Origin of the sequence: Pedobacter vanadiisoli (assembly GCF_042684385.1) — a bacterium.
GTDB classification, from domain to species: Bacteria; Bacteroidota; Bacteroidia; order Sphingobacteriales; family Sphingobacteriaceae; genus Pedobacter; species Pedobacter vanadiisoli.
The window spans coordinates 115,343-173,013 of sequence record NZ_JBHULL010000013.1 but is presented as its reverse complement, the minus strand read 5'-3'; the positions used below and the strand labels follow the sequence as shown (position 1 = coordinate 173,013).

Sequence of the window (57,671 nt, the reverse complement as noted above, 5' to 3'; positions counted from 1 at the left end):
ATGTTGTGCCAACCAAAATAGCCCAACACTTTAACCTGCCTTTGTTTGTACCTGACATTGTAATGGAGGGTGGTTCGGTAGAGTTTAATGGTGCAGGAACAGTTTTAACTACTACTGCCTGTCTGTTGAATGAAAACCGCAATCCACATTTAACAAAGGAGCAGATAGAACAGTATTTGCTTGAATATTATGGGCAGGAGCAGGTGTTGTGGTTAGGAGATGGCATTGTTGGCGATGATACTGATGGTCACATCGACGACATTACCCGTTTTGTAAACGAGGATACCGTTTTAACCGTAGTAGAAAGTAATCCATTGGATGAAAACTATGTATTGTTACAAGAGAACCTGGAGGCCTTAAAAGCAATGAAACTAAAAGATGGCCGTTCGTTAAATATTGTGGAGTTGCCTATGCCTTCGCCGGTAATTTATGATGACACGCGTTTGCCGGCTTCTTACGCTAATTTTTATATCGCCAATTCGGCGGTAATTGTTCCGGTTTTTGATGATGTGAATGACCAGAAAGCTTTGGATATTATTCAGGGCTGTTTCCCCGACCGTAGGGTTGTAGGTATTAATTCTGTTAATATTATCTGGGGATTGGGTAGTTTCCATTGCCTGAGCCAGCAGGAACCGGCGCTATAAGTTTGCCCACTTTAGATTGTCATCCTGAGCCTGTCGAAGGATTTCAAGCCAGCTAAACCTCACAATTTGGCAAAGAATATTTTTAGTAACTTTATGTTTCTAAAGATTATTTATGCCAAGGATATATAATTATTTTGTCTACATTTTGGAGTGTGCAGATAAAAGTTACTATGTTGGCGTAACAAATGATCTGGAAATTAGACTTGCCCAGCATAACAATGGAGAAAATGTGCTTGCTTATACTTTTACGAGGAGACCGGTAATCTTAAAGTATTACCTGAGATTTGATCAGATTGAAGATGCTATAGATTTTGAAAAGCAGGTGAAGGATGGAATAGAAAGAAAAAAGAAGCATTATTTAAAGAAGATTGGGATGAAATTGTGAAGTTATCAAATTACAAAAATAAATAACAGATTGAGTCTTCGACAGGCTCAGACTGACAAACTATAATAATAAATGAAATTACTAGAAGGAAAAACAGCATTAATTACCGGCGCATCAAAAGGAATTGGCCGTAAAATAGCGGAAAAATTTGTAGAGCAAGGTGCTAATGTAGCATTCACCTATTTATCATCAGTAGAAAAAGGCCAGGCTTTAGAGCAGGAATTGCAAAGCTTTGGCACTAAAGTTAAAGGTTACCGCTCTGATGCATCCAAATTTGATGAGGCCGAGCAGTTGATCAATGATATCGTAGCCGAATTTGGAACCATTGATATCGTAGTAAACAATGCTGGCATTACCAAAGATGGCTTGTTAATGCGCATGAGCGAAGAAAACTGGGATGATGTAATCAACATCAACTTAAAATCAATCTTTAATGTAACCAAAGCAGCTTCTAAAGTAATGATGAAAGCCCGTAAAGGTGTATTTATCAATATGAGTTCGGTTGTGGGCATTACCGGTAATGCTGGTCAGGCTAATTATGCAGCTTCAAAAGCAGGTATTATCGGTTTTACCAAATCGGTTGCAAAAGAACTCGGATCAAGAAATATCCGTGCCAACGTAGTTGCACCAGGTTTTATCCGTACCGAAATGACCGATGTTTTGGATCCTAAAGTCGTTGAAGGCTGGGAAAAAGACATTCCGTTAAAACGTGCCGGTGAAACCGAAGATATTGCTAATGTTTGCGTGTTCCTGGCTTCTGATATGAGCGCCTATGTAACCGGACAAACGTTATCGGTTTGTGGCGGGATGCTGTAGGGAGGTAGAAGGCATAAGGTTTAAGGCGGAAGTTTTCTTTCCAAAGCGATAAAATAGTAAAGGCGTAAGGCGGGTAATTACCCTAAACCTTACGCCTTTTAGCTTTTACCTTGTTTAAAAGCAGAACTTTGCAACATTCCAACCTTTAGAACATTTCAACCTTAGCGCTACTTTACAACATATATCCCTTTAACCTCACTCACCTCTGGTTGGATTTTATGCTGCTCAAAAGCTAAATATCCGGCCTGTAACGATTTCCAGAAGTTTGCCTGCGCAGGGAATTGAGTAATATATTTTTTCATGTTTATATTGGTCATTTTGAAAGGATAAATGTTAACCGGAATTTTTTCCTGACCTGTGTTTCTGGCCTCAACGGCTAAAACATAAATCTCCTTAATTTTTTCGTCTGTTAAAGGAATACAGCCAACTGTTACACAATTGCCATGGATGTAAATATCTCCTCCTGGCTTTCGATCTTTACCCGTTCTGGCATTATCAACAGTATTGGGATAATTTATTCCTAACGAAAGATGGAAATTGCTCATTGGGTTAAAAACGTTAATGTAGTAAAAACCTTCTGGTGTTTGTCCATCGCCTTCAATTACTTTAGGCCCCAGCGTACCCGAATGTGCGCAGAAATCGTAAGTACGGAATAGTTTATAATCTTTGTCGGCATCAGCCTTTAGCCAAACTTCCAATTTACCTTCACTTTTGTAGGCATTGATCAACATCGAGAACCGATCGCCAAAGCCATCAGCCTGAACAAATTTCCTTAATGTTTCCCACTTCTCATTGTATGCTTTTTCTACTCTTTCAAATTTGATTTGTGTAGCTTTAAAATTGTTTTGGGCATTCACCATAAGGTTTAGAGATAACAGAAACGTTAAACAGATTAATTTCATATAAATTGATTTGGATAAAAATAGGTAATTAACCACAGAGCGCATAGCGTTCTCTTTTTTTACCACGCAAGAAGTATAAGGAGATGGTGCTTAAAAAGGTTTAGCCACGCTGTTATCTTCTGTATAAAAATCAGCGCAATCAGTGGTTAAACAAATGTATATTTTTACCTTTTGCATAAATTCTTTACGGTTAATAACCTTGGAAATTTCCCTAAAATTACCATCTTTATGAATTATGACTGGTTTTTTTTCAGGTGCTTCTGTTTTGTCTTTTCTGGGATGTTTGGCTTTAGGCGTGCTGTATGCCTGGTTGCTTTATCGTGGTAACCAAAACCTGGATAAAAAACTTCAGTATGGTTTAACAGCAATACGTATTATAGTAGTGGCAACCATTGCATGGTTAATATTTGCCCCGCTTATTAAAACCTTAAATTATACCTTAGATAAACCCGTAATTATTATCGGACAAGATAATTCCCTGTCTGTTGGCCAGATTAAAGCAGCAGGTTTCGACCAAAATCAATACGAACAGGACCTTAAAAAGTTACGGGATGAACTGTCGGGCAAATACGAGGTAAAAACCCTTCATTTTGGAGATCAGGTTGCTGATGGTTTCGATTTTAAAAATCAGGGTAAATTAACTGATGCAGCGGCATTTTTCCGTAAAGTGCAGGATGAATATACCAACCGTAATATTGGAGCGGTTATTTTGGCTACAGATGGTATTTTTAACCATGGCGGCAATCCGCTTTACAGCATCAACCAGATCAATGCACCGGTTTATACCATCGCATTGGGCGATAGTATTCCGAAGCGCGATGTGCTGATTTCGAATGTAAATTACAATAATATTGTATACCTGGATGATGATTTCACTGTCGAAGTCCAGGTTCAGGCCTTCCAAAGCGACGGCGAGCATACCACTTTAACCGTTAGTCAGAATGGGGCAAAGATTGAACAGCAAAACCTATCGATCAGTGGCAATGCTTTCGTTAAAACGATCCCTGTTAAGATCCATGCAGGTAAAACTGGGGTACAGAAGTATACTGTTCAATTGGGCACATTAAAAAATGAAATCACCACGCGAAATAATGTTCAGACTTTTTACATAGAGGTGATTGATGGCAGACAAAAGGTATTACTGGCTGCAGTTGCACCACATCCCGATCTGGGCGTTTTAAAGGAGGCCATTTCGCTTAACAAACATTACGAAGCTAAACTTGCCATTGCCGACGATTTAAATGCAACAGATCCATCTAAATTTGATTTAATCGTGTTATATCAACTGCCCGATGCACTAAACCTATCAGCTGCTTTTCTCAAGAAATTAACAGGCTTAAAAAAGCCAATCTGGTATATCTTAGGAGCACAGAGCAATGTAAATGCTTTTAACCAAATTCAAAATCAGGTCAACTTGGGCTCAGCCAATGGCTCTATCCAGGAGGTATATGCCGATTTTGCCAGTGGGTTTACCAGTTTCAATATTACAGATGAAGATAAAAAGCAATTTTCGTCCTTCGATCCTTTGCTTAGTCCGTTTGGCAGGTTAACGGTCAATGCAGGCGCAACCCCGGTGTTTAACCAACGTATAGGTAAAGTAAGCACTCAGCAACCTTTGTTGTTTTTTGCAACGGAAAACGGCTTAAAAACAGGTTATCTGATGGGAGAGGGCTTATGGCGATGGAAACTTTCTGAAGCTGAAAGTGAAGCCCCGCAATCTGTTTTGAGCGATTTGATTTCAAAAACTATCCAATACCTATCGGTTAAAGACGATAAGCGAAAGTTTAAAGTGTTTACATCTAAAGCAGCTTACGATGAAAATGAATCGATCCAGTTCAATGCTACGCTTTATAATGATAGTTACCAGGCGATAAATGAGCCTGAAGTGAATCTTCAGGTTAAAAATGAAGCCGGTAAGGTTTTCAACTATACTTTCTCCAAAACTGAAACAGGTTATCAATTAGATGCAGGTACAATGGCGGCAGGTAATTATTCCTACGTAGCCAATACGGTTTTGGCAGGCAGGAAACTCACAGCTACTGGCAGCTTTTATGTAAATGCTTTAATTGCCGAATACCAGCAAACAACGGCCAACCACCAGTTGCTGAATACCATCGCCAAACAAAGTAACGGTAAGCTCTTTATGCCTGCCAACCTGCGCAAAATTGCCGATGAGATCCTGAAAAATGAAAACATCAAAACCATCAGCTATGAAGACCGCAAGTACGATGAGTTGATTAATATGAAGTGGCTGTTCGGATTGGTGCTGATCTTACTGGGCACAGAGTGGTTTTTACGGAAGAGGAATGGAGAGCTTTAAGTTTGGAGTTATGAGTTTCAGAATTCGGAGCTAAAAACTCTCAACTGTTTTAGTGCCATTCATCCCTATACACAAACTTCGGCATGTGCCACTCGTAGCGAATAGAAAGGAGCCTTAAAGCCAAGCCTACCGCAGCAGCAGAAACAGTGGCCAGCATTTCTGAGCCTTGAAAATGTTCTACGCCGATATAAACAGCACCAGTAACGATGGCGGCGCTGGCGTAAATCTCTTTGCGGAAAAGAAAAGGCACTTCGTTACAAAGTACATCGCGAAGTACACCTCCTGCACAACCGGTTATCATGCCACTAAATAACACAATTAAATAGGGGAGATGGATTTCCTGCGCTACCTGACAACCAATGATGGTAAATACTACTAAACCCAAGGCATCCAGATAAAGGAACAGTTTTTTGAGTTTGGTCATAATCGAAGCGATAAATGCTGCCAATAAAGCTGCTGCAGCAGTAATTACCAGGTATTCGGGGTGCTCTACCCAGCTCATCGGGTAATGGCCAAATAACACGTTCCGCACCGTGCCGCCACCTAATGCGGTAACCCAGGCAATGATACAAACACCAACCCAATCCATATCTCGTCTGCCTGCAGACAGTGCTGCGGTCATTGCTTCGGCGGTAATGGCTATAATGTAGAGGATGTGGAGCATGGCCTAGATTGAAACGTTACATGTTGGTATTGTTGGATAGTTGCAGGTTGTAAAGTTGAAAGGTTAGTTAAACAAGTTAACTGTTTGAATTAGTTAACTGATTACCGGAATTATTCTAATGGTTAATTATTGAAATTGCTGGCAACTCCAAATCCCAAACATAAAACGGTCTACTAATCCTTCTTCTCTTCCTGGATAATCACAAAAACATCTTCATTGTCTTTTTTCATGAAGTATTTTTCGCGGGCAAATTTTTCTGCAGTACTTAAATTGGTATTCAGTTCGTTTAAATCCTTCTTAACCTGTTTGGTTTCTTTCTCGAAGTATTCTTTTTCTTCCTGCAACTTATTTGCCTGACTTCGGTATTCATATTGCGACATCATATCGTTTTTATCGAAAAATAGCATCCACATGGCAAAAGCAACCGTTGCCAGGAAATACTTATTGCGGAAAAGGTCTATTAAACGTTTCATATATTGATATGAGATTTTTGATGTTAGATTTGAAAAGACAAATCCAACAGGCAAATATAGTATTAAAATAAAAACATCCGAAGATTTAAAATCTCCGGATGTTTCACAAATAAGTTTTTCAACTTGTTAACACTCCAACCCCCCTAAAGGGGATTTAGGGATTATTTTTTAGCGTATTTGAATTTTGAACCGATAAAACGTGCGTTTTCGCCCAATTCTTCTTCAATACGTAATAATTGATTGTATTTTGCAATCCTGTCTGAACGCGAAGCTGAACCGGTTTTAATCTGTCCGCAGTTTAAAGCAACAGCTAAATCAGCAATGGTAACGTCTTCAGTTTCGCCAGAACGGTGACTCATTACCGAAGTATAGCCATTGTTTTGTGCTAAAGTTACTGCATTAATGGTTTCAGTTAAAGAACCGATCTGGTTCACCTTTACCAGGATAGAGTTTGCAGTATTTTCGTCAATACCACGTTGTAAACGGGTTACGTTGGTTACAAATAAATCATCACCAACCAATTGTACGCGGTCGCCGATTTTTTCAGTTAGCGTTTTCCAGCCAGCCCAGTCGTTTTCATCCATACCATCTTCTATAGAGATAATTGGATATTTAGCAGAAAGATCAGCTAAATATTGTGCCTGCTCTTCGCTGGTACGGATTGCACCTTTGTCGCCTTCAAATTTAGTATAATCGTATTTACCATCTTTGTAAAACTCAGATGAAGCACAGTCTAAAGCTAAACAGATTTGCGAACCTGGTTTGTAACCAGCAGCTTCAATCGCTTTCAATACAGTTTCAATAGCATCTTCAGTACCATCAAAAGTTGGTGCAAAACCACCTTCATCACCTACAGCAGTAGATAAACCCCTGTCGTGAAGAATTTTTTTCAGGTTATGGAAAACTTCAGTTCCCCAACGTAATGCCTCAGAGAAAGATGGAGCGCCTACCGGCATAATCATAAACTCCTGGAATGCAATAGGTGCATCAGAGTGAGAACCGCCATTGATGATGTTCATCATCGGGATAGGCAAAGTGTTTGCATTTACACCGCCAATATAACGGTATAATGGCTGGCCAATTTCATCAGCAGCAGCTTTTGCTACAGCTAAAGAAACACCTAAAATAGCATTAGCACCTAAGTTACCTTTGTTTTCGGTACCATCAAGGTCTAACATAAGTTTGTCAATTGCGTTTTGTTCAAAAACATCGATACCCCTTAATGCATCAGCAATTTTAGTATTTACATTTTCTACCGCTTTTAAAACGCCTTTACCCAAATATGTAGATTTATCTCCATCACGTAACTCAACAGCTTCATATTGTCCGGTAGATGCACCACTTGGTACTGCAGCACGGCCAAATGCACCTGCTTCTGTTGCAACTTCTACTTCTACTGTTGGATTTCCTCTTGAATCGAGGATTTGTCTCGCATGGACATTAACGATTATGCTCATTTTATTTTAATTTTTTATTGATTTCTTAACCAGCTTAGTGTACAAAGTACAATTACTAAGCGCAACATCAAAGTTAGTATAATTTTTAAATAAATAAAGGTTTTAGGGCTTTAATGTTAGGGTAGTTTTTCAAATTAATAAGGGTTTAATTTTAAGTTAATATTGGCTGCTAATATTCCTCTCAATCTGGTTTATGGACGAGGGTTTCTGCACTTTACAAACCTCAAAAATGAAATACTGCTTTGGCCACCTAGCCCCGGTTGAAGCGTTACCCTGCAGCAACGAGGCACGAGGCAGCGAAGCGTATAAGCGAAAAACGGGAAGAAATTTAGTGTATAGTACAGGCCCGGCGCTCCCTATAAAAAAATGATTTTAGGATTGGGAAATGGAGTGGGCTGTGGTTCTTGGCGGTTTGCAGTCCCGCTTTTCATTTCAAGTCCTCGCTGCGCTCCGGGCTTTACATTGCAATCGGGTTTATGAACAAGAGGTTCTGCACCCTGCAAACCCTAAAAATGAGAGAAGTATTTTTATCCTATCGGCCGGTGCCTAACCGACCGAAATAGAATTTTACTTATTTTTTAGCCTCGGCTAAGAGTTCGGAGTTTAAACGTACATATTCATCAACTTTTTGGGCTTTTGCAGCATCTATTCCTTGTTGGGCAGTAACCGTTGCACCTGCTTTATCGCCCATTTTTAGCTGTATACGGCCTTTCCAAAGTTTAAACCAGGGCGCTTTCGGGTCTGATTTTTCTGCTTCTGTCACCCACTCTAAAGCCTGTTTTAAATCTTTTCCGTGTTGAAAATAATATTGGGCAGCTGCAAAATATGGTTTCTTTTCACCTTTCATTGCTTCAGCAATATTGGCCATTACTTTTTCATCAATTGAAGTGGTAATATTTATGGAATAAGCACTGTTCTCCCACATCATATTTAACTGTGCCGATGTTTCACTAACGGCCGAGAATTGCATGGTTAAAGTTTCTACTTTATCTTTTAAAGCTGTTGTTTTTACTTTTACGCGGAGCACATCATCACTTTCCTTATATTCATATGCACCCCATTGATTGGCTATTTTGTTAAAAATAACCGTCCATTCGTCTTTACCCGGAATACTGAACAGGCCATATTCGCCTGCAGGTAAATCTTTTCCTTCAATTTTAACGGCATCGGTAAATTTAATGCGTGTAGCCGCATTTGCACCGTTACGCCAAACAACACCCATGGGTTCCATGCCACCAAAAATTTTGCGGCCTTTAACATTGGGGCGGGAGTAAGTTAAGGTTATTTTGCCCAACCCAAAATCCTGGATGATGGTTTGGCCACTACTGGCTTGCGGGAATTTGGCTTCCTGGGCACTTGCAAAATCTGCTGCACCCAAAAGTGCTACAAACAGTACCACTGATTTGATCGATAATTTCATTGTTTTGTTGCTTTTTGGTTTTGACGAATTTACGCAATTCGATCCGACTTTAGCAAAAGTTTTAGTGCAGCAGCTGGATCAATTGATCTTTTCTGAATCCAAAAATAAGTTCGTCAAAATATTCACCATTTTTAAAAATAGTGCCTTTTAGTTCGGCCTCGAAAATAAAGCCCGATTTTTTTAATACCCGTTGTGAAGCGAGATTAGTATGCGCCGTGCGGGCGAAAATCCGTTCAATATCGAAAGTATCGAAGCCATATTTAAGCATTTCTTTTATGGCCATTTGAACAATTCCTTTTCCCCAAAAATCTTCAGCAATCCAATAACCCATTTCTGCATTTTTACTATAAATATCGGCCAGCTGATGCACTCCTATCGATCCGATTACCTCGCCATTTAATACAATGGCTTTGATTTGTAACGGATCATGACTCAAGGCCAGCCGGATAAAAGCCTCTCCATCTTTTTTCTCGTAAGGGAAGGGGAACTTATTGGTCAGGTATTTAGAAATATTAAAATTATTGGCATGTTTAACTAAATTTTCAATATCACTTGGTTGGTAAGGGCGTAAAATTAATTGCATGAGTTTAAAATTTTATGGGAACGAAATAAGGGTGTAACTTTTTAATAAAAATAAAGTCAGAATTGAAATGTATTTATGCTACACTTCAGTCAGTTTGAAAAATCTTATTCCGGTCATCTTGTTTTAAAGATAGCTAATATTAAGCTTCCCGACGGTGTTTTTTGGATAAAAGGAAGTAATGGCTCTGGCAAAAGCACGCTGCTGAAGGCCGTTGCCGGAATACTGTCTTTTCAGGGCGATATTGCAATTGGCACCATTTATTTAAAAAATCATGGTGTTGCATACCGGAAACTGGTCAATTTTGCAGCAGCCGAACCTTTATTCCCCGAATTTTTAAGCGGTGCGGAAATGATTGGTCTTTTTGCTAAAGCAAAAGGCGCAGGTATCGATCAGGCAGAAGTTTTGCTTAGCGAAATGCGTATGAAAGATTACATACATAACCCTTTGAGCTCTTATTCGAGTGGAATGTTGAAAAAACTTTCGTTGGTACTGGCTTTTTTAGGAAAACCCAAACTGATCTTATTGGATGAACCTTTAAACACCATCGATGCCGAATCTCTTGAGGTATTATACCATTGGATCAACAAAAAAAATAAGGAAGAAGGCATCAGTTTTCTTCTATCCTCGCATCAGCCGTTGGATGGGGTAAAACTACCCGGACTTAAGCAAATTAATATTGACGATAAAAAATTAATTCTGAACTTTTAATGTTGCGGCTTTCAAATCTGGCGCTAAGAAAAATATTTGTAGATGGTTTTTACCGGACCCATGCAGGCATGCTGGTGTTTGTTTTCGTCATGTTGATCAGTTATTGTTTGTTCATTAACACTTTAGGCACGGTTATGCCCGATCAGATTGATTTTTGGCAGTTTTTCTTTACCATCAGTTTGGTAAGCAACCCATTAATTATGGCTTTTTATCTATGTGCGAGTGTATTGTATGCATATAAAGGACTGCAATATATGATTGGTCAGTTTGCTTTGCCACAACACGAGTTTTTGTATTATAGTTTTACGGCTTCATCTAAAAAAGAGCAGTTTAAAACCTGGTTTATTGTACAGGCTTATTTATTTACCCCCGTTTTGTGTTATACCATCTATGCCAGCATAATCGGACTTGTATTTGGTTATTATCTTATTTCGGTATGCATTTGGTGCTTCCAACTATTGCTCATGATGTGCTGCGCTTACATCAGTCTGAAAGAAAATAACCGTTTAGTAACAAGCAATAAATACAACTGGCTGATGCAGATTAGCAGAAAATGGAATAAACCGGTGTTTTTATTGTACAGTTTTCAGGTTTTTAATCAGTCAAAATTGGCTTATTTATTAACTAAACTGCTTTCTTGGGTATTGATTTCGAGTGTGTTTATGCTTTTTTCTGATATTAAAGATAATTCAAGACTATTAATGCTCATTACTTCCTGTATTGTTGTGGCACATGCGGTACTTATTTATCAAGAAAGAATTTTTAACGACCGGTATTTATCTTTCTTACCCAATTTCCCTTTCCCCAAAGGAAAAGTGTTTTTTAGCTTTGGTTTAAACTATCTCATTTTATTATTACCTGAAATATGTTGGATGTCTGACCGTTTTGGATTGATAACTTCGCTCGGGTTGACTGCATTTGCATTTTCCACGATCCTATTATTTAGAAGCTTGCTTCTGCTAAATAGGATCCAGATTAAAGGATTTTTGATACGAATTTTTAGTTTGTTTTTCCTTTTTTATGTAGTTATTATATTTGGATTAGGTTTAATACTAGTCCCGATAAATATTGTTGCAGCCTGGATAGTGTTTAAGGGAAATTATTTGAATGATTATGCTTTAAATTAATTCTTGTTTTAAGATAACCTGAATTAACAGTAAGAGCATCTGTACTTGATTATATTTCAATTAATTCTAGTTCAGTAATTCTTTCGAAGTGTTTTTTATTAAGTGTAGCAATTTTTATTTTTCTGGCTAATGCTGTTGCCCCAATAAAAATATCAGGAATTTCAACCAAACTGTTTTTCTTTTTGAGCTCTTTTGTAATTTTTATAGCAATATCATTTGATTGCTTATCAAAAGGAAGTATGGTTACCCTGTCAAAAAAATCTTTCCAAAAATCAACTTCCTCTGCTTTAGCACCAATCATAATCTCATATTCTGTAATAATAGAGACTGCAAAAAGATTATAAACTTTGGTTAACTGATAGAATGTACTTTTCTCTTTTATTCGTTTTCAATAAAAATCAATCAAAATAGATGTATCCAAGCAAATTACTTCGTTCTCCATGAATTGAAGTTTTTCCTATTTGCCTGATGCTGTTTGTACTGCTCTTCATTCATTATAGGTCCTTTGAGCAAAAATTCCTGGAAATCAGATAAGTCATTTGATGCTTTTTGTTCAATAAACTCCTCATTTAAAACTGATTTTAATTGTTTTATTTTTGCTGCCGGAAGTTTTTTTATCGCTGCAAGCAATTGTTCATAACCTATGTCGATTGTTATTTCCATATACCAAAAATACAAAATATTAAAAATTTAATCAAGTTGCAGATTTTTGCATGCACTTTTAAAGACGTACTTTTTGTTTTTACTTCAGTTCATCCAGTACCTTAAATAATTTTTTATTGATATTGCTGCCGCTATAATTATTGATGTTGATCACCACGACATATTTGTTCCCGGAGGTATCTGTATGGTAACCTGCAAAAGCCGAAACATCATTTATAGTCCCACTTTTAATTTTCATACCATTGTATTCAGGCAATGCTTTGTAATAATCAGCAAACCAGCTTTCTTTTTGGATCTGAAATAAAATGCTGGCCATGGCTGCTGTTGTAATCCTGTCGCCTGGCGAAAGTCCGCTGCCATCGATAATGTTCAATGCCGTTCTATCAATGCCTTTATCAGCCCAAAAGTTGATTTCGGTTTCGGCACCTTTGCCTGTAGTACCTGCTTTGCCTGATTTTATGGCAATGGTTTTTAAAAATGATTCGCCATATAAATTGATGCTTTTCTTTAAAAACCAATAGGTCATCTCGCTTAAACCAGGCGAACTGATGGTGCTTATTTTCTGTGTAACCGAAGGAATGACCTGGTTGTTCAGGCTCATTAGCCTTGCTGTTGTAGCTTGCTGACCAGTCGAAATCCCCAGTCTTTTCAAAGTATCCTGTAACCGGTAAGCACAATCAAAAGCAGGGTCGGGGAGTGCTACAGAAATGCCTGCTTTGGCAATACCGATTCCCCAGCTTCCACGTAGGTAAGCAACATTGCTATAAGGTGGAAGAAAAGCATAACTTCTGTCGCCGGTACCTGCCGCACCGGTTTTTAACTCATTTACTATTTGGATGTAAGGAATTGCCGGAACCGTTTTTACGATTTTCACCTCATCGGATGTGCTACTGCCAGGCCGAAGGTGAATATCGAACTGGTTTTCGCGCCAGGCAAGGCCAGAAGTTCCCGCCCCGTAATAATTGCCAATATCCTGCCAAACCCAGCCCTCAGGCGTAGTCTGCGAACCGAAAATACGATCGTCGCCAATTATGCTGCCTTCAATTTTTTTAATGCCGGCCGATCTTATAGCGGCAACCCATTGCATTAAAACGGCATTTTCCTTGTTTTGATAGCGCCAGGAGCCCAAGGTAGGATCGCCACTGCCGATTATTATTAAATTTCCCTTTAATGTTCCGTCAGTGGTAACCGTACCGGTGTAGGCCAGAGTAGTCTGAAACTGAAAATCTTTTCCTAAAATGCTGAAAGCTGTTGCCGCAGTAATGGTTTTTAGTGTTGAAGCGGTGGCCAAACCGATCTGCTCATTTTTGGCATAAAGCGTTTTGCCTGTATTGGCATCCAAAACACATAGCGAAACGATAGCATGTTTAGCCTGTTCGTCGTTCAATAAATTATTAAAAGCTTTTTCGATGTTTTGGATCCTGTTTTGGGCAAAGCTTTGGCTAAAGAAAAAAGGAAGGAGGATAAAAAGGAGTTTTAAAAAATTCATTTGTGATGATATGGTAATCGCTAAATTATGTATAATTCGGGTGATTATAACCTGTTTTTATATATAATCTTTAGCCTTATCCATTTGTCCATTTTTTGAGGGTAAAAACAATGGCAAGAATTTCTAATCTGGTGGTTAGGCCTATCCATAAACAAATTTCAAATAATACTGCCGATTCACAACGGGCCATAACTTCAACCAAGGTGGCGAATATGGTCAGTGTCCAGATTTTAGCACCGATAGAGTGCGTAGCAATTTCTTTTTTGAATTTGATATAGCTTAACACGTAAGTTGAAGCTTCAAAAGCACCCAGAATAATCAGTTTTACCAGGTTGGTTTTAAAAAAATCAGGACATTGTAAATAGGTAGCAACAGCTACCGAAATAAAAAATACCTGATCAATCCCAGAGTCTAAACGCCTTAATTTTTCGGAAGAGCTATTGAGCCTGCGGGCAATGATGCCATCAAAAACATCTGTTAATAAACCAACAGTCAATAAGGAGATGGCTAAAGATGAATAATGGCTAACATGGAAAATGCTCAATAAAACAATTCCAAAGCCAATCAGCAACCTCGAATAAATTAAAGCTATAGGGATGTGTTTCATATCGGAGCGTGCATAAAAAAGCCCCCCGATTTACGTCGGGGGGCTGTGATATTTTGATTAAACCAATTCTTTCTGAACCAGGTATTCGGCAATCTGAACAGCATTGGTTGCCGCACCTTTGCGTAAGTTATCGGCCACTATCCAAAGGTTTAACGCTTTTGGTGCCGATTCGTCTCTACGGATACGGCCTACAAAAACCTCATCTTTTTCGTGGGCATCTTTCGGCATAGGGTACTTTAAGTTGGCTACATCATCAACAACAATTACGCCCGGTGCTTTTTCTAAAATGCTGCGCACTTCGGCTAAATCGAAATCGTTTTCAAATTCAATGTTTACTGATTCTGAATGACCGCCCATTACCGGGATACGAACAGTTGTAGCGGTAACTTTGATGCTGTCGTCGCTCATAATTTTGTTCGTTTCCTTAACCATTTTCATTTCTTCTTTGGTATATCCGTTATCTGTGAAAATGTCGATATGCGGAAGAACATTTAAATCTATTTCGTACGGATAAGCCTTAGGGCCATCAATCCCTTTACGCTCATTCATTAACTGCTCAACTGCCTTAACGCCTGTACCGGTAACCGATTGGTAAGTAGAAACCACTACACGTTTAATTTTGTATTTATCGTGCAAAGGTTTTAAAACCACCACCATCTGGATGGTAGAACAGTTCGGGTTGGCAATTATTTTATTATCAATGGAAAGCTCGTGTGCATTAACTTCCGGTACGATCAATTTAATGGCCGGATCCATTCTCCATGCAGAAGAGTTATCGATAACAGTTGCCCCCGCTTCTTTAAAGCGTGGTGCGTGTTCCAATGAAGTATTTCCACCTGCTGAAAACAAAGCGATATCTGGTTTCATGCTGATTGCAGTATCCATGCTAACAATTGGGAACTTCTTACCCTTAAAAGTAATTTCCTTACCAACACTCTTTTCTGATGCTACGGGAATCAACTCTGTTAAAGGGAAATTTCTTTCCTCCAATACTTTTAACATGACAGTGCCCACCAATCCGGTGGCACCCACTACTGCTACTTTCATTTTAAATTTTAATTATTTTTTATTAATTATTTGATATAAGCCCAAATATGCTAAAAATTAAGCTTATATCCCTATCGTTGCCAATTTAATTTGCTTTTAATGGCAGAAATATTATTTTTTCAATAAATAATATGGTTTTTTGAAGAAAACACAATAGAAAGCGGGGAGGGTACAGCTTCAGGGCTGGAAGAAGGAGAATAAACCTTGCAGGGGATTAACCTGCAAGGCTAGGAAAAGCTTATATCAATTTTGCTTTTATGTAATCGCAACTGGTTTTGATAGAACCTATCGGGTCGGGTTTATAGTTGGTTTCCTGCTCAACAAAGAAGTGTTGCATGCCCGAAAGTTTTGCTTGTGCAAAAATGGTTTTAAAATCAACTGAACCTTGTCCAACTTCGGTATTCCATTCCGGCTTGGTTTTGTCCATATCTTTAACATGCCACATTGGGAAACGGCCCGGATACTTTTTAAACAAAGCTAATGGATCGTTTCCTGAGCGTACAACCCAATATAAATCCATTTCAAAATTGACTAAATTTTTGTCAGTTTCGCTTAAGTAAACATCATAGCCGGTGGTACCATCCAACTTTTTAAATTCGAAATCATGGTTATGATAAGCAAATTTCAAGCCCGATGCTTTGGCAATTTCGGCAACTTTATTAAAGTCGTCAGCAGTTTTTTTGAAACCGTCAATTCCTTTACTTGTATCTACGTGAGCGCCTGCAATAGTAAAATATTTACCTCCAATAGCTGCTGAAGATTCGATATCTGCTTTTAGTTTATCCGTTTTGCCTGTTTTCGAAAAATCATCCATACCATAATGACCACTTGGTGCTTTTAAACCATTGGCATCAAGCAGGGCTTTAAATTCTTTGGGCGTTAAGCCCCAGAACTTCCCGTTGGAAAAGCCATAAGTCTCAACTTCCTTGTACCCGGCTTGCGCTACTTTTTCAATGATACCCTTTACATCTTTTGGTAATTCGCTGCGTAAGGAATACAATTGAAGGCCAACATTTTTACCCGCTTTATCAAAAGCAAAAGAAGGGATTAAGAATGCTGCCCCGGCAGCTAATCCTGCTTGTTTTAAGAATGTTCTTCTTGAGTTCATCATTTAAAAAATTAAATAATTTCTTTTTTAATATAAGCGCAGCTTGCGGTAACCGATTCTATTGGATTTGGCTTGTAATTGGTTTCGTGTTCTACAAAGAAATGTTTCATGCCCGAAAGCTTAGCATCAGCAAAAATAGGTTTGAAGTTAATTGATCCGGTGCCTACTTCAGCATTTAAGGCAGGGTTTGCTTTGTCCATATCCTTAACATGCCACATGGTAAAACGGCCCGGGTTTTCCTTAAACAGTTTAATAGGATCATTTCCTGAACGTACTACCCAATACAGATCTAGTTCGAAATCGACTAATTTTTTATCGGTACCTTTTAACAAAATTTCGTAACCAGTAGTATTGCCGATTTTTTCGAATTCGAAATTGTGGTTGTGGTAGGCCAAACGGATGCCGGCGGCTTTACACATTTTAGCGGCTTCGTTTAATCTGGCTGCAATTTTTTTATAATCGTCGGCACTCTTTCTGATACTTGAATCCAACCACGGTACGGTTACATATTCGCTTTTAAGTACTTTTGCTGCCGCTATAGCTGCTTTTAACTCAACGGTATTGCCATCGCTTAAATAAGTACCTAAACCGTAGTGACCGCTAGGTGCTTTTAATCCATTAGCATCCAATAATGCCTTAAATTCTTTAGGTGTTAAACCCCAAAACTGATCTTTTATCGAAAAACCATAGGTTTCTACTTCTTTAAAGCCAGCTTTGGCAACTTTTGCGATTGTTCCCTTTACATCTTTCGGCAATTCTTCCCTTAAAGAGTATAATTGTAAACCAACAGCTCTTTTATCAGCGGCGGCTAAAACAAAAGATGGAACCAGCAGGGCTGCAGCGGCAGCCATACTGCTGTTTAATATAAAATTTCTTCTCGATATCATAGGTCTATTTTAAATATCACAGATCTCAACTGCCTTTTTTAAGGAAGCTATTTTATCTGCATTTTTAGGTATAAATTCTTGTGCAACGAAACCTTTAAAGCCGGTTTCGGCAATGGTTTTCATAATGGCTGGATAATATAGCTCCTGGGTATCGTCTATTTCATTTCGGCCAGGTACGCCAGCCGTATGGTAGTGGGCAATATACTGATGATAATCTCTGATGTTCCTGATTACATCACCCTCATCAATCTGCATATGATAAATATCATATAACAATTTAAAGTTTTCTGAACCTACACGTTTACAAAGCTCAGCACCCCATGAGGTTCTGTCGCACTGGTAATCTTTATGGTTTACTTTGCTGTTTAAAAGCTCCATTACCAGAACAACATTGTGTTTTTCTGCCAAAGGGATTAACTGTTTCAGGCCTTTAACGCAATTGTTCCAACCAGTTTCATCATCTTTACCCCGGCGGTTACCGCTAAAGCAGATTAAGTTTTTGTAGCCGGCTTCTGCTACAAGCGGAATCATGGCGGTATAGTTTTGGATCAGTTTTTCATGAAATTTTTCATCGTTAAAACCATCTACTAGATTGATCTCGGCACCATTACACATGGTTGATTCTAAACCATGCTTTTTTAAGGTTGGCCAATCTTTAGGGCCAACTAAATCAATTCCTTTAATGCCTATTTTTTTGGCTTCAATGCAGAGTGTTTCTACATCAAAACTACTAAAACACCAACGGCAAACGGCATGGTTGATATTTCCTTTTAGCCTAAATGGCTTGTTTGATTCTGGTTTATCCATTGCAAGAGCAGATAGTCCTGACGAAACACCAACTGCAGCAGTACCTGCAACAATGTTTTTTAAAGCGTTTCTTCTATTTATGTTTGAGTTCATGTTAAACTGTTTTGGTTTCAATTTCAGACTTCGTTTTATCGTTGAAAAGTACAGCAAATAATAAGAAAACTGCAGCTGCAATTCCTGCCGGTATAATCCAAACCATTTTCCAGTCGGTTACATTTCCGGTTTTATACATGTCTGTAATTAATCCCGCAACCTTAAAACCGATCAACATACCCACGCCATAGGTTGCAAGGGTAATGATACCCTGTGCTGCGCTTTTAAATTTCTCTCCTGCTTTTGAGTTGGTATAAATCTGGCCTGAAACAAAAAAGAAATCGTAGCAAACACCGTGAAGTGCAATTCCTATAATTAGCATAAAGCTTAAGCTACCGGCATTACCATAGGCAAAAAGAATATAACGGACTGCCCAAGCGAGCATACCAACTATAATGGTTTTCTTAAAACCGTATTTTGAAAAGAATACAGGAATTGCAAGTAAAAATAATGCTTCAGAAACCTGGCCTATAGCCATTTTACCAGTAGGGTTGGAAACTTTGATATCAGCCAGGAAAAGGCCTGCATTTTGATAATAAAAAGCTAAAGGTATACAGATCAGAATAGAAGAAATAAAGAAAACGGCAAAATTTTTGTCCTTTAATAATTTCAAAGCATCCAATCCTAAAATGTCGCCTAGTTTTATTTTTTCATCTTTTGCAACCTTCGGAGGAGTTGCCGGTAAAGTAAAGCTGAACAAACCCAATACAAGAGAAGCGATACCAGCCATTAAAAAGGTGCTTTTTAATAATCCTGCCTGAATTCCTTCAGGAGAATCCCAGTGGAACGCAAAACTGATTAACAGGCCTGCGATGATCCAGCCTACTGTACCGAATACCCTGATGTTTGCAAATTCTTTTTCTGCATCTTTCATTTGGTTAAAAGAAACCGAATTTACCAATGCCAGAGTTGGCATAAACAAAATCATATAAGCTAAAACGTAAGGGTAGAAAACACTTACATCTGGTGCATTGTACATCTGGTACATTAAAATCGCACCAATAATGTGTAGAACACCTAAAATCCTTTCAGCGTTAAAATATCTGTCGGCGATAAGACCTATGATAAATGGCGCAATAATAGCACCCCAGGATTGTGTAGAAAATACTGAACCAATTTCAGAATTGGTTGCCTTTAAGTTATTGTTTAAGAAAGCTCCTAAAGTTACAAACCATGCGCCCCAGATAAAAAATTCAAGGAACATCATGGCAGAAAGTTTAAAGCGAGTTGTGCTAGTCATTTGGTTTATATGAGGGTTGTATTAAGGTGTAAGGTTAAAGGTATAGGGTTTAAGGTCAAAGGGAATTGGGTAAGCTTTACGCTATTCCGAGCTGTAACTTAAATATCTAGTTAAAGCGAAAGAAGAGAAACCTTCAGCCTTCTGCCTTACGCCTTTAACCCGAATTATAGTTCTTTAATAGATATGTTTTTATACCACACTTCATCTCCGTGGTCTTGTAAAGCAATTTTACCGGTTTTGAAAGTGCCCCAGTTTTCCCAGTTGGCAAATTTACTGCCTGCAACAAGCTTTTTCCAGTTATCATCCCAAAGGGTGGTTTTTACTACTTCAACACCGTTTAGTATCAAAGTTAATTTGCCCTTTTTGCTGATAATTTCGGCTTTATTCCATTCGCCGACAGGTTTAACCGGTTCTGATGAGCTTTTTACCAGATCGTACAAATCGCCAGCACGGTGTTTGGTTATTTTTCCGTCGGGATGACCATCGTTATCAATAACCTGCATTTCTAATCCGGTTGAGTAGGTAGCATGGTATTTAGGTTCTTCGTGAACATAAAAAATAAGACCGCTATTTGCTTTTGGAGCTACTTTCCATTCATATTTTAAGTGGAAATCACCGTATTCTTTGTCTGTAACCAAATCGCCACCACCATTAGTGCCTTTTTTAGCCAGATCTAAGTGCAGTGCACCATCCTGAACTTGCCAAGCACTACCGACAGTAGTTTTGTTGTAAGTATGCCAGCCGCTCGTGGTTTTACCGTCGAACAGCGGTTTAAAGCCTTTTTGTGCTTTTGATATTTGTGTAACTGCTAATATGATACAAGCAGAAAGAAAGATTTTTTTCATTTTTTTAGAATAAAGCCTGATAGGTTATGATCACTAAAGTGTTAAATTGTTCCAGCCTTTACGGTATTCGCGTTTTACAAACTGGTTTGCTTCATCAAAATTGGTAACTTTCATATTGTCGTTATCCCAAAGCATTTTGATGTACCTGCCCGGATAAGTAATTTTATCGTTTACCGTTTTTTGGATATCGAAACTCCTGATTGCCAGGTTGGCCATCAGCAATGCTTCTGTTAACGGACCTGCAATTTCGAAAGGCGAACTCACTTCTTGCTTGCCATAACCGGCAATTGCTGCTTCAACCCACTGTTTGTAATGTCCGTTTGCACCATCGGGTACACGAGCGTATTTTGCCTCTACTTTAATGTCCTTGTTTTTACTTAAAGGCAATAATTTCGGATTTGCACTATACGTTTCGCACATCATTTTACCTTTTGTTCCAATAAACAGGGTACCGTTACCGCCATCGCCAAAAGTTTCGTTTGCTTCTAATTCTTCAGGGCGTTCGGGTTGGATACCACCATCCATCCAGTGTAAAGTAATATCACCTTGGGTTTTATCGGTTTTAGGAAATTTTAAGGTAACATGACTTGAAGGTGGACAGCTTTCAGGGAAATAACCACGTTTAAATTCATCTACGTAAACAGAACCTACACTTGCCTCAACTTCTTTGGCATATTTTAAATTTAATACACTAAAAGGAGCTTCGATTAAGTGGCAGCCCATATCGCCCAAAGCACCGGTTCCGTAATCCCACCAACCGCGCCAGTTAAAAGGAACCAGTTTATCAACAAAATCCTTTTCGGGAGCGGTTCCCAACCATAAATTCCAGTCTAATTCTTTAGGAATTTCTGCTTTTTTGCTTGGCCAGGGAATGCCCTGAGGCCAAACCGGACGGTTAGTCCAGGCATAAACCGTATGTACATCGCCGATTAAGCCGGCTTCGTACCATTCTTTCATTTGGCGCGGACCATCGTTTGACGCACCCTGATTACCCATTTGTGTAACCACTTTATATTTTTTTGCAGCAGCGGTTAGTATACGCGCCTCATAAATATCGTGAGTTAAAGGTTTTTGAACGTAAACATGTTTGCCCAGCTGCATGGCTGCTAAAGCCTGGATGGCATGATTATGATCGGGAGTAGAAACAGATACAGCGTCGAAGTGTTTATGCTCTTTATCCAGCATCTCGCGCCAGTCTTTATAGTATTTTGCTTTAGGAAAAGCTTTTACACTATTGGCTGCACGGCGATCGTCAACATCGCATAAAAAAGCAATGTTTGCTTTTCCGCTTTTGTTGAACATATCCAAATCGCTTTGGCCTTTTCCGCCAACTCCAATACCTGCAACCAATAAACGATCGCTTGGTGCTAAATAACCGGGTCCACCTAAAACATGGCGGGGTACGATCATAAAGGCGGTGGCAGCTATAGCTGTGGTCTTAATAAAATCACGACGGTTGCTCGTGTTTTTATTTTCTTGCTCCGTTTTCATAGGCGGTAAATCGATTAATTAATCGGTTAAGATTATTTTTTTAAAGATAAAATGTATTTTACCATTAATTTTGCATCATCTTTCTTAAGCGTAGCGTGAGCAGTCATCGGCATATTGCCCCAAACTCCCGTTCCACCTTTAATAATCTTATCGGCTAACATATTGATGTTTTTTTCAGTAGCAGGATATTTTTTTGCAATATCTACGTAGGCTGGACCAATAATTTTGTTGGTCTTGTTATGGCAACCCAGGCAATCTGATTTGTTGATCAGCTTCTCGCCCGGATTTGATTGAAAAGCAGCATGGTTTGTTGTGGTTGCTGTTGCAAGCACGGTTTTCTCTTTCGCTAAATCAGCTTTTGAAAACGACGCCATAAAAATGACTACAGCGCCTAAAATTAAAAATGTTTTTTTCATGTGTTGTGTGTTGTTTTTAATCGCATTAAAGCGTGCATAAGCCTTAAATTTTATTTGTTGTTGCTTATGCAGGCTTTCTCATGTTGTATATGTTGTTATTCTTGTAATCCTAGTATTCTTTTATTGAAAGCACTATCACTACCTGATGCAGCAAAATCATCAAATGCCTTATCGGTTACGTTAATGATATTCTTTTTAATAAACTCTGCACCTTCGCGGGCACCATCCTGTTGGTTCTTAATGCAGCATTCCCATTCCATAACGGCCCAACCTTTAAAATCATATTGGGCTAATTTACTAAAAATGGTTTTAAAATCAACCTGTCCGTCACCAGGGGAGCGGTAACGCCCGGCGCGGTTTGCCCAACTCTGGTATCCACCAAAAGTGCCTTGTTTGCCTGTAGGGTTAAATTCTGCGTCTTTTACATGGAAGGCTTTGATGCGTTCATGGTAAAAATCGATGTACTGAATGTAATCCAATTGTTGCAACACAAAGTGAGATGGATCATACAATAAGCATGCCCGAGGGTGATTATTTGTTGCAGCGAGGAACATTTCGTAGGTTTCGCCATCAAATAAATCTTCTCCAGGATGTATTTCGTAGCAGACATCAACACCACATTGGTCAAATTCGTTTAAGATTGGTGTCCATCGTTTTGCCAGTTCTGCAAAGCCCTCTTCAACCAATCCAGCCGGACGTTGCGGCCAGGGGTGGAAATATTGCCACAATAACGAACCACTAAAGGTTGCATGTGCATTTAAACCCAGGTTTTGTGATGCTTTGGCAGCATATTTCATTTGTTGTACAGCCCATTCAGTTCTTGCTTTCGGGTTTTTGTGTACTTCTTTTGGTGCAAAGGCATCAAACAGGTCGTCATAGGCAGGGTGAACTGCAACCAGCTGGCCTTGCAGGTGTGTAGATAGTTCGGTAATTTCTAAACCGTAACTTGCAATCTTACCTTTCAATTCATCTGCATAGGTTTTGCTTTCAGCAGCCTTTTGAAGATCTATAAATCTTGCGTCTAAAGTTGGCATTTGGATCCCTTTAAAACCTAACCCTGCTGCCCATTTGCAGATACTGTCTAAAGAATTAAACGGAGCTTCATCACTTATAAATTGTGCTAAAAATACTGCTGGTCCTTTTATTGTTGTCATGCCGGATTATTATAATTTATAGTCGAACCATTTTTGATCTGATTGGCTTGAAGCCACTACATTTTCGATAAATGCCATCCCCCTGATGCCGTCTGCTGTGCCAGGGAAATCGAGCATTTCTGCTGTAGGCTGTTCATGGTTTAATTTTGCATTTACCGTAAGAGCAAAGTTTCTATAAATGTTGGCAAATGCCTCCAAATAACCTTCTGGGTGACCGCCAGGGGTACGGGTATTGTGTTTTGCAAAACTCCCCATATAACCGTTTCCGGTTCTGTAAATCTGGGCAGGTGCATTTAACCACCTTACAATTAGTGTATTTGGTTCCATCTGGTGCCATTCTAAACCACCTTTTTCGCCATATACCCTGATTTTTAGTGCATTTTCTTCACCAGCGGCAATTTGAGAGGCTACCAGAACACCGTTGGCTCCGTTATCGAATTTTAACAATACATTGCCATCATCATCAATAGCCCTTCCGGGTACTACAATGTTTAAATCGGCGCAGATTTTGGTTATTTTCAATCCGGAGATATACTCGGCAAGGTGAGCTGCATGTGTACCAATATCGCCCATGCAACCGCTTTTCCCGGTTTTGGATGGGTCAGTGCGCCAAGCTGCCTGTGCATTGCCTTCACGCTCAGAAAGTGTGCTTAGCCAACCTTGAGGATATTCTACCACAATTTTGCGGATGGCACCCAGTTCGCCTTCTTTTACCATTTGTTTGGCCTGCTTAACCATAGGATAACCAGAATAAGTGTGGGTTAAACACAGGGTTAAACCGGTTTCCTCTACTTTAGCCTGCAGCTGTTTAGCCTCTTCTAAAGTTAACGTCATTGGTTTTTCTATTACCACATTGAAACCTTTATCCAATGCCATCATGGCTGGTGCAAAATGGGCGAAATTTGGGGTAACAATGGTTACAAAATCAATTCTTTCGTCTGCTGGCAACTCACTTTCTTTGGTCAGCATTTCTTCGTAATTATTGTAGATCCTGTTATCGGGAAGAAAAAGCATTTTTCCCGATTCGTACCCAACTTCAGGATTTACACTTAAAGCTCCGGCAGATAATTCGATAAGGCCGTCCATATTGGCAGCCAAACGATGTACGGCACCGATAAAGGCGTCTTTTCCACCGCCTATCATGCCCATTCTTAATTTTCTTTTCATTTTGTAAAGGTGTGAGGTTTAAGGTTAAAGGTTTAGGGTGATTTTCCTATGCCTTAAATCTTTTACCTCTTGCTCTGTTTTTTATTAGGTTTTGTGTTATGCTTTAAAGTAATTCGTCTGTTTATGCTACCTTAAAAAGGTTCAGGGTAAAAGGTTTAAGATTTTCGGGTTATTAAACCTTATACCTTACGCCTTCTACCTCGAACCTTAAGCTTTAAACCTTTCTAGATATTCTTTTTCTTTAGTTCCTTTACTGCGTAATCTGCAGCGCGCGCCGTTAGCGCCATAAATGTTAGTGATGGGTTTTGGCAGGCAATAGAAGGCATACATGATCCATCGGTTACAAAAACGTTATTAACCTCGTGCATCTGGTTCCACTTGTTCAGTACAGAAGTTTTCGGATCGTTACCCATTCTTGCGGTACCCATTTCGTGGATCGCCATACCCGGATAACAGCCATTATCATAAGTCTTGATGTTTTTCATGCCTGCTTTTTCCAACATTTCGGCAGCGTCGTTCATCATATCCACACGCATTTTTTTCTCATTCTCCTTGTATTCGCAATCTATCGCCAATACTGGTTGCCCCCACTTATCTTTTTTGCTGTGATCGATATAAACCTTGTTTTCGTAATACGGAAGCATTTCTCCGAAACCGCCCAAGCCCATGGTCCATTTGCCTGGTTTGGTCATTTTCTCTTTCAAGTCTGCACCAAACGATAATTCAGCCACATCACTTTGCCAGTTGGCCCTGCTTGCACCGCCCTGATAACCGAAACCACGCAGGTAATCACGTTTATCGTTGCCAATATTCTGATATCTCGGTACATAAATACCATTTGCACGGCGGCCGTAAGTGTATCTGTCGTCAAAGCCTTCAGCCTCTCCTGACGCACCGCAACGGAAATGGTGGTCCATTAAATTATGACCAAGCTGACCGCTGCTATTGCCTAATCCGTTTGGATGAGCTTCTGAGGTTGAGTTTAATAAAATGAATGTTGAACCTAGTGTAGAACCATTTACAAAAACAATTTTAGCGTAAAACTCCATTGTTTTGTTGGTCTGCGCATCAATAACCATTACCCCTTTAGCTTTCTTGGTATCTTTATCATAAATAATATGATTTACTATAGAATATGGCCTTAATGTTAAACGTTTGGTTGCCATAGCAGCAGGCAGGGTAGAAGATTGCGTACTGAAATAAGCACCGAACGGACAGCCCCTGCTGCACAGGTTCCTGTACTGGCAGTTGCCCCGGCCTTTATGCGGAACGGTAAGGTTAGCCACACGGCCAATCATCATAATCCGTTCTCTTTTATAATGTTCCTCTATGCGTTTTTTTACCGATTTCTCTACAATGTTTAAATCCATTGGAGGTAAAAACTGTCCGTCAGGACAGGTCGGCCAGTTTTCGTTTGAACCGCTAATACCAGCAAAACGTTCAGCATAATCATACCACGGAGAAAGTTCTGCATAACGAATCGGCCAGTCGGTTCCGTGACCATCTCTTGCATTATCTTCAAAGTTGTGATCGCTTAAACGATAGCTTTGACGGCCCCACATCAATGATTTACCACCAACATGGAAACCACGGTACCAATCGAAGCGTTTATCTTCGGTATACGGACATTCTAAATCGTTTACCCACCATTTTTCATTTGCTTCCTGGTAAGGGTAATCTCTTTTCTGCACCGGGTGGGTACGTTTTTGCTCTTCTGTTAATTTACCGGCGTGTTTAAAATCCCATGGATTTTTCATTGCATTTTCATATCCGGTAATGTGCTCAATGTTCATCCCTCTTTCGAGCATTAAAACACGTAAGCCTTTTTCAGTAAGTTCTTTTGCAGCCCAGCCGCCACTAATCCCCGATCCTATAACAATAGCATCGTAAGTATTTTCTGCTTTTAAATTCGTATTTAAATTCATGATGTTTTGTCGTTGTTGTTAGGAGGTTGCCCATGATCTTTGACCAGGTTTAAGTGGCGCATTGCCATCATAACGGCCCGGAACAAGCACATATTCGCGTGCTTTGGTACAACCAATTTCTGAAGAATAGTAACCAAGTAAGGTTAAATCTCTTGCGGTGATAAAAAAGTAAGCTAAATCTTTGTTTTCTTCTGATTTGCTTTCTTTTTGAGCTAGTGCGATTGCTCTTAAATCGACCATAAGTTTCTTACGATCGGCAGGTGTTAAGGTGATATAACTTTTCCCGAAATCTTTCATGGATTTTGCCTGAAGATCTTTAAAGCCCTGAGCAAATGAGGCTTGCATGGTGGCAGGATAACAATCTTTCATCATCATCGGAATAAATTTTCCTAAGCCTGCAGCTTTGGCACCAGCAGATGATTTAGTTGTCGGGACAATAATATCAGCAAATTCTGCAAAAATCTTTTCGTCTTCCAGCGAATAGAGGACAAAGTTCTTTTCGTTTTCCGGTAAGGTAAAACTTTCAAATAAAACGCCCATTGTACTTGCTGAGATTGCTCCTCCCAGTAAAAATGCAACGTTTTTGAGTGCTTCTCTTCTGTGCATCGTTTTTATGATTTTATATATTGGTTACTTATGTGTTGAATGAGTAATATTAGAAAAAATATAATGGAAAGAATAACTTTTTTGAATTAATTTATCGGCATGCAATGCGATTGTTACTGAATAGAATTATTCTAAATAAGTATTGATTTCTCACTTCATTGCAATTTAAACTGCGTTTTTTTGCCGGTTTTACTTGGTGTAAAAAATACATTTAGTAAAAGTAATCCTATTATTTATAAATAAATCAAAAAACACCGGTTTTTTAGGAAGAATACCTGTTTAAATCAGATTTCTTTTAATGTAATTATAACTTTCGGTAATACTCTCATAAGGCGCTTTTTTGATGATATCCTGTTCAGTAAAAATATAATCTACTCCAGCCAGTTTCGAAGCAGCAAAAATGCTTTTAAAATCTATCCTGCCAGAGCCCACTTCCACAAACACTGCTTTGTCTGCTTTATCCATATCCTTAACATGGAACATTTTATAACGCCCCGGATTTTTTCTGAACATATCAACAGGGTTTAAACCGGCATTTACTGCCCAAAAAATATCGAGTTCAAAACCCACCAGCCTGGCATCGGTTTCAGTGAGCAAGATTTCGTAACCTGTGGCGCCATTGCCCTGATCTTTAAATTCGAAGTTATGGTTATGGTAAGCAAGTTTTAGTCCCGCTTTTTGGCAAAGTTCGGCTGCCTGATTAAATTTTGCAGCCATGCGTTTATAATCATCCAATGTTCCGTTGGCCCTGATATCGGTAGGTAACGCTGGAATAACAAAATATTTCTGGCCAACAGTTGCTGCTGTTTCAATATGCGATTTTAATATTTTATCGTCGCCCGAGGATAGAAACTCCGTTACGTTATAATGACCGCTGGGAGAGGTGAGTCCATTTGCTTTTAATAAGGAATCAAAGTCTTTTGCTTTCAAGCCCCAAAAACCACTCACTTCGTATTTTCCAGGGTAGCCATAATAGGTTTCTACCTGGTTATAACCGATTTTGGCTACTTCTTCTATTGTGGCTTTTACATCAGCTGTTAATTGTTCCCTTAAAGTGAAAAGACCGATCCCGATTTTTGAAATTTTAGCGGAGGTTGCTAAGGCTGTTGTTACTAATGATGGTGTCAGAAAAGCCGCAGCACCAGCCAGGCTTACTTTTTGTAAAAATGATCTTCTTGTCGTCATAATGTTTTAGAATTAAAAAAACCGGAGCGTAAACTCCGGTTTTATTTGTTAGAATGAATAAGCTAATGATCCCCAGAAAGTACGTTGAAGTAAAGTTCTGCCAATCATTAATTGACCGGGGGTTACGGTTGAAAAGTCTCTGAACTGATCTCCGCGAACATCGCCCTCTGTCAACACTTTTGCATTTAACAAGTTGTCTGCCCAAAATCTTATTGAAATCTTTTTAGTAAAGTTATAACCTGCACCGGCTTTCATTACCACATAACTAGGCAACTGATAACTTTCGCTAGGTGAAGTGAAGCGGCTGCCCACATAATTAGCCGCCACATATAGGTTAAAGTTTTTATGGTCGTAGTTAGCGCCAAGTTCTGTATTGAGTACGGGAACACGTTCGGTCCTGTTGCCTGTGAAGCTGTAGATGCGGTTACCGAATTCGGCTGCTACAGCAGCATTGCCACTGGTATTTGCTTCATAATCTGTGTATTTAGAATCTTGTAATGTTCCTGTTAAACGTAAGCTTAACGGCTTGGCAACCTTGTACGAAACTTCATACTCGGCACTCCAGGTACGTGTAGAACCAAATGCTACCAATGCCTGTAAACCTGAGGCAACCGTTGGAACATTAATGGTTAACGATGTGTTTTTAATTGCAGAGTAACTTCCTGAAGCAAAAATAGCCAGGTTGTTTTTAGCATATTTAAAACCAATTTCACCTAGATAAACAGGGCGTTTTTTGATGTTTGCCGCATTATAGGCCGATGCATTATAATCGCCAATATTTGGAGCGTTATAAGCTTTTGTAGCCCTGGCAAAAATACTTGATGTAGCGCTTATTTTGTAGTTGGCACCTACAGAAGCGGCCCAATTGGTTAAAGTTTCATCATAATGCGTGTAACCTAAAATTGTAGGAGTTGCGCTGGCGGTTGTATTAACAGTGCCATTTGCATTTAGTGCGTAATAAGGCCGGTCGCCCTTAACATTCTGATTGTCAATTCTGGCACCGATATCTAAACGCCATTTTTCGGATATTTTAATTTCATCGCCAGCATAAGCAGATAGCGTTCTGGTATCACCAATAAAAGTATTTTTGGTTTGTATGGTACGCTCTGCTGCGGTTGGCGATTGTAATAAAATGCTTGGATGTTCTTTAAATTCGGTGTATGAACGGAAAGCATAACGTAAATCATCCCTGTTATATTGGTGGATACCTAATCCGATGTTAAGGCTATGATTTTTTACTTTCTTTCTTAAATCCAGGTAATCTACAATCTGAACATCGCTGTTAATCTGTCCCTGTGCGTTAGAGGTAATTACATAATCTCCGGCTACGAAAGGCGCTACCGAACCTCCTGGATAATAATAGGGTGTTGCTGCTGTTCTCGCTACTATTCCCGCAGGGGCTGTATAAGTAGAATTAGTATGTGTATTTTGGTAACGGAAATTGTTAACAATTTGCCAACCGTTATCGGTTAAGTAGTTGAATTGAAAACCACCCGAACCTAATTTGGTATGGATCCCATCTGTTAAACTAAAATTATGGCTCCCATTGGTAGGATCATTGTAGCTCCAATCGGTTTGAATCGGCGTAATTGATTGCGTTGCCATATTATAATCGCGGTAAGTAGTTGGTTTCCCGGTACCATCATAAGGATAATAACTTGTTAGTAAGAACTGAACCTTATCATTCAGGTATTTGCCATATACCCTGATAAAGCCTTTGTTGTTCTTAAAATTGAAAGTCATGTTGCCTTTAATCTGTCCGCCCTCATTAGCCGGTTTAAAACCCTGGTCTACCACACCGTTATCAGTACGGTAAAAACCACCGATATTGTATTTGATCTGGTCGTTTATTTTGCCCCCTGTGTTGCCGTCAAAACGGTACAGCCCTTGCGAAAAACCTGTTGTAAACTTGAACTGGCCATACTGTTTATCTGCTCCCACATAACTGATGTTATTTACTACAGCACCAGGGGTATTGGCCTGAACAATTGAGGCATTTCCCCCTCTGATGGCTTCAATGTTCTGAATGGTTAAATCGGTTTTGTAATATTGATCTACGGATGGGTTAGTATTGAAACCCGTTGGTAAGAGCGGTAAACCATCTTCCTGTATACCTAAGAAAATATAACCACCCTGTTGTGGAAAGCCCCTTACCCAAACATTGCCCGGACCATCGCCACCTGTACTTTCTACAGTAAGGCCTGGTATAGCCTTTAATAAATCAGTGCTGTTTAAAGGCGCCCTGTTGGTGATGTCTTTATTGCTTACGGAAGTTAGCGCCACACTGCTTTCCAGCTTTTTCTTAGGGTTACCACCCGTTACCATTACACTTTCTAACTGTAGATTATCTTCTGATAGCGTGATGCTCAGGTTTTCGTCGGCATTGCCAGGAGAAAGATTTACTTCTTTGGAGATGAAACCAACATAGCGTACAATTAAAACACGACTATCTACTGTTAAGCCTTTTAAAGCAAAGGCACCATTTTCGTCAGTGGTGGTACCGATAGATTTTCCTTTTACGGTAACCGAAACACCTGGAAGGGGGTTACCTTTGCTATCAGTTACTTTTCCGGTAACAATGCCTTCGAAAGCCTTTAAGAGTTCGAGGTTGTTATTGGCGGGAATAGAATAGAGCAAAATCTGATCTTTAACTATTCTATATCCCACGTCATAACGTTTTAGCGAATTCTCAAGAAAGTATTTAAGTTTTTGGTTTACTACGTTAATGGAAACTTTACGGCCTGAATTTATTAACTGTGGACTGTAAACAAACTTCACATTAGCCAGCTGTTCGGTTTTTTCAATGATGGTTTTAATATCGGTTTGATCAGCCTTGATCGAAATGGGCGTATTCAGAAAGTCCTGTGCACCCACATTATTTGCAAATGCAGTACAGGTAAAAATTATTATTGCAAGTATTTGGTAAATCGAAACTTTCATTGCATATATCGCCAGCGAAATAAGTTGATTTTTTTTCATAAATTTGGTTATTGTTCATTAAATGATTGGATTTATTGGACATAGAAATACCATGAATACATTTCTGATGTATTTAACTCGCCGGCAATGCCCCCCATTGTCGGCTTTGTTTTTTAGAAAAATATTATGGAAAATGGAGCCCTACTTATGGGCTGTTGGTGTTGTGGTTCTTTTTCATCATATTTTATATTTGGTTAGTTTTTAGAAACCACAATGCGGGTTCCCTGGATATAATATTTGCTTGATATGGTTCCGCAGATCAGGTCGAGCTGCTCATACAGCCCTTTTTTGCTTAAATCGCCGGTAAAGGTATAGGTAGAAATCTGTTCGCTATCTGATTTTATCTCAATGCCATACGCTTCAGATAAGGTCTTGAAAATTTCCTTAATGCTTTCTTCTTTAAAGTTATAACTCAAACTGGTTGGCACATTATAAGCTTCGGCCAAAGGAATGGGATTGCTTACCAATGTTTTATTTAAATGATGTTCTGAAAAAACACCTTTCTGATTTGGGGTAAGCAGAATCGGTTCAGCCAATTTTTTTTTAGAGAAATCAAATAATGAACTTTTTTGATTTTCTTCCACATGTACTTTTCCTGTTCTTACCGCAACCTGGGCAGGCATGTTATCTGTAGCCGATTTAACCCAGAAACTGGTACCCAAAACCCTTACCACCAATTTTTGATTGTACACAAAAAAAGGTTTTTTAGGGTCTTTGCTCACTGAAAAGAAAGCATTTCCTTTTAAGTATACGGTTCTTTTGTTGCTGGCAAAAACTTTCGGATAAATAATGTTTGCTTTTGGTTTAAGGGATACCGTACTTTTATCGCTCAGCGCAATCACCATGGTGCTATCACTCTCGTTGGTTTGGCTGATCAGGTTTAAATCAACATTCTCATCTAAGAAGGATTGCTCGGCGTGGTTATAGTTAACTAAATATAATCCGGCAATAAAAAATGCTACTACAATAGAAGCCGCAATAGCAACTTTTGGCCAAAGCCATTTAACTTTTAAAGCAGGTACCGGTTTGCGTTCAATAGTATTGATGTTGTACCAAGTATTCTTCTGCATTTCTTCCAGCGTTGAAGAAGATAGGTCTTTAAAATCCTTGCTGTTAAGATTATGATACCATTGATCAACCCAAAGCTTTTCGGCTTTGGTACAATTCCCGCTTTCGTAACGGCTGAGTAAATCGTAAAATGATTTCTGATCCATAATGAAGAATATTTGGCTTTATATATACCAGTAACATAATAGGGGCGAATCCCTAAAGGAAAGAATAAAAAAAAGTGAAATAATTTATAACTGTCTGATATTCAGTTGTAAAAAGATGTAAAAATTTTTAATGTATTCTTTTATTCTTTTAATGGAACGGGTAATGTGGTACTCTACAGCTTTTTCGGTAATGTTTAAACCTGAAGCAATGTCTTTGACAGACTGATGCTTATAACGGCTCAGCCTGAAAACTTCCTGTGTTTTTTCGGGTAATGAATTTATGCCTTCTTCTATGATGGAAGACAAATCGTGGAGATCGACAAGGTTGGCGGTATCCTCATGGTTTTCTGTATAGTTGAGCGTTTGATACTCCATATACCTGTTTTCCATTACCAAACTGCGGATGTGATTGATTATACTTAACTTTAATGCACCAAATAAATAGGCCTGAAGATTATTGACCTTTAAATCCTGCCGCTTTTCCCAAAGTGAAATAAAAATATTCTGAACAAGTTCTTCCGCGATTACCCGGTCGCCTGTTTTTTTATAGGCAGCATAAAGCAACTCCTTGCTAAAGGCAAAATATATTTTTTCGTAAGCCTGCTTATCGCCTTGTTTTAGGCGGTTAAGTAAATCTTCAGATCGGTAAGGCTCAAAAGGAGTCATTTATTTGGTTATTCGGCGTATAATGAAGTAAATGTAATAAAATTAATATTGAAAATTTCAGCTGGCAGTCAGCAGTTCTCAGTTATCAATTTGCAATTCACAATTTAACAATTAATCCAGGTTCAACAGTTTTCAGTTGGCAATTTGCAATTAACAATTGAGCAATCAAACAATTAACCCTATCTATACACTAAGTATAAATATTTTATCTCCTTTTAGGTCATTTTTTTACCTTTGCTCAATCTCAAAAAAATATGCAAGAAAAAATTGTTGTTTTAGGCTCTAACGGGCAAATTGGCACCGAGTTGGTAACCACATTACGTAAAATATATGGTGATGATCATGTTGTTGCTTGCGATATACGCAGGCCTGATTACGACATTAAAAATTCAGCACCATTCGAATTTGTGAATGTTCTGGATAAAGACATGATCCATGGCATTTTCATCAAATACAAACCAACGCAGGTTTATCTTTTAGCGGCTTTATTATCGGCTACAGGCGAGCAAAATCCAAAGCTGGCCTGGGATTTAAATATGAACGGCTTACTGAATGTTTTAGATTTAGCTTTAGAATATAAAACTGCTAAAGTATATTGGCCAAGTTCGATTGCAGTTTTCGGCCCGAATTCGCCAAAAGACAATACTTCGCAATATTGTGTGATGGATCCGAATACTGTTTACGGAATCAGTAAATTGGCCGGAGAACGTTGGTGCGAGTATTACAACCAAAAATACGGATTGGATGTACGCAGTATCCGTTATCCTGGATTAATTAGCTGGAAAGCAGCTCCGGGTGGTGGAACAACAGATTATGCAATCCACATTTTTCACGATGCATTAAAAAAAGGCAGTTATCAAAGTTTCCTAAGTGCAGAAACAGAGCTCCCAATGATGTACATGGATGATGCCATCCGAGGTACGATCGAGCTGATGGATGCACCTGCCGATCAGATTTCGGTACGCAGCAGTTACAATTTTGCAGGAGTAAGCTTTACACCTGAGGTGCTAGCCGCCGAAATCAGAAAACATATTCCGGATTTTACCTTATCTTACGCAGCTAATGATCCGCGTCAGCAGATTGCGAACAGCTGGCCACGTTCTATCGACGATAATTATGCGGCAAAAGACTGGGGATGGAAACCAGAGTTTGATTTATCCAAACTCACAATTGACATGTTGAATAATTTAAAAAAATAATATAAAGGTATAGGGTTGGAAGGCTGAGGGCTAAGGACCTCAAATCTCAAATCTCATATCTCAATACTCCAAACAATGGGAAGAGCATTCGAATTTAGAAAAGAGAGAAAATTTAAGCGCTGGGCCAAAATGGCGGTTCAGTTTACGCGTATTGGTAAAGATATTGTAATGGCAGTTAAGGAATCAGGACCTCATCCGGAAACCAACTCCCGTTTACGTACTGCGATACAAAATGCGAAAGCGGTAAATATGCCAAAAGATAGGGTAGAAGCAGCAATTAAGCGTGCATCTGATAAATCTTTGGCTAACTATGAAGAAATTGTATACGAAGGTTATGCACCACATGGTGTTGCCGTTTTAATTGAAACAGCTACTGATAATACCAACCGTACGGTAGCAAACATTCGCAGTTATTTCAACAAAACGAACGGTACTTTAGGAAAAACCGGATCGTTGGACTTTGTTTTTAACCGTAAATCTATTTTCCGCTTTGTACCTGCTGAAGGTTTAGACCTGGAAGAACTGGAGTTTGAATTAATTGATGCTGGTTTGGAAGAACTTTATGTAGAGGCAGATGAAGAAGGAAACGATATTGTGGTTGCGCAGGGTGCTTTCGAAAACTTTGGGTCTTTACAGAAAGCTTTGGAAGAAAAAGGTATTGAGTTAAAAAGTTCGAAATTAGAGCGTATTGCTTTATCTCATCATGAGGTTACCGAAGAGCAGGCTGCTGATGTGTTAAAATTGATCGATAAACTGGAGGAAGATGATGATGTGCAGGCGGTTTATCACAACATGGCCGAATAACAGCAATTGAGTAATTTATTTAGAAGAGCTTGAAGAATTTTTCTTCAGGCTCTTTTTTTTGAAGATCAAAACCTATACCTTATAGCAATCCCGCCATCATTTTAAATCCCCATCTCAACCAACCATGCTTTCTAATTTTTCACCTCTGATCGTCACACTGAATTTATTTCAGGGTTTGCAGGGGTAGATACTGAAACAAGTTTAGTATGGCGGACCAGCCGATCATTTCTGATGTGAAAATAACCAAGGCAGTAACTCAGGTTCGGCAAATGCACTGTCCCAGCTATTATGGTTTGCATTTGGATAAAGGGTAAACTTTACTTCATCGCCAACCGTTTTTAAACGTTCTGCAATGGCGATAGAGAATGCCGGATCCACGATATCATCTTTTGCACCATGAAAGATCCATAGCGGTATTTTTTGATACTTTTTAATGTTGTTGGTATTGTCTCCACCACAAATGGCGATAGCTGCGGCAAATTTACGGCGCTCTCTCCTTAACAATTCGTATGTCCCCATGGCACCCATTGATAAGCCACCAACATAAACCTGATCTCTATTTACATATGGCTTTTTAAGGAAATTTTTAACCATTCCCTGGAGGGCATGCATAGCTTTGGTAGGCTTCCCATCTTCTATAAAGCTGATTTTTCTTTTGCCTTTGGCATCTTGCTCAAAATTAATATTGGCCCAATAATCGTTCTGCGGACATTGAGGGAAAACCACAATTGCAGGGAAATTTTTGCGTACATCAGGTTTTAAGAACAATTTTCCGCCATGTACCAGTTGACTGGCATTATCGTTGCCTCTCTCTCCGGCTCCGTGCAAAAAGAAAACGATCGGATATTTTTGATCAGGGTTAAAATTTTCTGGAAACAATATCCTGTAATAGATAGAATCCTTTCCTTTAATAAAGCTTCCCCTGTCGTATTTTTTAAAATCTTGAGCGTTTAAAAAGAGTACAGAAAAAAGAATGCAGATTGTTAGGGTAATCTTTTTCATCTTTTTAATTTTTTTTATTCAACAAAAATAGAAAACCCTGACTACTTTACAATAGTACAGGGTTCATAACCAAACCTAATCCTTTTTATTTCAACGTAAAAGATGCCTCTTTTACATCGTGTGAATTTGTACCAATAAATACTTTGAAATCGCCAGGTTCTGCCGCAAATTTCAGGTCTGAATTGTAAAATTTGAGGTCGTTTTCAGAAATGTTGAAAGTGATTGTTTTGCTTTCTCCGGCTTTTAAATTCACCTTCTGGAAACCTTTTAATTCTTTAACCGGACGGGTGATGCTGCCCACAAGATCCTGGATGTACAACTGAACTACCTCTTTACCATCATATTTACCGGTATTGCTTAAAGTAACCGATGCCGTGATCGATTTTCCTTTGGTTAAGGTATTTGAACTTAATTTAACGTTACTGTAAGCAAATGTGGTGTAGCTCAATCCAAAACCAAAAGGATATAAGGGATCGTTGCTTACATCTAAATAATTGGACCGGAATTTTTCGAACCATTTACCTTCTGCCAAGGGGCGACCGGTATTTTTATGTGCATAATACAAGGGTACCTGACCTACGTTTTGAGGGAAAGTGGCACTCAATTTGCCTGATGGATTTACATCGCCAAAAAGCACATCTGCAATTGCACTTCCTGCCTCGCTGCCTGGAAACCAGACATTTAAAATGGCATGGATATTTTCCTGCTCCCAGTTTAATGCCAACGGACGACCGGTAAACAATACCAATACAACCGGTTTACCTGTTTTAGCTAAAGCCTTTAACAAATTTTTCTGTGTTTCAGGAATCTGGATATCAGTTACACTACTGCTTTCGCCGGTAAATTCAGAGCCTTCGCCAACTGTAGCCACAATGACATCCGATTTTTTGGCCACTTCTAAAGCTTCTTTGATCATTTCAGCTTCGGTACGGGGATCGCGTTTGTAGGTAGGGTTGTGGATGTTTACATATCGGTGTTCCGCGGCAGAATCGGCCAGGAAATTGGCACCACGTGCAGTTAATATTTTGGCATTATTACCCATAGCATTTTTCAATCCTTGCAATACGGTAACCGATTGATCAAAAAGCGCAGCAACACTCCAGGTGCCATACATGTTTGCTGTATTATCGGCCAATGGACCGATTAAGCCGATCGTGCCTGATTTTTTTAACGGAAGAATATTGTTATTGTTTTTCAACAATACAAAGCTTTCGGCGGCAACCTGGCGTGCCACCTGGCGGTTAGCCGGACTGAAAACCTCTTTTTCTGCCCTTTCAGGGTTACAGAATTTATAAGGATCGGTAAATAAGCCCAGTTTATATTTTGCCTGAAGTATCAGTCTACAGGCCCTGTCGATCTGTGCGATACTTACTTTTTTCTCAGCCAGCGATTTTTTTAGTGTCCCTAAAAACCCTTCGCCCACCATATCCATATCTATGCCTGCATTTAAAGCCAATGCCGAAACGGTTTGCAGATCGCCCATGCCATGTGCAATCATTTCAGGGATACCCGTATAATCAGTCACTACAAAGCCTTTAAAGCCCCATTGGTTGCGTAAAACATCAGTCATTAACCATTTGTTTCCGGTAGCTGGTATGCCATCAACTTCGTTAAATGAAGCCATTATACTTGCGGCTCCGGCATCAACGGCAGCTTTATACGGTGGGAAATATTCGTTATACATGCGCACCTTGCTCATATCAGTAGTGTTATAATCTCTTCCTGCTTCGGCGGCACCATATAAGGCATAATGTTTTACGCAGGCCAGAATTTCGTTGTTAGCCTGAAGTTTACCCTGGTAACCTTTTACCATCGCTGCCGCAATCTGCGACCCCAGGTAAGCATCTTCTCCGCTTCCTTCCGAAATTCGGCCCCAACGCGGATCCCTTGATATATCTACCATAGGAGAGAAAGTCCAGTTAATGCCACTGGCACTTGCTTCTATCGCTGCCACACGTGCCGATTTTTGAACTGTTTCCATGTCCCATATACAGCTTATACCTAAAGGAATTGGAAATACAGTATGGTAACCGTGGATAACATCCATCCCGAAAAGTAAAGGAATTTTCATGCGGCTGTTTTCTACCGCAATTTTTTGTACCGCCTTAATCTTATCTACACCCTTGATGTTGAATAAACCACCCACTTGTCCGGCTTTTATTTTTTTAGAAATGTCGCTGCTGTTGGCCTGCCCCGTAGTGATATCTCCAGAACTTGGCAGGTTCAGCTGACCTATTTTTTCATCAATTGTCATCTTCGCCATCAGGTTGCTGATGAAGGTATTCATCTTCGCTTCTTCTGCCGAAACGGGCTTTTTGGTCTGTGCCGATCCGTTCAGTACAAACAGGGTTAAAAAAACAACCAGGATATTCGCTCTCTTCATTATATGTGTGCTTTATTCTATGTTAATCAACTTTTTTTACTTCGGTTTTTGCCGATACGCCGTTCTCATTTATCGCCTCTATAGCAAAATAATACGCTTTTTGACTATCCATTGCCTTAAACCAGTATTCGTTAAAATCGTGGATCATAATGCAGTTGTACAGTTTATCGGGTGCTGTGCCATAATAAAGGTTGTAGGCAAAAGCATTATCAACAGGTTCCCATTTGATGTAAGCGCTTCGTTTGTCTTTTTCTGTCCTTAAAACGATCAGGTTTTTCACTTTTGTGGGTTTCTCCCCATTTCCATTGCCAAATACGCGTAAGCCACTGATGGCAAATTTACCTGTGGGCATGTGTATGTTGACCATTTTGATAAACCGGGTTTTTACCGGCTTTTGGAGTTCAATGTAATCGTGCGGAACATCTGTTTTATTCTGGCTTTTGTCAACCAGTATGGTCCATTTTTTTCCATCCGTTGAGGAAAGGATTTTATACTGGTGGTAAATTCCGGTCTGTTTCCCTAAAAATTCAGCATCCTGATCAGCATAATTGATCTGTATGGCATTCACGGTTGCAAGGCTGCCGAGGTCAGTCTGGATCCACTCGCCATTATCTGCTGTTTTAGCACTCCAGTACGTTTTAATACTTTCGTCAACCGCGTTGTTGGCATTAAAGCCTCCCAAGGTAGACGAAACGGTTACCGGTTTTTTATAGTTGATGAGCATCCAGCCTGGCCCGGCAGGACCGCCCTCTTTTCTTTCTGAAGGCAAATAAAGGGGGTAATCGCCAAAGGCCGTATTGGTCCACATTACATCATCTTTGTCGAAACCTGTTGGCCAGATACCCATCCTGCGCTCCCAGGTATTTTTTACGCAGATAATGCTGGTAGAAATGTGCCAGTAATTTTTGCTGTTATCCTGAAAGGTTGCCCCGTGGCCGGCACCACGTGAAAATCCGCCCCCTTTATAACTTAAAGGATCGGACTGTGGCGTGGTAGGGGTATCGTAAAACAAAGGTTTAGTGCCAACCACCACACCATCAGAATAGCCACTGAACTCAGTGCCGGGTGCACCATATTGAAAATAATATTTGCCATTGTGCTTGGTCATCCAGGCACCCTCAGCGAAAGGATCAAGGAAAGTATTGTCCATATATTCGCCAAAGCGTTGCCAGCCATAGCGCCAGCTTTCTAACAGGTACATCGGGGTGCGTGTGCCTTTGGGTTTAAAGGTTTTGCGGTCTAACTCTACGCCGTACATCGGGTAATTGTTGCTGCTTCCGTTGTACATGTAAAATTTGCCATCGTCATCAGTAAAAAATGCGGGGTCCCAACCGCCTATTTCTAAAGAATCGACCAATGGAAACCATTTGTTTCCCTTAGGGTCGGTGCTTCCCCAGAGGGTAAAATTTTTGGTATAGGTACTGCCGAAAACCACCATCGTATCGCCTATAATGCCCACACCAGGAGCACAGAGTTCATCTTTTGTTTTATTCCACGGGCGAAGAAATTTTCTTTCGTGGAACTTCCAGTTCAGCATATCGGCACTATGCCAATAGCCCCACTGGTTGGTGCTGAAAAGAAAGAAATCGCCTTTATAATTTACGATTACAGGATCGGCAGTGGCCCGGTGTTTACCCCATTCGGTAAAAGATTCGAAGGGGGTATAACCATAATCGACATTGATGGGGTTGCAATAGGTTTTCTGTTGTGCAGAAACCGTACACGCAGCACCACAGAATAAGGTTACTGATAAAAATATTTTGAATAAATGTTTAGCCATTATTCGTATGTGATTAATTAAAAATGTTTATCCGGGCACAGCTGGAACATCCTATTGACATCCCGCTAACGGTTAATCCGGTGACGTGCGATTGGTGTTCCCAGTAAACCCACATATCGTGTGCACCACCTGTTGAAGTTAATTTTACGGTATAAACATCTCCGTTTTCCGGTATCTGGCCGATAATGGTTCCACTTGGAGAATTTGGTTGAATAAAGAAAGAATAAACCACCCCACTGGTATTATTTTCTAGCCTTACGTATACACCATCGGTCGTTGAATTGGTTGCTGTTACATTTACGGTGGCGAATTTTGTTGTTGCTTTTTTATGTTTAGCATAAGGTATATTGGTAAAACCCGTGTTGAGGATGATACTCCCTATCATTGCTGTTAATATTAAAATTACTTTTTTCATGGTTCTGTAGATTTAGTTTGAATATATGGTGGCTAAACATTTATATGCAATTAATATCAGGGTGTGAATTGGAAATCGAGTTTCTTTAATCCATTTTGAACATCCTTATTTCCCATAAACAGCTTCCAGAGTAGCCCTGACCTGTAATTTTCGATCATTACTACCATGGGTCCCTGATCTATTCCCAAGTATCTTTTTGGATACCAGTTGTCGGTTTCGGAGAAGGCATCGTAAAAGCCGTATTTGCCCCAAACTTTATCGCCTAAATCTTCATAAAGATGCCTGATTACCTTCATTGATTCTTTCGGAGTATAGGGGATAGAAGAAATGGCTGCGGTGGGAGAGATAACACCGTAATCTTCCTGAAGGCTATGGGCGGCATAGCCTTTTACAGAATAACTGGCTGTTAAACCCCAGTTATTCTCGCCATAACCTTTAAATTTTTTGGGGTTGGCTACGCAATAATCGTGTATGGCCAATGTGTGGTTTACATTGTTTTCCCAGTAATCGGCATAGCGGTCTTTTAATCCCTTAGGATTTAAGCCTAAATATGAATAATGTGCCCAGAATAAAGGGCCTACAGAATTCTTTGCACCCTGGTAATCCAATGGGATATGATGCCCATAAAGGTTAAAATCAGCTTTAATTTTTCCACCTCTTGCCCAGCCTTCATGATAAACCTCGGCTGGTATAGTGTGGGTAGGAGAGGAGGCTGCCATAACATACATGATTAAACATTCGTTATAACCTTTTACCGGAAAGTTCATTTCCCAGTTGTACTCCGGCGACCAGTGCCAGTACAACACATTTTTTCCGTTACGGTACCAGCTAAAATCTATTCCTTTCCAAAGTTCATCGGCTTTTTTTGCCAGGGCTTTTTCGGCCTCTGTTCCATTTTTATAATATTCGTTGATGCAGATCAGCGCCTGCGCAACAAAAGAGGTTTCTACCAGATCGCCTCCGTTATCTTTCCGTCCAAAAGGCCGTACTTTTCCGGTTTCTCCATTTATCCAGTGCGGCCATGCACCATGAAAGCGGTCGGCCCTGGATAAGAAATCCAATATTTTATTTAATCGGTCTAAACCTTCTTTTTTGCTTACATAATTCCTGTCGATCCCACTTAAGATGGCCATTAACCCAAATCCTGTGGCACCTGTAGCTACGGTGTTTTTATCATTTTCAGGGTATATATTATCAACATGGAAACGTTCCCTGCCTGCACCGGAGGTGGGTTCAGCGCCATCCCAAAAATATTGGAAAGTCTGTTTTTGAACAAGATCCAATAATTCGATATCGGAAAGATTTTTTTTGATCGTTAAATCAGGGACATAAGTTGTGTTTTTATTTTTGGTGCAAACCGAGAAGAGCAAAAAAGGGCATAATACTGTTATCAGTAGGTAAGTAATTTTGCCTGGGAAAATGTTTAGCATAGTATTAGCAAGGAAAAAAAGGTTGCCGGCATTAACCGGCAACCTTTGTCTAAAGATGTATTAGTAACCAGGGTTTTGTTTTAACAGGTTGCCGCTTAGCTCAATTTCGTTTTGAGGAATTGGCCAAACTTCATTTTTATTGGCTTTCCAACCCTTAACGCCAAAAACAGCTGAACCTCTACCCTGACGGATAACGTCGAAATAGCGATCATTTTCCATCGCAAGTTCAACTTGTCTTTCTTTCCAGATCGCATTGCGTAGCGCGGTTTTATCTGTGGTAGTCACATCAGGCAGGATGTTGTTATTGCCTCCTCTGGCGCGTTTACGCACGCGGTTGAGCGAAGTTAATGCCTGCGATGGAATGTTCTGCTCATTGGCTGCCTCTGCATTCATCAGAAGGATATCTGCAAATCTTAATACCCTGAAATTTTGTTGTGCACCCTCATTAAATCCGGAAACACGCATAGCGAAAGGCACGTAAGATTTTTGATTATACCGATCGTTTGGTACAGTAGTCGGAATTAAATCGCCCTGAGGAGTCGTCTCGCCTTTAAATAATATAGTTGCATCCTTACGTGGATCTCCTGCTTCAAAAGCATTAGCCAATACCTCTGATGGCGTATTAAAACCCCAGCCCATAATGCCAGCTACACCCTGAACCTGGCTGTATTGTGAATTGGATGCGTCAGGATTACCAGGAACCAGCTCTGCCTGTACTTCAAATAACGATTCGATGTTATTTTCGTTCTGAGTTCTGAAACCTTTTTCAAAATCAGGAAAAAGATCATAACCCATTGTCATTACCTGGTTGGTTAGCGCAAGTACATCTGCCCATTTACCCTGGTACATGGCAACTTTTGCATGTAAACCAATTGCTGCACCCTTTGTTGCCCTGCCTAAATCTGCGGCGCCGTACGATTGCGGTAATACTGTTGCAGCTTCATTTAAATCTTTTTCGATTTGAGCATAAACGGTAGCTTTATCCGATTGCGGTAGGTTATATTCACTATTGTCTTTAGGAACGTGTAACCTTAATACCACATTGCCATAAGCACGGACTAACCTAAAGTAAGAATATGCCCTTACAAATTTGGCTTCTGCCAGGTACCTGTTTTTTAACGATTCATCCATGCTGATATTTGGGATGTTATCAAGGACCTGGTTGCAAAGATTTATATTCTGGTACTGGCCGGTCCAAAAATCCTGTAGAGAGCCATGGGTAGCCGTTACCGTAAACTGATCGTAAAGGTTAAAGAAGGTGGCATCAGTAGGAGTACTTCCTTTATCAGCCTCGTCTGATCCGGTACTTTCGATGGCGATTGCGTTAAAAGCAACATTATTCCAGCTTCTTAAGTTGGCGTAAATGGCATTAACACCTTTTAATGCATCTTCAGGAGTTTTCCAGAAGGTTACTGATGGCTGCTGTGCCTGAGGCGGAACATTTAGAAAATCTTTTTTGCATGATGCAGTAAAAAGAACTGTACTAAATGCAGCCGCAGCAAAAAATGATTGTGTATTTATATATTTTTTCATTTTAAGTCGATTAGAAAGTTACGTTAACTCCAAAGTTGTAGGTAGCAAACAAAGGATATACATTGGTATCGATTCCTGCATTTGTTGGTGTTCCACCTACCTCCGGACTAAATCCTTTATATCCAAAAATGTTAACTGCATTTTGTGCGTTCAGGAATACCCTTAAACGTTGCATTTTCCATTTATTAACAATTGAAGCTGGTAGGCTATAACCCAATTGAATGTTCCTTAGCCTGATATAATCACCTTTTTCTACGTAAAATGAGTTTGGTGCATTATTTAAACCACCAGCTAAATCTGCAGAAGGGTAGGTGTTCGAAGTACCAGGTCCGGTCCAGCGGTGATCAAAGAAATCTTTGGTGTAGTTTTCATTACCAAATCTGCTGCTTAGGTTTGCGTTAAATACGCTTACGTCAGCAACGCCTTGTATATCAAGTGTTAAATCGAAATTTTTATAGGCGAAGTTGGTATTTAAACCATAGGTGAATTTAGGGTTTGGATTACCCAGAACAACCCTGTCCCTTAAATCGATTGTTCCATCACCGTTAATGTCTGCATACTTAAAGTCGCCTTTTTTAAATCCTGGCCAAGCTGCAGCTTCTGCATCAGTTTGGAAGATGCCAACAACCTGGTAGCCATAAAATTCTCCAATTGGCCTGTTGTTCACCGTTCTGGTAGAAAGATAACCACTGGTTAAGCCAGCACCGCCTTTATAAATAGGATTCGCCCCTGAAGTAACGTTTAATACTTTGTTATTGTTGATTCCTAAGTTTCCACTAATGGAATAAGTTAATCCACCCGATGTTTTATCCGCCCAGGTTGCTAAAAATTCGAAACCTCTGTTTTGGATATCTGCCTGATTGGCAATAATAGAGCTATTTACTGTTCCCAGACTTCCCAAAACTGGGATATCAAATATTGCCTGTTCTGTTTTTCTGTTATAGTAATCTAATTCAATGTTTAATCTGTTTTTTAAGAAGCCCATTTCCAAACCAATATCAGTTCCGGCACTTCTTTCCCAGAATAATGTTGGTGGTACAATGGTTCTAATGCTTGCTCCGGTATACGGAATCCCTCCAAATATGGCTATTAATGCTGCTGTTTGATCAACAGTTTGGGTTGATGGGTTAAATGGAACCCCGGCATTACCTACTTTACCCCAACTTCCCCTTAGCTTTAAATTACTGAAGATATTCTGGTTTTTCATAAATTCTTCGTTGCTGATTACCCAGCCTGCCCCTATTGATGGGAAATTTCCCCACACATTGTCAGAACCAAAAAATTGAGAAGCACCGTCTCTTCTTATGGAAGCATTTAATAAATATTTATTTTTGTAACCATAATTAACCCTGGCAAAGTATGATGAAAATGTACTTAACTCGCCTTTATCAATAATACTTCTGCTAGCAGCATCACCCAAAGCTAAATATAAATCGCCTTCACTGCTGTATGGAACATTCTGAGCATCAGCATTTATGGTATACATTTTATTTCGCTGAGCAGTTTGACCAGCCAAAACAGTTAGGCTATGGTCGTCCCATTTTTTGTCAAAGGTTAAGGTGTTCTCAACCAGCCAGTTTCTGTTTTCAATGCGGTCTATATCAAGTTTACTTACTGTGCTGAGCTGAGTATTGGTAGCTTTATATTTTGGCACATAACCCCTAACTTCTTCCTGTCCAAAATCTCCGCCTATACTGGTTTTGAAAGTAAAGTTCTTAAGGAATTTTAACTCAGCATATACATTACCATTGATTTTATACTTAGTGGTATTCTGGTTAAAGAAATCCAAAGTAGCCTGTGGGTTCATGTTGCTTCCATTTCCAAGATTAAAAGCATTTGGATCACCATAACTGCCATCGGCATTAAAAACAGGTACAACTGGCGAGGCAGCATACATGGCTCTAAATATGGTAGATGGAGCATCTTTTGATTTACTGTATGTACCGGCAACATTGTAACCGATTTTTAAGGGCTCAAAAATCTGGTAATCGTTAGCCAGCCTTACGGTATAACGCTTGTAGTTATTGTTCTTCACAATACCATCCTGATCAAGGTAACCTAAAGAGAAATTGTAGGTCGATTTTTCAGTTCCACCGCTAATAGATAACTGATGGTTGTTAACCATAGCAGTTCGCAGTACCTGATCGTACCAGTTGGTTCCGGTACCTAAATTTGTATTTGCGAATAGTGGAGTTGCCGGCGGAGATTGAAGAGCGTACGCTTCGTTTACAGCGGTGGCGTATTCACTTGCATTTGCCATTTCAACCTGGTTAGTTACTTTTTGAATACCAACAGATCCGTTGTAATTAATTACAGCTGTTCCTTTTTTACCTTTAACCGTAGTTACCAAAACAACGCCGTTTGCCGCACGGATACCGTAAATAGATTGCGATGATGCATCTTTTAAGATACTGATATTAGCAATATCTGCAGGGTTCAGGAAATTAATGTCGTCATACCATACACCGTCTACTACGTATAATGGTCCGGTTTTTCCATAAATGGTGCTTGTTCCACGGATGGTAATCTGCGGAGAAGAACCAGGTGTACCTGTATTGGTTATGGATACACCGGCAACTTTTCCCTGTAAAGCACTTACCGGGTTAACCGATGCTTGTTTAGAGATGTCTTCGCCTTTTACAGTTCCAACAGCCCCGGTAACATCAATTTTTCTTTGCGTACCATAACCCACTACCACAACCTGCTCTAATTGTTGTGTTGATGACGCCAATGATACATTAATGGTGGTTTGGTTGTTTACAGCTTGTTCTTGTGCTGTGTAGCCTACAAAGTTAAATACTAAGGTGGCGTTCGCCGGCACACTAATGGAGTAGCTGCCGTTTACATCTGTTTGGGTGCCACCTTGAGTGCCCTTGATTAAGATAGATACGCCTGGCAATGGGGTTTTGTCACCACCATCAATTACCTTACCTTTTACGGTAATGTTTTGCGCTATTGCTACGTTAATTGTAAGCAAACAAAATGCAGCGAGAACAGAAATTCTTGTAAAGATTCTTTTCATGCTTTATTATAAAATTTAGTTTAATTGTTATGTTAAAATTGAGGTTGTTTTTGTTGATGTGCAAGTGTTTTTACCTCAACATTATTACATCAGGTTGGCTGATAATGTTTCACTTTAAGATAAACCGAATGCGATTTTGGGTCAAAAATGCAGTTTTTGCAGATTTTAACAAAACTTTAACATGATCATAAGTGTATAAAGCACACTAAGTGTTTTGTGGGGTATGAAAATCGTTTATGAGAGGTAATGATGTAGTGCCCGGTCTATGATTTAATCAAAAAACATGGAGAAATCTGATTTTAAAAAAAAGCGGCCTGCAATTTTATAACAGTTTATTGCTTTATAAAAAGGAAATGTGACTTGAGAAAACACAGGTTAAAGCTCCATCAAAAACTCGGTTAAATTTTTGTCATGTGGTACTTCAAGTTTTTTACGCAAACGGTATCTACGGATTTCTACTCCCCTTAAAGTAATGTTCAGCAGCGACGACATTTCTTTACTGCTCATGTTCATTCTTAAATAGGCACATAGCTTTAAATCGTTCGGAACAAGATCGGGATGCTGTGCTTTCAGCTTTTTGAAGAAGCTTTCGTGCGCTTCGTTAAAACTGTTTTCAAACAGGTGCCAATCACGTTCGTCGTTCATACCATCATTAATTACTTTTTGGATTTTCCGGGTCTGATCATCAGAAAGCTTTTTGCCATTTTCATCTTTCAGTTTAGAAATTTCGTCGCTAAGTTTTTGAAGTAGTTCATTTTTATAGACCAGGGTCATAGCAGAATTGGCCAGTTCCCTATTTTTGGAAGCCAGTTCTGCCTGTAATTTCTCCGTTTGTAGTTTAACAATTTGTTTTTCGTTTGCTTCAGCTTCCTGTTTTAATATCTCCTCCTGCTCTGCCTGTAAACGGTCGCTTATTTTCTGACTGTCCCTTCTAAGTTTTCTTTCATAAATTTTCTTGCCGAGGATCAATGCCACAACAAATATCAAGGTATAGAAAACTATAGCCCAGTTATTAAGGTACCATGGCCGCAAAATGATAAAGTTGTAAACCGCTACTTCGCTTATCGTATTGTCGTCTATTTTGGCTCTTACCTTAAATACATAACTACCTGGACTTAAATTGGTGAAATCTTTCTCTGTGGCATAACTCCAATCAGACCATGTTTTAGAATATCCTTCTAAGTAAAACTGGTATTTTACCTTCGCCTGGCGGTAATAGGGCAGCGCATAAGAAATACGGATATTATTGCGGCTGTTCGGGATTTCTGTTACATCATTAATATTAGCCGTTTCGCTGATGAGCGAAAATTTATCGGTAATATCTTCTACACGCCTGATTAAAACAGAAGGCAGTTTGCGTTTTTCCTGATTGCGCTGTGCAGTGGGGTTGTAGATCACAAAACCATCATCAACACTGATCAGATAAATGGAGTTGCTGATACGGCTGATATTCTCATAATATTGAACCATCCGGCCATCTAGCACGCTGAACTGATTCGAATCGATTTCTACTTTTCCGGGCTCACTAAAGTTAACCAGGGCCGTTTTACCGTGATTGATAAACCAATACTTTTTGCCTCCTGCACTGATGATTTTGTTTGATGATTGGAAAGAACCAAGTTCCTTATTCAACGCTTCGTATTTGGTAAATTTATCGCTTAACTCATCATAAGTATAAAAACCAGCGTCAGAAGAGAACACAATCTTATTTTCCAGATTGAAAATATTGATGTTGTAATTCCCCGGTAAACCGTTCTTTTCGTCGAAATATTTTGTGCTGATTACACTGCGATAATTAGGGCTTAAATTTAGTTTATATAGACCTTTATAGGCATGAGCTACCCAAATGTCGCCTTTATTATCCTGTTCTACATACCTGGATGGTGCATCAAATCCTGAAATTTTTGTCTCAAATTTTAAGCCATAAGGCTGAGACTCGGAAAAGAGTGATAGTCCCGTATAAGTACCCTGAATCAGGTAATTGGGATTAGAATTTAACTTTTTGATCGTCCAGCCTCCCGAAGTTCTCGATAGCCAATCTATCTGGTTACCATTTACCTTAAAAGTACCGCTATTGTGTCCACAGATTAACTCATTATCAATAACGGTCAGTTCCCATACCTGTCCCTGCGAATTGGGAATCAACCTAAAGCTAAAAGGCAAAAGATGATCGGGCGACCATTCGCTGTAAAACAAACCCTGATTGGTACCAAGATAGATCTTATTATTAAAAATAATGCTTGAGTAAACGGTACCAAACTGCCCGGTTTTATCGAAATAGAAATATAAAGGCGAGTTGAGTTCAATACGGTCGATCCCGTTATCCAGGCCTGTCCAAAGATTTTGCTCATTATCCGCATATAAACTTAACACCGTATTGTTTTGTAAACCACTCGATTTATTAATGCGTTGCACCACTTTCCCATTTTCATCAATAACGATGAGCCCGTTAAGGATGGTGCCATAAGCAAAATATTTGCCTAATAAACTTACCCCGTTATTAAGCTGGTAGGTTTTTAAATAACTATTGGCAGGGGTATTTAAAGGTTTGAAGTCTTTCCCATCATAAATGAACAAGCCCTGTTTGCTGGTGCCAATAATCAATCCGGTAGTTTTGTAGGGTAGTATAGAAAGAATTCCTTCTTTACCCAGTTTCTCGCTGTTTGGGAGGTGTACCAGTGTGTTGCCTACCAATTCGAACAAACCTTTTTCGAGCACTTCAACTAAATACCTGTTGTTTACCTGGTGCAGGAATAGAAAGGAAGATGGCGATTTAACCACCTCTATCTTATTGTTTTTATAGATGAAAATCTTTGAAAAAGATTGAAAGATTACGCGGTCTTTATCTACATATATTTTCCAGACTTCATCATTTATTTTAATACCTTTTGGAAGTAAGTGAGTGAGTGAGTTATAGCTTAATTTGTTATTTTTTATTGCCCAATAACCGAACTCGCCAAAACTTCCGGTATAAATCTTCCCGTTGCTATCGGTCGCTACAGCCCTTACAATCTGCCGGTTGGGCATCAGGTATTTCTGCCAGTAACGGCCATCAAAAGTTAAAAGCCCCTCGGCATTGCCAAAGTACATTACACCATTTTTATCCTTGGCTATGCTCCAGTTCTGGTTCCCTGATGAATAAACAGATTTTGGATAATTTTCAATGTAAGGTACACCAATGCTTTTAATTTCTGATGCATGGGTATTTATAGCAAAGCAGAATAACAGTATTAGAAGCCTGAAGTAGTTTAGCATAAAGTGGTATTGGGTAAACCCGTTATAACACAAAGTAAATGAAAAATTGTTTAAAATAGGCGGACGATTGCTGTATGACCAGGGTTGATGGTTTTTTTAGTTAATAGTTAATGGCCAAATTGCTCAGGAAAATACATTATGTTATAGGTTTAAAGATCATAACATATTGGTTAATAGATAGATGATGGATATTTCATTGCTCAATTTATGTAGCTATTAAACTACCATGCACTGCCTTATAGAGCCTGCCAATAATCATGAGACATCAATAAAAATATCCTCTATAGTGACGTCTTCAATTTCGATATCATTTTACAAAGTTGTTCGTATTCTGAATATAGCCGTTTAAATTCTAGCTCTGTAATGTAATTTCTAGATGATGCCATAAAAAGACAACTTACTACCTCTAAACCAGAGCGTACTGAATAGGTTAAAAATCTTTTAAATTCGGCTTTTGACTGTCCCATACAACCTTCTGCAATGTTGAGATTTACAGAGTCTGCGGCTTTTTTTATTTGATTGGAAAGACTGAATAATTCTATCCTCGGAAAGTTTTTTGCAATAACATCTATTTCATTACTGAGGTTTAACGAGATCTGCCAAACTTTTAGTTCTTCAAATTTGAAAGCCATAATATTGATTTTGAGATAAATATAATTATCCTTCTCAATAATATGGTTGCCTAATATTCAAATTTTTATTTGTTTATGTAATTGATAATTTCGATTGACAATCAAACTTTTTAACCCATAATCCATTCAACTATAGATTAAACGGCAAGCAATCAAAATAAAGCCATTAACCAATAGGTTATATAGATTAGGCAATGGGCTATCAACCATAAGCCATTAACTGAGTTTCAGCGCCACTGGCTGCGGAACCTTCACATAATAACCTGTACCATCGTATGGGCGTTTACGCGGATGAGTTGTGCATGCTGTTGAGCAGCAGCCCTGAAGTTCGTTACCACAATCGTCGCATTGGGTAATGTGTTCATTACACTCCGGATTGGCACAGTTGATCATTTTTGGCGTGGTTTTACCGCAGTTGTAACAAACAGAAACAACGGTTGGGTTCACCTCATTTACATCAACAGCAATACGGTTGTCGAAAACATAACATTTACCCTCAAAATCCTTTCCGCCAGCTTCCTTACCATATTTAATAATACCGCCATGCAACTGGTATACATCGTTAAAACCGTGGTGCAACAATAAGGCAGATGCTTTTTCGCATTTAATACCACCAGTGCAATAGGTTAATATTTTTTTGTCTTTATATTGGGCAAGCTGATTGATCTGCTCCGGAAAATCGCGGAAATTCTCGATATCGAGCGTTACTGCATTTTTAAATTTACCAAGGTTATGCTCGTAATTAGAACGTACATCAAGGATAACAACATCCTCATCATCTTTCATTTTCATGAAATCGACAGGTTCTAAATGTTTACCGGTTTGTTTATTAGGATCGATGATTGAAGTATCCCTTAAACCCGAATGCACAATTTCTGATTTGTAACGGCAATGCATTTTCAGGAACGAAAGCTCATCAACATCGTCTATCTTAAATTCAGTTTTGGCAAATCTTTCGTCGGCATGTACTGCCTGCATGTAAGCTGTACAGGCTTCAGGAGTTCCGGAAACGGTACCGTTTAAACCTTCGTCGGCAACGATAATACGGCCAACTAATCCTAACGATTTACAGAATTTAAGGTGATCGGCAGCAAATTGCTCTGCCTCTGCTATGTAACTATAGCAATAGTAAAGTAAGGTCTGATATTTTTTCATAACGCTATTGATACCGTTGCAAACGGCGTTTAAAGCGCTGCAAAGATAGTAAAAAAAGGTGGAAGGTAGAAGGCTTAAGGTGGAAGGTTTTTAACTCCTGCTTTCAGAATCTTTCCTTTTTGTGGAAATACTTAAAATGAGCTGAATGTACCTTAAACCTTATCCTATACCTTAAACCTCGTCAGAAGCCATACGAAATCCTAAAACCCTGAGTTAACTTACGACCACCATCGTAGGCGAAACCGTAACTGGCACGTAATACCAGACGCTGGATGCCGAAATAAAATTCTTTGTAATTCCTTTTTTCAGGAGAAGATAAATAGCCCCCACCAATAAACTCTTCGAGCTTGGCCTTACGCAATAGCGGAACTTTGTTCATGAAAAAGCCTGCAAAATTATGCTCTAAATGGGCTTCGAAATACTGCTGATTCGTACTGAACTGATAAAAGTCGAGATATTGGAATTTCCTTAGGTTTGGAGGGAATATAGTGGAGATGTTACCTGCAAAGTGTTTAAAATCGGGGTAGAACATACTTTTGTTGTTCAGGAATTTGCCCACACCAGCCAAAAACGAAGTATAACCCCATAATCCCAGTCCGATCCTGTCTTCAGAAACCTCCAGTTTTACAAAATCGTAATCAACATCACTGTTCAATGCACCTTTAAACCCTTTTTTATACAATAGGGTAACTTTCGGGAATCTCGATTCGGTATAAAACTTACCATCAGGACGGGTAATGTATTTCTGTCCGAAAGCATAGGTTAAACTCGCCGTTGCACTGAAAGAAGTATAGGTTGGGAAAAGCGGTGTTTCTACCGTTGGACTGAAAGGATTGTTCGAAGTAAATTCGCGGTCTTTTGCATCAATAATTTTAAATGTAGAATTATTGGTTAGGGTTTTATTCCGGTTATAATCTATAGCAACACTTCCCTGTAGTCCTGATGCCAGCTCGCGGGTGGTATTGATATTAATAAAACTCTTTTCGTAAAATTTCGCAAAGTTTTTCTCGTAAAACAACGAGTTAATGGTATTACCCAATTGCGTCATAGAACCCAGGTTGTTCAGGTCGAAAATTCCGTTTCCGAATGATGCTCCGATGCTTGCACGCTTCGTCGGATTGTAATAATAACTTCCGCTTAAACTTCCTGTAAGCTTTTGGTTAGCAAAACCATACCGCAGTTCAGGACGGATAGAGTAAGCTCTTCTGTTCTCAAATTCCTTTTTGTAGGTTACCCCATACCGTATGGCAAAACCTTCTACCGTATTATAAAATATGGCCTTTATTACCGGATCGAACGACCAGTACTCCTTATCATAACGGTCGTTAATGCTATAACCGTGTAATAACAATTTACCAATGCCAAACTTATTGTTTTCTTTTTCAAGCGAATCGAGGTACTTTTTCGATTCTTTTAACTTCGCTATGCTGTCTTTTTTAACGTAATTGATTTTTTCATCCTCTGTTAAAGGGATAGGCCTGTTATTTTTCCAGTAAATAGAATCTTTTTTATTTACCATTTCGGTAATTTTTAAGATCTCACCACTAAAAAAGTTTTTTGGGAATTTAGGATCCAGGTTATAATTACTGTAAATCCCTACATAATAACCGGCTATTTTAAATCCAAGCACATTGCCTGCAAATTGAAAATTAATAGCAGTAGGCATGTAAACCTCATTCACTTTTGTGAATTGTTGACTGATGTTCAGGGTGTCTATAAAGTTAATTCCGGCGTTTTTGGTAAGATAAACATCAGTGTTGTAGATCCTCCAGCTATCATCAATAATATAGATAATACCCCTAAAAACAGGGTCATTTTCACGACGGGGGATCACTTCTATTTTGTGGATAGTCTCTCCGTTTTCCTTACTCTCGCCCAACAATTTATATTTATAATAAAAAAGGGCGTTATCGGCAATTGGCGAAATAAATCCTCTTGCGCTTAATTTGTTCTCTAACAGGTAATTATCGTAAAAGTTGATAATCAGGTCAGATGCCTTGTTAAAACTGAAAGCATTGTTCCGGCCGGCCACTTTCGATGAAATCATTTCTTCGTGCACCTCATTCGGCCTTCTGAAATTAAACTTGCTCTGCGATTCTGAAAGATAAATGATGCCTTTACGGTTGGTATCGAGTTCTAAAACTTTTTGGATATCACGCCCAAAGAATTTTTTTGGCGCACCCCTTAGCCGTTGCACACCTTTGATGTAAACCTCGCAACTGAACTCATTTACCTCGTCGAGATGTTTTTTCCGTTCTTGAATGGCTTTGCGGATTATGGCGTAGGCCGGATCTTCGGCATTGGCCCTGATATTGACATTCTCTAAAGTATAACTTTCAGCAGTTAGTGTTACATTGAGCGAAAGGTCGGCAGTTAGGTTTACAATATGTTCCTGTTGTTTATAGCCAACCGCTCTAAAACTTAAGGTGTATTCCCTGCTTTTCAGCTTTATCGAGTATTTTCCGTCAACATTTGCCGAAGTTCCGGTAGTGGTATTCTTTAAATAAACAGAAGCAAAAGGCACAGGCTGTCCGTTCGTATCTTTAATTACACCTGTAACTGTAAAGTGTTGTGCAAATGCAAAACTGGTGAGGCTGCAAAAAAACAGGAGCGCGCAAATTCTTATCATAATTAATTAGTATACCCTAAATATCGAATATCTTTTAACACTATACACATAGTTACCTGTTAAAGTTTGTTAAGATCGAAAAAAAATAGTGATGGTCCACTATTTTTTGGTAATAATAAAATGCACAATGGCAATTGGCTTGCCGATCAAACGTTTGTCTGTAGGATTTATACCGAAAATTGCGTTTTTAGGTCCGAAAAGACTTTTTTTTATACCTTTGGAAGTAAATTCAACCATATTAAAAAGCCATGTACAAAACATTACAACCAGTTCTTCAAAAAGAACTTGAAGAGATCGAAAACGCTGGATTATTTAAACGCGAAAGGATTATTGTTACCCCTCAGGGTGCCGACATTAAAGTGAGCAGCGGTGCCGAAGTAATCAATTTCTGTGCAAATAATTATTTAGGACTTTCTTCTCACCCAAAAGTGATAGAAGCAGCTAAAAAAGCGATAGATGATCATGGCTATGGAATGTCTTCAGTACGTTTTATCTGCGGAACGCAGGATGTACACAAGGAATTGGAAGCGAAAATCTCTAAATTTTTGGGTACTGAGGATACCATTTTATATGCAGCTGCCTTTGATGCAAACGGTGGAGTTTTCGAACCACTGTTCAATGCAGAAGATGCCATCATTTCTGATGAATTGAACCATGCTTCCATTATTGATGGTGTAAGGTTATGTAAAGCACAGCGCTTCCGGTATAAAAATGCCGACATGGAAGATCTCGAAAAACAATTGATTGCCGCTAAAGACTGCCGCCACAGGATTATTGTTACCGATGGCGCTTTCTCAATGGACGGATCTGTTGCCCCGTTGGATAAAATTGCCGATCTGGCCGATAAATATGAAGCTTTGATCATGATCGATGAGTCGCACTGTACTGGTTTTATCGGTAAAAATGGCCGTGGAACGCACGAACATTTTGATGTAATGGACCGCATTGACATCATTACCGGTACTTTGGGCAAGGCTTTGGGAGGTGCATCGGGCGGTTTTACTTCTGGGAAGAAAGAGATCATCGATATGCTCCGTCAGCGTTCACGCCCTTATCTTTTCTCTAATACCTTGGCTCCGGCCATTGCAGGTGCATCAATTGCCGTATTGGATATGCTGAGCGAAACCACTTCTTTAAGAGACAAGTTGGAAAGCAACACGAAATATTTCCGCGAGAAAATGACAGAAGCAGGCTTCGATATCAAACCAGGTTTCCACCCGATTGTTCCGGTAATGTTGTACGATGCCAAAATTGCACAACAGTTTGCCGCAAAAATGCTGGAAGAAGGCATTTATGTAATCGGTTTCTTCTATCCGGTAGTGCCACAGGGCAAAGCCAGGATCCGTGTACAGTTATCAGCCGGACATGAGCAACATCACCTTGATAAAGCCATTGCAGCATTTACCAAGGTAGGTAAAGAACTTGGCGTGATTTAAAAATAAGATCTATAATAAGTACAAAGGCCGCTTTATGCGGCTTTTGTGGTTTATGGGTTCATTTTCTTTTATAATGGTATTGTAAACAGATTATTTGAACCCGGTAGACCTAAATTTATTAGATAATTTGCTGTATATTTGGAGCCATGTTACAGGACAAAATAACGCAATATACCGAAGAGATCAATGCTTTCGTAACTGAAAAGGCCGACGAATTAGAGCAGTTCCGTATTAAATATTTAGGGAGCAAAGGCATTATAAAAGAAATTTTTGACGAGTTCAAATCTGTTTCTGTTGAAGAAAAAAGATCGTTGGGCAAGGTTTTGAACGAGTTTAAGCAACTAGCCGAATCTAAATACCAAACTTTAAAAGAATCAACCGAAAGTGTTGACGCCAAAAGTGAAAATTCGCAACTGGATTTAACTTTACCAGGCGAAGGTTTTGAAGTGGGATCACGCCATCCATTAGCTTTGGTGCGCAGGGAAATTGTAGAAATTTTTGCCAAACTTGGTTTTACCGTAGCGGAAGGTCCTGAAATTGAGGACGACTGGCATAACTTCTCTGCGTTAAATTTCCCTGAAGAACACCCGGCAAGGGATATGCAGGATACCTTTTTCATCAAAAAAGGTGGCGAAAAAGGCGACATCGCTTTGCGTACCCATACTTCATCAGTACAGGTACGGATGATGGAGCAGGGGCAACCGCCATTCAGGGCGATTATGCCAGGCCGGGTTTACCGCAACGAAGCTATTTCGGCCAGGGCACATTGCTTTTTCCACCAGGTAGAAGGTTTATACGTAGATGAAAATGTTTCATTTGCTGATTTAAAGCAAACCTTGTTCTATTTCGTTCAGGAGCTATACGGAGAAGGTACAAAAGTACGTTTCCGCCCGTCATATTTCCCTTTTACAGAGCCTTCAGCAGAAATGGATATCTCTTGTACCATCTGTAAAGGTGCTGGATGCCAGCTTTGTAAATACAGCGGCTGGGTAGAAATTTTGGGCTGCGGTATGGTAGATCCGAATGTTTTGGAAAACTGTGGTATCGATTCTAAAAAATACAGTGGCTTTGCTTTTGGAATGGGTATTGAGCGCATTGCCAACTTAAAATATGTAATTAAAGATCTGCGTTTATTCTCTGAGAATGATGCACGTTTTTTAAAGCAGTTTAAATCGGCCTTAATTTAAAAATGAAATATCTATACAGCATATTATTTGTTCTGGTATTAATTACCGGTTGTGGTAAAGAAGATGGTTACATTCCGGATGTGCCTGTAAACTATAATGTTACGATAACCGAATTTAGCCTTAAGGCAATCAATAATACTGTATTAGTAGTCCCTAATGTAGGAGTTGGCGGATTGTTGATCGTTAAAACGCCACTTGGAACTTATGTAGCTTTCGATCGCTGCAGTACCGTAAATCCAGAGAAAATATGCAAGGTTGCGCCAGATGACAGTGGGGTAACGGCAACCGATCCCTGCTCTGGTGCAAAATTTTCACTGCTCGATGGGAGTCCGCAAAAAGCACCGGCCGAGAGAAGCCTGAAAGCATATAATATTTCGCTACAGGGCAACACATTATTACACGTAAGCAATTAGAATGGAAGCTGAAAAAATAAAAGAAACAGTAAAAAAGGCTGCCAAGGAGTTATTTAGAAAATACGGTTATCATAAAACCAGTGTAAACGAAATTGCAAAAAAGGCACGTATTGCCAAAGCAACGATTTATAAATATTTTGAAAGTAAAGAGCAGGTATTGGATAGTATTCTCATGGATTATCTTGATCAGAACCTGCACGAAATTCTGCACAATAAAGTTAGCTATGCCTCTGAAGAAGAGCATTTAAAGGCCCTTGTGATGAAAACCAGCCGTTTATCTTTTACTGCCTGTAATGAGTTTATTGGCT

Annotated in this window: 49 protein-coding genes (2 of these 49 running past the window's edge); 12 read left to right on the top strand and 37 right to left on the bottom strand. The window is 39.4% G+C overall.

Features of this window, described 5'->3' with window-relative positions; translation table 11 throughout:
- The 3 genes from ACFSR6_RS16260 to fabG form a co-directional block, all read left to right on the top strand.
- On the top strand, window positions 1–644 hold the 3' portion of the coding sequence (locus tag ACFSR6_RS16260) for an agmatine deiminase family protein (protein WP_379080702.1). 433 nt of this gene lie to the left of the window's left edge; the window shows 644 of its 1,077 coding nt (coding positions 434–1,077); its start codon lies beyond the left edge, outside the window; the stop codon is at window positions 642–644.
- A gap of 112 nt (window positions 645–756) precedes the next feature.
- Window positions 757–1,029, top strand: coding sequence for a GIY-YIG nuclease family protein (locus tag ACFSR6_RS16255; protein WP_379080700.1), 273 nt, complete (start codon window positions 757–759; stop codon window positions 1,027–1,029).
- A 72-nt stretch (window positions 1,030–1,101) separates the two neighbouring features.
- The gene (gene fabG, locus ACFSR6_RS16250; protein WP_379080698.1) at window positions 1,102–1,845 is read left to right on the top strand and encodes a 3-oxoacyl-[acyl-carrier-protein] reductase; all 744 of its coding nucleotides are present in this window, start codon (window positions 1,102–1,104) and stop codon (window positions 1,843–1,845) included.
- Between the two features lie 167 nt (window positions 1,846–2,012).
- On the opposite strand, the gene ACFSR6_RS16245 is transcribed toward fabG, so the two are convergent.
- A complete protein-coding gene (locus ACFSR6_RS16245) occupies window positions 2,013–2,747 on the bottom strand; it encodes a L,D-transpeptidase family protein (protein ID WP_379080696.1) in 735 nt (244 codons plus the stop codon).
- 235 nt (window positions 2,748–2,982) lie between these two features.
- On the opposite strand from ACFSR6_RS16245, the gene ACFSR6_RS16240 reads away from it, so the two are divergent.
- Window positions 2,983–5,067, top strand: a complete 2,085-nt coding sequence (locus ACFSR6_RS16240) for a hypothetical protein (RefSeq protein ID WP_379080694.1) — start codon at window positions 2,983–2,985, stop codon at window positions 5,065–5,067.
- Window positions 5,068–5,116: 49 nt separating this feature from the next.
- On the opposite strand, the gene ACFSR6_RS16235 is transcribed toward ACFSR6_RS16240, so the two are convergent.
- From ACFSR6_RS16235 to ACFSR6_RS16215, 5 genes are all read right to left on the bottom strand, one after another.
- Complete coding sequence (locus tag ACFSR6_RS16235; RefSeq protein WP_379080692.1) at window positions 5,117–5,731, bottom strand: trimeric intracellular cation channel family protein; 615 nt, start codon at window positions 5,729–5,731, stop codon at window positions 5,117–5,119.
- Between the two features lie 173 nt (window positions 5,732–5,904).
- The gene (locus tag ACFSR6_RS16230) at window positions 5,905–6,204 is read right to left on the bottom strand and encodes an FtsB family cell division protein (protein WP_379080690.1); all 300 of its coding nucleotides are present in this window, start codon (window positions 6,202–6,204) and stop codon (window positions 5,905–5,907) included.
- A 161-nt stretch (window positions 6,205–6,365) separates the two neighbouring features.
- Complete coding sequence (gene eno / locus ACFSR6_RS16225) at window positions 6,366–7,661, bottom strand: phosphopyruvate hydratase (RefSeq protein WP_183768741.1); 1,296 nt, start codon at window positions 7,659–7,661, stop codon at window positions 6,366–6,368.
- A 571-nt stretch (window positions 7,662–8,232) separates the two neighbouring features.
- On the bottom strand, window positions 8,233–9,081 hold the full coding sequence (locus ACFSR6_RS16220) for a DUF2911 domain-containing protein (RefSeq protein WP_379080688.1): 849 nt from the start codon (window positions 9,079–9,081) through the stop codon (window positions 8,233–8,235).
- 61 nt (window positions 9,082–9,142) lie between these two features.
- Window positions 9,143–9,664: a GNAT family N-acetyltransferase gene (locus ACFSR6_RS16215; RefSeq protein ID WP_379080686.1), complete on the bottom strand. Its 522-nt coding sequence runs from the start codon at window positions 9,662–9,664 to the stop codon at window positions 9,143–9,145.
- Window positions 9,665–9,739: 75 nt separating this feature from the next.
- Here ACFSR6_RS16215 and ACFSR6_RS16210 point away from each other — a divergent pair, with 75 nt between their 5' ends.
- Window positions 9,740–10,372 carry an ABC transporter ATP-binding protein gene (locus ACFSR6_RS16210; RefSeq protein WP_379080684.1) on the top strand — a complete coding sequence of 211 codons (633 nt, stop codon included), beginning with the start codon at window positions 9,740–9,742 and terminating at the stop codon, window positions 10,370–10,372.
- The gene (locus ACFSR6_RS16205) at window positions 10,372–11,499 is read left to right on the top strand and encodes a hypothetical protein (RefSeq protein ID WP_379080682.1); all 1,128 of its coding nucleotides are present in this window, start codon (window positions 10,372–10,374) and stop codon (window positions 11,497–11,499) included. The genes ACFSR6_RS16210 and ACFSR6_RS16205 overlap by 1 nt, the downstream gene beginning before the upstream one ends.
- 49 nt (window positions 11,500–11,548) lie before the next feature.
- Here ACFSR6_RS16205 and ACFSR6_RS16200 read toward each other — a convergent pair whose 3' ends face one another.
- The 20 genes from ACFSR6_RS16200 to ACFSR6_RS16105 all read right to left on the bottom strand — a co-directional run bounded on the left by ACFSR6_RS16200 (window position 11,549) and on the right by ACFSR6_RS16105 (window position 33,088).
- Complete coding sequence (locus ACFSR6_RS16200; RefSeq protein ID WP_379080724.1) at window positions 11,549–11,821, bottom strand: type II toxin-antitoxin system VapC family toxin; 273 nt, start codon at window positions 11,819–11,821, stop codon at window positions 11,549–11,551.
- Window positions 11,822–11,925: 104 nt separating this feature from the next.
- Window positions 11,926–12,162, bottom strand: a complete 237-nt coding sequence (locus ACFSR6_RS16195) for a hypothetical protein (RefSeq protein ID WP_379080680.1) — start codon at window positions 12,160–12,162, stop codon at window positions 11,926–11,928.
- Window positions 12,163–12,241: 79 nt separating this feature from the next.
- Window positions 12,242–13,651, bottom strand: a complete 1,410-nt coding sequence (gene dacB / locus ACFSR6_RS16190) for a D-alanyl-D-alanine carboxypeptidase/D-alanyl-D-alanine endopeptidase (RefSeq protein ID WP_379080678.1) — start codon at window positions 13,649–13,651, stop codon at window positions 12,242–12,244.
- A 76-nt stretch (window positions 13,652–13,727) separates the two neighbouring features.
- Window positions 13,728–14,258, bottom strand: a complete 531-nt coding sequence (locus ACFSR6_RS16185; RefSeq protein WP_379080676.1) for a CDP-alcohol phosphatidyltransferase family protein — start codon at window positions 14,256–14,258, stop codon at window positions 13,728–13,730.
- A gap of 57 nt (window positions 14,259–14,315) precedes the next feature.
- Window positions 14,316–15,305 (bottom strand): aspartate-semialdehyde dehydrogenase, encoded by a 990-nt coding sequence (locus ACFSR6_RS16180; RefSeq protein WP_183768491.1) that lies wholly within the window; start codon window positions 15,303–15,305, stop codon window positions 14,316–14,318.
- Between the two features lie 238 nt (window positions 15,306–15,543).
- Entirely contained in the window at window positions 15,544–16,416 is an 873-nt protein-coding gene (locus ACFSR6_RS16175) for a sugar phosphate isomerase/epimerase family protein (RefSeq protein ID WP_379080674.1), read from the bottom strand.
- 8 nt (window positions 16,417–16,424) lie between these two features.
- Complete coding sequence (locus tag ACFSR6_RS16170) at window positions 16,425–17,300, bottom strand: sugar phosphate isomerase/epimerase family protein (RefSeq protein WP_379080672.1); 876 nt, start codon at window positions 17,298–17,300, stop codon at window positions 16,425–16,427.
- Window positions 17,301–17,309: 9 nt separating this feature from the next.
- Window positions 17,310–18,200, bottom strand: coding sequence for a hydroxypyruvate isomerase family protein (locus tag ACFSR6_RS16165; RefSeq protein ID WP_379080670.1), 891 nt, complete (start codon window positions 18,198–18,200; stop codon window positions 17,310–17,312).
- Window position 18,201: 1 nt separating this feature from the next.
- Window positions 18,202–19,440 carry a nucleoside permease gene (locus ACFSR6_RS16160; protein WP_379080668.1) on the bottom strand — a complete coding sequence of 413 codons (1,239 nt, stop codon included), beginning with the start codon at window positions 19,438–19,440 and terminating at the stop codon, window positions 18,202–18,204.
- A gap of 164 nt (window positions 19,441–19,604) precedes the next feature.
- On the bottom strand, window positions 19,605–20,285 hold the full coding sequence (locus tag ACFSR6_RS16155) for a 3-keto-disaccharide hydrolase (protein WP_379080666.1): 681 nt from the start codon (window positions 20,283–20,285) through the stop codon (window positions 19,605–19,607).
- A gap of 33 nt (window positions 20,286–20,318) precedes the next feature.
- Window positions 20,319–21,776 carry a Gfo/Idh/MocA family protein gene (locus tag ACFSR6_RS16150; RefSeq protein WP_379080664.1) on the bottom strand — a complete coding sequence of 486 codons (1,458 nt, stop codon included), beginning with the start codon at window positions 21,774–21,776 and terminating at the stop codon, window positions 20,319–20,321.
- A gap of 32 nt (window positions 21,777–21,808) precedes the next feature.
- Window positions 21,809–22,192: a c-type cytochrome gene (locus tag ACFSR6_RS16145; protein WP_379080662.1), complete on the bottom strand. Its 384-nt coding sequence runs from the start codon at window positions 22,190–22,192 to the stop codon at window positions 21,809–21,811.
- Window positions 22,193–22,287: 95 nt separating this feature from the next.
- Window positions 22,288–23,346 (bottom strand): sugar phosphate isomerase/epimerase family protein, encoded by a 1,059-nt coding sequence (locus ACFSR6_RS16140; RefSeq protein ID WP_379080660.1) that lies wholly within the window; start codon window positions 23,344–23,346, stop codon window positions 22,288–22,290.
- Between the two features lie 9 nt (window positions 23,347–23,355).
- On the bottom strand, window positions 23,356–24,513 hold the full coding sequence (locus ACFSR6_RS16135; protein WP_183768502.1) for a Gfo/Idh/MocA family protein: 1,158 nt from the start codon (window positions 24,511–24,513) through the stop codon (window positions 23,356–23,358).
- Between the two features lie 224 nt (window positions 24,514–24,737).
- Complete coding sequence (locus ACFSR6_RS16130; RefSeq protein ID WP_379080658.1) at window positions 24,738–26,438, bottom strand: GMC oxidoreductase; 1,701 nt, start codon at window positions 26,436–26,438, stop codon at window positions 24,738–24,740.
- 18 nt (window positions 26,439–26,456) lie between these two features.
- Entirely contained in the window at window positions 26,457–27,044 is a 588-nt protein-coding gene (locus tag ACFSR6_RS16125) for a gluconate 2-dehydrogenase subunit 3 family protein (protein ID WP_379080656.1), read from the bottom strand.
- Between the two features lie 279 nt (window positions 27,045–27,323).
- Window positions 27,324–28,229 carry a TIM barrel protein gene (locus ACFSR6_RS16120; protein WP_379080654.1) on the bottom strand — a complete coding sequence of 302 codons (906 nt, stop codon included), beginning with the start codon at window positions 28,227–28,229 and terminating at the stop codon, window positions 27,324–27,326.
- Between the two features lie 48 nt (window positions 28,230–28,277).
- Window positions 28,278–31,208, bottom strand: a complete 2,931-nt coding sequence (locus ACFSR6_RS16115) for a TonB-dependent receptor (RefSeq protein WP_379080652.1) — start codon at window positions 31,206–31,208, stop codon at window positions 28,278–28,280.
- Window positions 31,209–31,402: 194 nt separating this feature from the next.
- On the bottom strand, window positions 31,403–32,422 hold the full coding sequence (locus ACFSR6_RS16110; RefSeq protein WP_379080650.1) for a FecR family protein: 1,020 nt from the start codon (window positions 32,420–32,422) through the stop codon (window positions 31,403–31,405).
- Window positions 32,423–32,506: 84 nt separating this feature from the next.
- On the bottom strand, window positions 32,507–33,088 hold the full coding sequence (locus tag ACFSR6_RS16105; protein ID WP_379080648.1) for an RNA polymerase sigma factor: 582 nt from the start codon (window positions 33,086–33,088) through the stop codon (window positions 32,507–32,509).
- A gap of 254 nt (window positions 33,089–33,342) precedes the next feature.
- On the opposite strand from ACFSR6_RS16105, the gene ACFSR6_RS16100 reads away from it, so the two are divergent.
- Together ACFSR6_RS16100 and ACFSR6_RS16095 are read left to right on the top strand one after the other, a co-directional pair.
- The gene (locus tag ACFSR6_RS16100) at window positions 33,343–34,287 is read left to right on the top strand and encodes an NAD-dependent epimerase/dehydratase family protein (protein WP_379080646.1); all 945 of its coding nucleotides are present in this window, start codon (window positions 33,343–33,345) and stop codon (window positions 34,285–34,287) included.
- A 75-nt stretch (window positions 34,288–34,362) separates the two neighbouring features.
- Entirely contained in the window at window positions 34,363–35,091 is a 729-nt protein-coding gene (locus ACFSR6_RS16095; protein WP_183768517.1) for a YebC/PmpR family DNA-binding transcriptional regulator, read from the top strand.
- 222 nt (window positions 35,092–35,313) lie between these two features.
- Here the strand turns inward: ACFSR6_RS16095 and ACFSR6_RS16090 are convergent, their stop codons facing one another.
- The 11 genes from ACFSR6_RS16090 to ACFSR6_RS16040 all read right to left on the bottom strand — a co-directional run bounded on the left by ACFSR6_RS16090 (window position 35,314) and on the right by ACFSR6_RS16040 (window position 54,327).
- Window positions 35,314–36,093, bottom strand: a complete 780-nt coding sequence (locus tag ACFSR6_RS16090) for a carboxylesterase family protein (RefSeq protein ID WP_379080644.1) — start codon at window positions 36,091–36,093, stop codon at window positions 35,314–35,316.
- An 85-nt stretch (window positions 36,094–36,178) separates the two neighbouring features.
- A complete protein-coding gene (gene bglX / locus ACFSR6_RS16085; RefSeq protein ID WP_379080642.1) occupies window positions 36,179–38,476 on the bottom strand; it encodes a beta-glucosidase BglX in 2,298 nt (765 codons plus the stop codon).
- 22 nt (window positions 38,477–38,498) lie between these two features.
- Complete coding sequence (locus ACFSR6_RS16080; RefSeq protein ID WP_379080640.1) at window positions 38,499–40,256, bottom strand: discoidin domain-containing protein; 1,758 nt, start codon at window positions 40,254–40,256, stop codon at window positions 38,499–38,501.
- Window positions 40,257–40,269: 13 nt separating this feature from the next.
- Complete coding sequence (locus ACFSR6_RS16075; protein ID WP_379080638.1) at window positions 40,270–40,671, bottom strand: hypothetical protein; 402 nt, start codon at window positions 40,669–40,671, stop codon at window positions 40,270–40,272.
- A gap of 56 nt (window positions 40,672–40,727) precedes the next feature.
- Window positions 40,728–42,101: a glucoamylase family protein gene (locus ACFSR6_RS16070; protein WP_379080636.1), complete on the bottom strand. Its 1,374-nt coding sequence runs from the start codon at window positions 42,099–42,101 to the stop codon at window positions 40,728–40,730.
- A 60-nt stretch (window positions 42,102–42,161) separates the two neighbouring features.
- Window positions 42,162–43,634 carry a RagB/SusD family nutrient uptake outer membrane protein gene (locus ACFSR6_RS16065; protein ID WP_379080634.1) on the bottom strand — a complete coding sequence of 491 codons (1,473 nt, stop codon included), beginning with the start codon at window positions 43,632–43,634 and terminating at the stop codon, window positions 42,162–42,164.
- Between the two features lie 10 nt (window positions 43,635–43,644).
- Window positions 43,645–46,656, bottom strand: coding sequence for a SusC/RagA family TonB-linked outer membrane protein (locus tag ACFSR6_RS16060; RefSeq protein WP_379080633.1), 3,012 nt, complete (start codon window positions 46,654–46,656; stop codon window positions 43,645–43,647).
- Window positions 46,657–47,031: 375 nt separating this feature from the next.
- The gene (locus tag ACFSR6_RS16055) at window positions 47,032–49,911 is read right to left on the bottom strand and encodes a ligand-binding sensor domain-containing protein (protein WP_379080631.1); all 2,880 of its coding nucleotides are present in this window, start codon (window positions 49,909–49,911) and stop codon (window positions 47,032–47,034) included.
- A 281-nt stretch (window positions 49,912–50,192) separates the two neighbouring features.
- Entirely contained in the window at window positions 50,193–50,543 is a 351-nt protein-coding gene (locus tag ACFSR6_RS16050) for a four helix bundle protein (protein WP_183768533.1), read from the bottom strand.
- Between the two features lie 216 nt (window positions 50,544–50,759).
- Window positions 50,760–51,698, bottom strand: coding sequence for an oxygen-dependent tRNA uridine(34) hydroxylase TrhO (gene trhO / locus ACFSR6_RS16045; protein WP_379080629.1), 939 nt, complete (start codon window positions 51,696–51,698; stop codon window positions 50,760–50,762).
- Window positions 51,699–51,879: 181 nt separating this feature from the next.
- Window positions 51,880–54,327, bottom strand: a complete 2,448-nt coding sequence (locus ACFSR6_RS16040) for a DUF5686 and carboxypeptidase regulatory-like domain-containing protein (RefSeq protein ID WP_379080627.1) — start codon at window positions 54,325–54,327, stop codon at window positions 51,880–51,882.
- A 248-nt stretch (window positions 54,328–54,575) separates the two neighbouring features.
- Here ACFSR6_RS16040 and kbl point away from each other — a divergent pair, with 248 nt between their 5' ends.
- The 4 genes from kbl to ACFSR6_RS16020 form a co-directional block, all read left to right on the top strand.
- Window positions 54,576–55,763 (top strand): glycine C-acetyltransferase, encoded by a 1,188-nt coding sequence (kbl, locus tag ACFSR6_RS16035; protein ID WP_379080625.1) that lies wholly within the window; start codon window positions 54,576–54,578, stop codon window positions 55,761–55,763.
- 146 nt (window positions 55,764–55,909) lie between these two features.
- Window positions 55,910–56,950 carry a phenylalanine--tRNA ligase subunit alpha gene (gene pheS / locus ACFSR6_RS16030; protein WP_379080624.1) on the top strand — a complete coding sequence of 347 codons (1,041 nt, stop codon included), beginning with the start codon at window positions 55,910–55,912 and terminating at the stop codon, window positions 56,948–56,950.
- A gap of 2 nt (window positions 56,951–56,952) precedes the next feature.
- Window positions 56,953–57,363, top strand: a complete 411-nt coding sequence (locus tag ACFSR6_RS16025; protein WP_379080622.1) for a Rieske (2Fe-2S) protein — start codon at window positions 56,953–56,955, stop codon at window positions 57,361–57,363.
- Window position 57,364: 1 nt separating this feature from the next.
- Window positions 57,365–57,671, top strand: partial view of a TetR/AcrR family transcriptional regulator gene (locus ACFSR6_RS16020; protein ID WP_113950607.1) — the 5' portion only. The gene runs 269 nt beyond the window's last position; only the first 307 of its 576 coding nucleotides appear in the window; its start codon is at window positions 57,365–57,367; the stop codon falls past the right edge of the window.

Excerpts from the sequence above, each read along its gene's own strand:
- ACFSR6_RS16235 (WP_379080692.1), bottom strand. The coding sequence starts at position 5,731 with ATGCTCCACATCCTCTACATTATAGCCATTACCGCCGAAGCAATGACC.
- ACFSR6_RS16095 (WP_183768517.1), top strand. The coding sequence starts at position 34,363 with ATGGGAAGAGCATTCGAATTTAGAAAAGAGAGAAAATTTAAGCGCTGG.
- ACFSR6_RS16055 (WP_379080631.1), bottom strand. The coding sequence starts at position 49,911 with ATGCTAAACTACTTCAGGCTTCTAATACTGTTATTCTGCTTTGCTATA.
- ACFSR6_RS16255 (WP_379080700.1), top strand. The coding sequence starts at position 757 with ATGCCAAGGATATATAATTATTTTGTCTACATTTTGGAGTGTGCAGAT.
- ACFSR6_RS16185 (WP_379080676.1), bottom strand. The coding sequence starts at position 14,258 with ATGAAACACATCCCTATAGCTTTAATTTATTCGAGGTTGCTGATTGGC.
- ACFSR6_RS16215 (WP_379080686.1), bottom strand. The coding sequence starts at position 9,664 with ATGCAATTAATTTTACGCCCTTACCAACCAAGTGATATTGAAAATTTA.
- ACFSR6_RS16160 (WP_379080668.1), bottom strand. The coding sequence starts at position 19,440 with ATGACTAGCACAACTCGCTTTAAACTTTCTGCCATGATGTTCCTTGAA.
- ACFSR6_RS16100 (WP_379080646.1), top strand. The coding sequence starts at position 33,343 with ATGCAAGAAAAAATTGTTGTTTTAGGCTCTAACGGGCAAATTGGCACC.
- ACFSR6_RS16110 (WP_379080650.1), bottom strand. The coding sequence starts at position 32,422 with ATGGATCAGAAATCATTTTACGATTTACTCAGCCGTTACGAAAGCGGG.
- ACFSR6_RS16080 (WP_379080640.1), bottom strand. The coding sequence starts at position 40,256 with ATGGCTAAACATTTATTCAAAATATTTTTATCAGTAACCTTATTCTGT.
- ACFSR6_RS16220 (WP_379080688.1), bottom strand. The coding sequence starts at position 9,081 with ATGAAATTATCGATCAAATCAGTGGTACTGTTTGTAGCACTTTTGGGT.
- fabG (WP_379080698.1), top strand. The coding sequence starts at position 1,102 with ATGAAATTACTAGAAGGAAAAACAGCATTAATTACCGGCGCATCAAAA.
- ACFSR6_RS16090 (WP_379080644.1), bottom strand. The coding sequence starts at position 36,093 with ATGAAAAAGATTACCCTAACAATCTGCATTCTTTTTTCTGTACTCTTT.
- ACFSR6_RS16210 (WP_379080684.1), top strand. The coding sequence starts at position 9,740 with ATGCTACACTTCAGTCAGTTTGAAAAATCTTATTCCGGTCATCTTGTT.
- ACFSR6_RS16170 (WP_379080672.1), bottom strand. The coding sequence starts at position 17,300 with ATGATATCGAGAAGAAATTTTATATTAAACAGCAGTATGGCTGCCGCT.
- ACFSR6_RS16245 (WP_379080696.1), bottom strand. The coding sequence starts at position 2,747 with ATGAAATTAATCTGTTTAACGTTTCTGTTATCTCTAAACCTTATGGTG.
- ACFSR6_RS16040 (WP_379080627.1), bottom strand. The coding sequence starts at position 54,327 with ATGATAAGAATTTGCGCGCTCCTGTTTTTTTGCAGCCTCACCAGTTTT.
- ACFSR6_RS16060 (WP_379080633.1), bottom strand. The coding sequence starts at position 46,656 with ATGAAAAGAATCTTTACAAGAATTTCTGTTCTCGCTGCATTTTGTTTG.
- ACFSR6_RS16125 (WP_379080656.1), bottom strand. The coding sequence starts at position 27,044 with ATGCACAGAAGAGAAGCACTCAAAAACGTTGCATTTTTACTGGGAGGA.
- ACFSR6_RS16065 (WP_379080634.1), bottom strand. The coding sequence starts at position 43,634 with ATGAAAAAATATATAAATACACAATCATTTTTTGCTGCGGCTGCATTT.
- ACFSR6_RS16070 (WP_379080636.1), bottom strand. The coding sequence starts at position 42,101 with ATGCTAAACATTTTCCCAGGCAAAATTACTTACCTACTGATAACAGTA.
- ACFSR6_RS16205 (WP_379080682.1), top strand. The coding sequence starts at position 10,372 with ATGTTGCGGCTTTCAAATCTGGCGCTAAGAAAAATATTTGTAGATGGT.
- ACFSR6_RS16155 (WP_379080666.1), bottom strand. The coding sequence starts at position 20,285 with ATGAAAAAAATCTTTCTTTCTGCTTGTATCATATTAGCAGTTACACAA.
- kbl (WP_379080625.1), top strand. The coding sequence starts at position 54,576 with ATGTACAAAACATTACAACCAGTTCTTCAAAAAGAACTTGAAGAGATC.
- eno (WP_183768741.1), bottom strand. The coding sequence starts at position 7,661 with ATGAGCATAATCGTTAATGTCCATGCGAGACAAATCCTCGATTCAAGA.
- ACFSR6_RS16150 (WP_379080664.1), bottom strand. The coding sequence starts at position 21,776 with ATGAAAACGGAGCAAGAAAATAAAAACACGAGCAACCGTCGTGATTTT.
- ACFSR6_RS16120 (WP_379080654.1), bottom strand. The coding sequence starts at position 28,229 with ATGACGACAAGAAGATCATTTTTACAAAAAGTAAGCCTGGCTGGTGCT.
- ACFSR6_RS16180 (WP_183768491.1), bottom strand. The coding sequence starts at position 15,305 with ATGAAAGTAGCAGTAGTGGGTGCCACCGGATTGGTGGGCACTGTCATG.
- ACFSR6_RS16175 (WP_379080674.1), bottom strand. The coding sequence starts at position 16,416 with ATGATGAACTCAAGAAGAACATTCTTAAAACAAGCAGGATTAGCTGCC.
- bglX (WP_379080642.1), bottom strand. The coding sequence starts at position 38,476 with ATGAAGAGAGCGAATATCCTGGTTGTTTTTTTAACCCTGTTTGTACTG.
- ACFSR6_RS16240 (WP_379080694.1), top strand. The coding sequence starts at position 2,983 with ATGACTGGTTTTTTTTCAGGTGCTTCTGTTTTGTCTTTTCTGGGATGT.
- ACFSR6_RS16050 (WP_183768533.1), bottom strand. The coding sequence starts at position 50,543 with ATGGCTTTCAAATTTGAAGAACTAAAAGTTTGGCAGATCTCGTTAAAC.
- ACFSR6_RS16195 (WP_379080680.1), bottom strand. The coding sequence starts at position 12,162 with ATGGAAATAACAATCGACATAGGTTATGAACAATTGCTTGCAGCGATA.
- pheS (WP_379080624.1), top strand. The coding sequence starts at position 55,910 with ATGTTACAGGACAAAATAACGCAATATACCGAAGAGATCAATGCTTTC.
- ACFSR6_RS16130 (WP_379080658.1), bottom strand. The coding sequence starts at position 26,438 with ATGAATTTAAATACGAATTTAAAAGCAGAAAATACTTACGATGCTATT.
- ACFSR6_RS16230 (WP_379080690.1), bottom strand. The coding sequence starts at position 6,204 with ATGAAACGTTTAATAGACCTTTTCCGCAATAAGTATTTCCTGGCAACG.
- dacB (WP_379080678.1), bottom strand. The coding sequence starts at position 13,651 with ATGAATTTTTTAAAACTCCTTTTTATCCTCCTTCCTTTTTTCTTTAGC.
- ACFSR6_RS16145 (WP_379080662.1), bottom strand. The coding sequence starts at position 22,192 with ATGAAAAAAACATTTTTAATTTTAGGCGCTGTAGTCATTTTTATGGCG.
- ACFSR6_RS16140 (WP_379080660.1), bottom strand. The coding sequence starts at position 23,346 with ATGACAACAATAAAAGGACCAGCAGTATTTTTAGCACAATTTATAAGT.
- ACFSR6_RS16135 (WP_183768502.1), bottom strand. The coding sequence starts at position 24,513 with ATGAAAAGAAAATTAAGAATGGGCATGATAGGCGGTGGAAAAGACGCC.
- trhO (WP_379080629.1), bottom strand. The coding sequence starts at position 51,698 with ATGAAAAAATATCAGACCTTACTTTACTATTGCTATAGTTACATAGCA.
- ACFSR6_RS16115 (WP_379080652.1), bottom strand. The coding sequence starts at position 31,208 with ATGAAAAAAAATCAACTTATTTCGCTGGCGATATATGCAATGAAAGTT.
- ACFSR6_RS16025 (WP_379080622.1), top strand. The coding sequence starts at position 56,953 with ATGAAATATCTATACAGCATATTATTTGTTCTGGTATTAATTACCGGT.
- ACFSR6_RS16165 (WP_379080670.1), bottom strand. The coding sequence starts at position 18,200 with ATGAACTCAAACATAAATAGAAGAAACGCTTTAAAAAACATTGTTGCA.
- ACFSR6_RS16075 (WP_379080638.1), bottom strand. The coding sequence starts at position 40,671 with ATGAAAAAAGTAATTTTAATATTAACAGCAATGATAGGGAGTATCATC.
- ACFSR6_RS16105 (WP_379080648.1), bottom strand. The coding sequence starts at position 33,088 with ATGACTCCTTTTGAGCCTTACCGATCTGAAGATTTACTTAACCGCCTA.